The 44,981-nt window shown below is 67.5% G+C and carries 43 protein-coding genes, 2 tRNA genes and 1 pseudogene (1 of these 46 only partly in view); 17 read left to right on the forward strand and 29 right to left on the reverse strand.

The genetic code is table 11. From position 1 onward, the window contains the following. From recG to AC5Y4H_RS20250, 3 genes are all read right to left on the reverse strand, one after another. Positions 1-674, reverse strand: partial view of an ATP-dependent DNA helicase RecG gene (gene recG / locus AC5Y4H_RS20240; RefSeq protein ID WP_499984358.1) — the 5' portion only. 1,546 nt of this gene lie to the left of the window's left edge; only the first 674 of its 2,220 coding nucleotides appear in the window; the start codon lies at positions 672-674; the stop codon falls past the left edge of the window. 2 nt (positions 675-676) lie between these two features. Next, positions 677-2,380, reverse strand: a complete 1,704-nt coding sequence (locus AC5Y4H_RS20245; protein ID WP_499984446.1) for a DAK2 domain-containing protein — start codon at positions 2,378-2,380, stop codon at positions 677-679. Positions 2,381-2,559: 179 nt separating this feature from the next. Next, positions 2,560-3,309 carry a transglycosylase gene (locus AC5Y4H_RS20250; protein ID WP_499984448.1) on the reverse strand — a complete coding sequence of 250 codons (750 nt, stop codon included), beginning with the start codon at positions 3,307-3,309 and terminating at the stop codon, positions 2,560-2,562. 370 nt (positions 3,310-3,679) lie between these two features. Between AC5Y4H_RS20250 and rpmB the strand changes: the two genes are divergently transcribed. After that, positions 3,680-3,874 carry a 50S ribosomal protein L28 gene (gene rpmB, locus AC5Y4H_RS20255; RefSeq protein WP_007171345.1) on the forward strand — a complete coding sequence of 65 codons (195 nt, stop codon included), beginning with the start codon at positions 3,680-3,682 and terminating at the stop codon, positions 3,872-3,874. 13 nt (positions 3,875-3,887) lie between these two features. On the opposite strand, the gene AC5Y4H_RS20260 is transcribed toward rpmB, so the two are convergent. Continuing rightward, positions 3,888-4,709: a mycofactocin-coupled SDR family oxidoreductase gene (locus tag AC5Y4H_RS20260; RefSeq protein ID WP_499984359.1), complete on the reverse strand. Its 822-nt coding sequence runs from the start codon at positions 4,707-4,709 to the stop codon at positions 3,888-3,890. Next, the gene (locus tag AC5Y4H_RS20265) at positions 4,702-5,601 is read right to left on the reverse strand and encodes an SDR family NAD(P)-dependent oxidoreductase (RefSeq protein ID WP_499984361.1); all 900 of its coding nucleotides are present in this window, start codon (positions 5,599-5,601) and stop codon (positions 4,702-4,704) included. The genes AC5Y4H_RS20260 and AC5Y4H_RS20265 overlap by 8 nt, the downstream gene beginning before the upstream one ends. Before the next feature lie 84 nt (positions 5,602-5,685). Between AC5Y4H_RS20265 and AC5Y4H_RS20270 the strand changes: the two genes are divergently transcribed. The 4 genes from AC5Y4H_RS20270 to AC5Y4H_RS20285 are packed head-to-tail and all read left to right on the forward strand — an operon-like array spanning position 5,686 to position 9,408. After that, positions 5,686-6,129: a nuclear transport factor 2 family protein gene (locus AC5Y4H_RS20270; RefSeq protein ID WP_499984362.1), complete on the forward strand. Its 444-nt coding sequence runs from the start codon at positions 5,686-5,688 to the stop codon at positions 6,127-6,129. Between the two features lie 3 nt (positions 6,130-6,132). Beyond that, positions 6,133-7,338, forward strand: coding sequence for a sulfotransferase family protein (locus tag AC5Y4H_RS20275; protein WP_499984363.1), 1,206 nt, complete (start codon positions 6,133-6,135; stop codon positions 7,336-7,338). Further along, a complete protein-coding gene (locus AC5Y4H_RS20280) occupies positions 7,331-8,575 on the forward strand; it encodes a hypothetical protein (protein WP_499984364.1) in 1,245 nt (414 codons plus the stop codon). Before AC5Y4H_RS20275 ends, AC5Y4H_RS20280 begins: the two co-directional genes overlap by 8 nt. A gap of 2 nt (positions 8,576-8,577) precedes the next feature. After that, positions 8,578-9,408 carry an oxidoreductase gene (locus AC5Y4H_RS20285; protein ID WP_499984366.1) on the forward strand — a complete coding sequence of 277 codons (831 nt, stop codon included), beginning with the start codon at positions 8,578-8,580 and terminating at the stop codon, positions 9,406-9,408. Between the two features lie 18 nt (positions 9,409-9,426). On the opposite strand, the gene AC5Y4H_RS20290 is transcribed toward AC5Y4H_RS20285, so the two are convergent. From AC5Y4H_RS20290 to AC5Y4H_RS20300, 3 genes are read right to left on the reverse strand one after another with little or no spacing between them, the layout of a single operon-like run. After that, entirely contained in the window at positions 9,427-10,356 is a 930-nt protein-coding gene (locus tag AC5Y4H_RS20290; RefSeq protein ID WP_499984368.1) for an NADP-dependent oxidoreductase, read from the reverse strand. A gap of 5 nt (positions 10,357-10,361) precedes the next feature. Beyond that, positions 10,362-11,045 carry a uracil-DNA glycosylase gene (locus tag AC5Y4H_RS20295; protein WP_499984369.1) on the reverse strand — a complete coding sequence of 228 codons (684 nt, stop codon included), beginning with the start codon at positions 11,043-11,045 and terminating at the stop codon, positions 10,362-10,364. Between the two features lie 41 nt (positions 11,046-11,086). Continuing rightward, positions 11,087-12,046, reverse strand: a complete 960-nt coding sequence (locus tag AC5Y4H_RS20300; RefSeq protein ID WP_499984371.1) for a thiamine-phosphate kinase — start codon at positions 12,044-12,046, stop codon at positions 11,087-11,089. 180 nt (positions 12,047-12,226) lie between these two features. On the opposite strand from AC5Y4H_RS20300, the gene AC5Y4H_RS20305 reads away from it, so the two are divergent. Further along, entirely contained in the window at positions 12,227-12,787 is a 561-nt protein-coding gene (locus tag AC5Y4H_RS20305; protein WP_499984373.1) for a DUF3515 domain-containing protein, read from the forward strand. Positions 12,788-12,816: 29 nt separating this feature from the next. Here the strand turns inward: AC5Y4H_RS20305 and AC5Y4H_RS20310 are convergent, their stop codons facing one another. Both AC5Y4H_RS20310 and AC5Y4H_RS20315 read right to left on the reverse strand, forming a co-directional pair. Beyond that, a complete protein-coding gene (locus AC5Y4H_RS20310; RefSeq protein WP_499984375.1) occupies positions 12,817-13,953 on the reverse strand; it encodes a D-alanine--D-alanine ligase family protein in 1,137 nt (378 codons plus the stop codon). Between the two features lie 81 nt (positions 13,954-14,034). Further along, positions 14,035-15,069 carry an NAD(P)H-dependent glycerol-3-phosphate dehydrogenase gene (locus AC5Y4H_RS20315; RefSeq protein ID WP_499984376.1) on the reverse strand — a complete coding sequence of 345 codons (1,035 nt, stop codon included), beginning with the start codon at positions 15,067-15,069 and terminating at the stop codon, positions 14,035-14,037. Between the two features lie 157 nt (positions 15,070-15,226). On the opposite strand from AC5Y4H_RS20315, the gene cofC reads away from it, so the two are divergent. From cofC to mutT1, 3 genes are all read left to right on the forward strand, one after another. Continuing rightward, on the forward strand, positions 15,227-15,892 hold the full coding sequence (gene cofC, locus AC5Y4H_RS20320) for a 2-phospho-L-lactate guanylyltransferase (RefSeq protein ID WP_499984378.1): 666 nt from the start codon (positions 15,227-15,229) through the stop codon (positions 15,890-15,892). A gap of 81 nt (positions 15,893-15,973) precedes the next feature. Further along, entirely contained in the window at positions 15,974-18,163 is a 2,190-nt protein-coding gene (locus tag AC5Y4H_RS20325) for an RNA degradosome polyphosphate kinase (RefSeq protein ID WP_499984379.1), read from the forward strand. An 87-nt stretch (positions 18,164-18,250) separates the two neighbouring features. Beyond that, complete coding sequence (gene mutT1, locus AC5Y4H_RS20330) at positions 18,251-19,198, forward strand: 8-oxo-(d)GTP phosphatase MutT1 (RefSeq protein ID WP_499984382.1); 948 nt, start codon at positions 18,251-18,253, stop codon at positions 19,196-19,198. Between the two features lie 91 nt (positions 19,199-19,289). Here the strand turns inward: mutT1 and AC5Y4H_RS20335 are convergent, their stop codons facing one another. The 3 genes from AC5Y4H_RS20335 to leuC all read right to left on the reverse strand — a co-directional run bounded on the left by AC5Y4H_RS20335 (position 19,290) and on the right by leuC (position 22,207). Next, on the reverse strand, positions 19,290-19,934 hold the full coding sequence (locus AC5Y4H_RS20335; RefSeq protein ID WP_499984384.1) for an HU family DNA-binding protein: 645 nt from the start codon (positions 19,932-19,934) through the stop codon (positions 19,290-19,292). Between the two features lie 199 nt (positions 19,935-20,133). Further along, positions 20,134-20,742 carry a 3-isopropylmalate dehydratase small subunit gene (gene leuD, locus AC5Y4H_RS20340; protein WP_499984450.1) on the reverse strand — a complete coding sequence of 203 codons (609 nt, stop codon included), beginning with the start codon at positions 20,740-20,742 and terminating at the stop codon, positions 20,134-20,136. Positions 20,743-20,767: 25 nt separating this feature from the next. After that, on the reverse strand, positions 20,768-22,207 hold the full coding sequence (gene leuC, locus AC5Y4H_RS20345; protein WP_499984386.1) for a 3-isopropylmalate dehydratase large subunit: 1,440 nt from the start codon (positions 22,205-22,207) through the stop codon (positions 20,768-20,770). 85 nt (positions 22,208-22,292) lie between these two features. Here leuC and AC5Y4H_RS20350 point away from each other — a divergent pair, with 85 nt between their 5' ends. Together AC5Y4H_RS20350 and AC5Y4H_RS20355 are read left to right on the forward strand one after the other, a co-directional pair. After that, a complete protein-coding gene (locus tag AC5Y4H_RS20350; RefSeq protein WP_499984388.1) occupies positions 22,293-22,994 on the forward strand; it encodes an IclR family transcriptional regulator in 702 nt (233 codons plus the stop codon). Between the two features lie 109 nt (positions 22,995-23,103). Then, a complete protein-coding gene (locus tag AC5Y4H_RS20355) occupies positions 23,104-23,616 on the forward strand; it encodes a pyridoxamine 5'-phosphate oxidase family protein (protein WP_499984390.1) in 513 nt (170 codons plus the stop codon). Positions 23,617-23,628: 12 nt separating this feature from the next. On the opposite strand, the gene AC5Y4H_RS20360 is transcribed toward AC5Y4H_RS20355, so the two are convergent. From AC5Y4H_RS20360 to AC5Y4H_RS20375, 4 genes are all read right to left on the reverse strand, one after another. Next, positions 23,629-23,701: transfer RNA gene (locus tag AC5Y4H_RS20360), tRNA-Glu, on the reverse strand. 83 nt (positions 23,702-23,784) lie between these two features. Beyond that, positions 23,785-23,856, reverse strand: a tRNA-Gln gene (locus AC5Y4H_RS20365). A 150-nt stretch (positions 23,857-24,006) separates the two neighbouring features. Beyond that, the gene (gene gltX / locus AC5Y4H_RS20370) at positions 24,007-25,485 is read right to left on the reverse strand and encodes a glutamate--tRNA ligase (RefSeq protein ID WP_499984392.1); all 1,479 of its coding nucleotides are present in this window, start codon (positions 25,483-25,485) and stop codon (positions 24,007-24,009) included. Then, a complete protein-coding gene (locus tag AC5Y4H_RS20375; protein WP_499984394.1) occupies positions 25,482-26,288 on the reverse strand; it encodes a fumarylacetoacetate hydrolase family protein in 807 nt (268 codons plus the stop codon). The genes gltX and AC5Y4H_RS20375 overlap by 4 nt, the downstream gene beginning before the upstream one ends. Before the next feature lie 221 nt (positions 26,289-26,509). Here AC5Y4H_RS20375 and AC5Y4H_RS20380 point away from each other — a divergent pair, with 221 nt between their 5' ends. Further along, positions 26,510-27,814 (forward strand): MFS transporter, encoded by a 1,305-nt coding sequence (locus tag AC5Y4H_RS20380; protein ID WP_499984395.1) that lies wholly within the window; start codon positions 26,510-26,512, stop codon positions 27,812-27,814. Here the strand turns inward: AC5Y4H_RS20380 and AC5Y4H_RS20385 are convergent. After that, on the reverse strand, positions 27,714-28,724 hold the full coding sequence (locus AC5Y4H_RS20385) for a 3-isopropylmalate dehydrogenase (protein WP_499984398.1): 1,011 nt from the start codon (positions 28,722-28,724) through the stop codon (positions 27,714-27,716). The genes AC5Y4H_RS20380 and AC5Y4H_RS20385 overlap by 101 nt on opposite strands. A 46-nt stretch (positions 28,725-28,770) precedes the next feature. Further along, the gene (gene serA, locus AC5Y4H_RS20390) at positions 28,771-30,357 is read right to left on the reverse strand and encodes a phosphoglycerate dehydrogenase (RefSeq protein ID WP_499984400.1); all 1,587 of its coding nucleotides are present in this window, start codon (positions 30,355-30,357) and stop codon (positions 28,771-28,773) included. Positions 30,358-30,386: 29 nt separating this feature from the next. Between serA and AC5Y4H_RS20395 the strand changes: the two are divergent. After that, positions 30,387-30,595: pseudogene (locus AC5Y4H_RS20395) on the forward strand (dehydrogenase); the annotation flags it as partial. 37 nt (positions 30,596-30,632) lie between these two features. Beyond that, positions 30,633-31,235: an NAD(P)H:quinone oxidoreductase gene (wrbA, locus tag AC5Y4H_RS20400; protein ID WP_499984402.1), complete on the forward strand. Its 603-nt coding sequence runs from the start codon at positions 30,633-30,635 to the stop codon at positions 31,233-31,235. A 70-nt stretch (positions 31,236-31,305) separates the two neighbouring features. Here wrbA and ilvC read toward each other — a convergent pair whose 3' ends face one another. The 3 genes from ilvC to AC5Y4H_RS20415 all read right to left on the reverse strand — a co-directional run bounded on the left by ilvC (position 31,306) and on the right by AC5Y4H_RS20415 (position 34,738). Continuing rightward, positions 31,306-32,307, reverse strand: coding sequence for a ketol-acid reductoisomerase (gene ilvC, locus AC5Y4H_RS20405; RefSeq protein ID WP_499984451.1), 1,002 nt, complete (start codon positions 32,305-32,307; stop codon positions 31,306-31,308). Between the two features lie 62 nt (positions 32,308-32,369). Then, the gene (gene ilvN, locus AC5Y4H_RS20410) at positions 32,370-32,870 is read right to left on the reverse strand and encodes an acetolactate synthase small subunit (protein WP_499984406.1); all 501 of its coding nucleotides are present in this window, start codon (positions 32,868-32,870) and stop codon (positions 32,370-32,372) included. Then, positions 32,870-34,738: an acetolactate synthase large subunit gene (locus tag AC5Y4H_RS20415; protein ID WP_499984409.1), complete on the reverse strand. Its 1,869-nt coding sequence runs from the start codon at positions 34,736-34,738 to the stop codon at positions 32,870-32,872. Before AC5Y4H_RS20415 ends, ilvN begins: the two co-directional genes overlap by 1 nt. A gap of 356 nt (positions 34,739-35,094) precedes the next feature. Between AC5Y4H_RS20415 and AC5Y4H_RS20420 the strand changes: the two genes are divergently transcribed. Next, entirely contained in the window at positions 35,095-35,451 is a 357-nt protein-coding gene (locus AC5Y4H_RS20420) for a PH domain-containing protein (RefSeq protein WP_499984453.1), read from the forward strand. 9 nt (positions 35,452-35,460) lie between these two features. On the opposite strand, the gene AC5Y4H_RS20425 is transcribed toward AC5Y4H_RS20420, so the two are convergent. Beyond that, positions 35,461-36,312 carry a DoxX family protein gene (locus AC5Y4H_RS20425; protein WP_499984411.1) on the reverse strand — a complete coding sequence of 284 codons (852 nt, stop codon included), beginning with the start codon at positions 36,310-36,312 and terminating at the stop codon, positions 35,461-35,463. Positions 36,313-36,575: 263 nt separating this feature from the next. On the opposite strand from AC5Y4H_RS20425, the gene AC5Y4H_RS20430 reads away from it, so the two are divergent. Beyond that, entirely contained in the window at positions 36,576-37,706 is a 1,131-nt protein-coding gene (locus tag AC5Y4H_RS20430; RefSeq protein ID WP_499984413.1) for a PQQ-dependent sugar dehydrogenase, read from the forward strand. A gap of 35 nt (positions 37,707-37,741) precedes the next feature. Here the strand turns inward: AC5Y4H_RS20430 and gatB are convergent, their stop codons facing one another. The 5 genes from gatB to gatC form a co-directional block, all read right to left on the reverse strand. Continuing rightward, positions 37,742-39,256, reverse strand: a complete 1,515-nt coding sequence (gatB, locus tag AC5Y4H_RS20435; RefSeq protein WP_499984416.1) for an Asp-tRNA(Asn)/Glu-tRNA(Gln) amidotransferase subunit GatB — start codon at positions 39,254-39,256, stop codon at positions 37,742-37,744. 65 nt (positions 39,257-39,321) lie between these two features. Next, positions 39,322-40,320, reverse strand: coding sequence for a MinD/ParA family ATP-binding protein (locus tag AC5Y4H_RS20440; RefSeq protein ID WP_499984419.1), 999 nt, complete (start codon positions 40,318-40,320; stop codon positions 39,322-39,324). Between the two features lie 291 nt (positions 40,321-40,611). Then, positions 40,612-41,643 carry an ATP-dependent 6-phosphofructokinase gene (locus AC5Y4H_RS20445; protein ID WP_499984421.1) on the reverse strand — a complete coding sequence of 344 codons (1,032 nt, stop codon included), beginning with the start codon at positions 41,641-41,643 and terminating at the stop codon, positions 40,612-40,614. A 104-nt stretch (positions 41,644-41,747) separates the two neighbouring features. Beyond that, positions 41,748-43,238 carry an Asp-tRNA(Asn)/Glu-tRNA(Gln) amidotransferase subunit GatA gene (gene gatA / locus AC5Y4H_RS20450; protein ID WP_499984424.1) on the reverse strand — a complete coding sequence of 497 codons (1,491 nt, stop codon included), beginning with the start codon at positions 43,236-43,238 and terminating at the stop codon, positions 41,748-41,750. Next, on the reverse strand, positions 43,235-43,534 hold the full coding sequence (gene gatC / locus AC5Y4H_RS20455; protein WP_499984426.1) for an Asp-tRNA(Asn)/Glu-tRNA(Gln) amidotransferase subunit GatC: 300 nt from the start codon (positions 43,532-43,534) through the stop codon (positions 43,235-43,237). Before gatC ends, gatA begins: the two co-directional genes overlap by 4 nt. Positions 43,535-43,644: 110 nt before the next feature. Here gatC and AC5Y4H_RS20460 point away from each other — a divergent pair, with 110 nt between their 5' ends. Then, positions 43,645-44,301, forward strand: a complete 657-nt coding sequence (locus AC5Y4H_RS20460) for an ACT domain-containing protein (RefSeq protein ID WP_499984428.1) — start codon at positions 43,645-43,647, stop codon at positions 44,299-44,301. Between the two features lie 270 nt (positions 44,302-44,571). Here AC5Y4H_RS20460 and AC5Y4H_RS20465 read toward each other — a convergent pair. Further along, positions 44,572-44,981 (reverse strand): HNH endonuclease signature motif containing protein (locus tag AC5Y4H_RS20465; RefSeq protein ID WP_499984430.1); only part of this gene is annotated, 410 nt, incomplete at its 5' end.

Here is a 44,981-nt window from a genome sequence, read left to right on the forward strand (position 1 = left end):
TCGCGCAACGCCTCGTCTTCGGAGACCAGGCCGAGTTTCGCGCGCAGGCCGTCGGGCAGCGGATCCGGGACCGGGTCGAGCATGTCGAGCACTTGACGCACGCACGAAAAGATGTCCCAGCTCTGCATTTTCGTGCTGGCCGGATAAATCGGGAAGAAGTGGCGTTCGTAAGCTTCCAACAGTTCCTCGCCGCTGGTCGCACCGGAGGCGTTGGCGATGTTCTTCAGAGATCGGGTCCCGCGGTTGCGCCCATCCGGGGAGTCGAGGATGAGGAACGCCGGGTGGGTCAGCTGCATGACGTTGTTGAAGAATCCGACCTCGCCGGAGAGCATCACCTTGGCGCCCTTGGTCAGGTCCTTTTTCAGGTAGTTCGCGTTGAAGAACGTCGCGGTCACCTTGTTGCGCCCGGCGCCGAGGGTGATGCGGTGGCACAGCTTCTTCGGGGTCTTCTTCATCGGGAAGGTCTTGGTTTCGGCGATCGTGTCGATGATGGTGATGTGCTCACCCGTTTCGGGCCGCTCGCCGTCGGCTTCCCACCGCGTCGCGCCCTCGGTGTAGCTGCGCGGGTAGTGGCGCAACAGGTCGTCGACGGTGCGGATGCCGAACACCTCGTCGAGCGATTCGGCGGCCTTGGCGCCCACGACGAAGTCCAGCCGGTCGCTCAGCGACACCATCGCTACTCGACCCCGATCAGCAGCGCGTCACCGTGGTGGCCGGTGCGGTAGGTGACCAGTTCGGTCCCGGGGTGGTGGTCGTGCATGTGTTCTTCCAGGATGTCGGTGACCGCGCCCGCGTCGTCGTCGGAGTCGATGGCGGTGCCCAGCAGCACCGTCACCAGGTCGCCACCGGAGGCCAGCAGGAGATCGAGCAGGCCGATCGCCGCCCCGACCGCATCGGCGGCCACGATCAGCACCTCGTCGCCCGCGATGCCCAGGCCGTCGCCGGGGCGGCAGCGACCCGCCCAGGTCAAGGCGCTCTCGGTGGCGATGCGCACCGAACCGTGCCGCGCCGCGCCGGCGGCGCGGGCCATCGTATAGCCGTCGTCGACCGCCTGCCGGTCGGTTTCGTGCACGGCCAGCGCGGCCAGCCCCTGCACCATCGACCCGGTCGGGATCGGCACCACGTCGATCCCCCAGCCGATGGCCGCGGTGCAGCCGGCTACCAGCTCCTCGGCCGGCACGTAGCCGTTGGGCAGCACCATCACCTGGGCGGCGCCGGTGTCGACGACGGCCCGCATCAGCTGGTGCGCGCTGATGTTGGTGACGGGATCGTGCGCTGCCGGGCCGCGCTGCAGCACGCAGGCACCCTCGCCGGCGAACAGCTCCGCGGCGCCGTCGCCGTCGACCACCGCCAGCACCGCGCGCTCCCGCGTCCATCCGCCGGCCGGCAGTCCGGGCGTACCGGAACTCAATGCCGAGATGACGATGCGGCTGAGCCGCCCGGCCGACAGCCCGGCCTCGACGGCAGCGCCGGCGTCGTCGGTGTGCACGTGAACCGAGTACGTACGCTGGGCCGACGACGGTGCCGACGCGATACCGACCGAATCACCCAGCTCCGCCAGCCGTTCGCGCAGCGTGTCCGCCGCGGTGGGCTCGCAGCCGTCCAGCCGGTACATGACCTCGAATTGAGGCGCCGGGCGCTGCGCAGGCGCCGCCGGCGGCTGCGCTCGCGGAGACAGCTCGTAGACCGTGCGGGCCGGCGCTTGCCCGGTGATGGTGGACCGCAGCGCATCCAGCAGGACGAGCAGACCCCGCCCGCCGGCGTCCACGGCGCCGGCGTCGGCGAGCACGTCGAGTTGTTCGGGGGTCTTCTCCAGCGCGACCACCGCCGCGTCGCCGGCGGCGATGACCGCCGGCCCCAGCCCATCCCCGGCTGCGGCGCTCTGCGCGACCGCGTTCGCGGCCGCCCGCAGCACCGAGACGATGGTCCCGGGGATCTCCTCACCGCCCATCGAGCTGATCACCAACTCCACGGCGCGCTGCAGCGCGGCACCCAGGACGACGACGTCGATGCGTGGCAGCTCGCCCCCGGCCTCGGCGGCGGCGGTCGCGGTGACGTCGGCGACGCCGCGCAGGATCTGCGACAGGATCACCCCGGAATTGCCGCGCGCGCCGTTCAATGCACCGGCGGACAGCGCCGCCGCGGTCCGCGCGACGCAGGTCGAGCCGCCCTCGGCGCCGGTGACCACCTTGGTCTCGGCCAGCGCCGAACGCATGGTGAACAGCATGTTGGCGCCGGTATCGGAGTCGGCGACGGGGAAGACGTTGAGCCGGTTGATCTCGTCGATGTGCGTGATCAGGTCGCTGACGGCGGCGTGCGCCCAGTCGCGCAGGGTGATCGCGTCCAGGAGACGATCCTGCGACGTGTCAGCAGTGCCCAGGGTGACCCACCTCCTCCGCACCGGTCCCCCGCGGTGGGCGCCAGCGTAGCCCGGCGACGGAGCCGTTGCGTTCAGTTGCTCAGCGCCGTTGAGAATGATCGAGCAGCGAGCACCGGATCCATCCGGTCGAGGTAGTCCTCGACGCCATTCACCCTGGCAAGAATAAACCGCAGGCGCGCTTAATAGCCCTGCCGGATACCGGGATTGGCCTGTCCTACGAGCATGCGCTGGTTACTGCCGTCGCGGCTCACCCCGTAGCGGCTCATCTGGTAGTTGATCGACGCGCAGGCCGCCGCGACCGGATCCCATGCCGAGTTCGACGTCCCCGCCTGGTGAAACGCCGCAAACGTGTCCGGCATCATCTGCCACGGTCCCCGCGTCGCGTGCAGCGGGCCGCCGTCGAGCTGGGATGGTCCGTAGGCGTTGCTGTCTGAGAGGTTGATCGCGTCCGAGTGGAACTGGGTCTCGTGGTCGGCGATGGTCATCATCCCCTCGATCCAACGGCCACGGGCCGGCGCATCGGTGATCCCTACTCGCGTCAGCGCATCCTCGAGGTAGCCGCGGGTGGCGTCCGGTCCGTCCGGCCACGTTCCCCGACCATCGAAGGCGACCTGAAGCAGCTGGATCCCGGGCCGCACGGCGGCGGCCTCGGGCACCGCGGCAGGAGGACCGCCGGCCTGCCACCAGGAGGCCGCCGCGCCGGCTTGGCCGGCCCACGACGCTTTCGGGCCCAGCCCGCCCTGCCCCGTCGGGCTGTTGCCCGAGGTGCTGCCGATGGCGACGCTGCCCAGCGCCGTCACCACCACATAGGCGACCGCGACCCGGCGCAGCCGCGAGACCGACCGTCGTATCCCCGCCGGAGCGCCGCGCCGACCTTTGGCGCGAGCGCGACCGGCGACTTTTTTTGCGCGCGCATCCACCCCGCGCACTCCCATCCTGCCGATGTTTACTCCCCGGCCATATCCGCAACTCCGCGCAGGCCGGCGCCGCCAGAAAGGGCCTCAGCCACGCTCGGCGCGCCGTCCGCATGCCGATACAGGCAGCGACCGCGCCGATCATCGGCGGCGCCGCCATCCTAACTGCGCCGGGTCCGAGCAGCCCGGATTCGCGCCGGTAGTGTGATCGACTCGATGTTTGCGGCGCAGGGGGTCGCGGCGCACACCTGACCCCGCGGGACCCTGGGGTCGGCAGTGGACGTTTTGGCGGTTACCACGACAATCGGTATTCTAGTTGGGCCTGGGTGAACCTGGGCTGTCCCGGCCAGATTGCCGGACCCCCGAGATTTGAGGAGCTTGAACAATGGCCGCTGTGTGCGACATCTGCGGGAAGGGCCCCGGCTTCGGTAAGTCGGTGTCGCACTCCCACCGCCGCACCAGCCGCCGGTGGGATCCCAACGTTCAGACCGTGCACGTCGTCACCCGGCCGGGCGGCAACAGGCAGCGCCTGAACGTCTGCACGTCCTGCATCAAGGCCGGCAAGGTCGTCCGGGGCTGACAGACGGCCGTCGTCACATGACGGCGTGGCCGGCGTCGACGGGCACCGACACGCCCGTCACGTAGCGGGCTTTCCGGCCGGCCAGCCACAGCACCGCCTCCGTCACGTCCTGCGCTTCGACCAGCGGCACGTCCGGCAGCAGCATCTGGGATACCGCGGGGTTCGGGTTCTCCAGCATCCGGTTGACGACGAAGTCGTTGAGGATCATCGGCGTCATGACGCCCGCCGGGTGGATGGAGTTGACCCGAATCTTGTGCGGCGCATAGGCGTTCGCGGCCGAACGCATCAACCCCACCACGCCGTGCTTGGATGCGGCGTAGGCGAACATCGCGGAACTGCCGTCGCCGCCCCGGCCGGTCAGGCCCTGCGACGAGCTGATCATCACGATCGAGCCGCCCCGTCCCTTGCGGATGATCGACGGCACCGTCGCGAGCAGCGTGTGCCAGACCCCCTTCAGGTTGGTGTCCACGATCGAGTTGAACACCGGCTCAGAGTGGGCGTCGGTGTCACCGATCGCCACCACTCCCGCGTTCGCGATGACGATGTCCACCTCTCCGACGGCATCGATCGCGCCCTGCACTCCGGCTTCCAGCTGCGCGAGGTCGCGCACGTCGGCGACCACGGGCACCGCCTTGCGGCCCGCGCCTTCGACCAGCCGTACCGTCGCCTCGAGATCGTCCTTGGTCCCCAATGCGTAGGGGATCGCATCGAGATCGGCGCAGATGTCGACGGCGATGATGTCGGCGCCCCGCTCGGCCAGCGCGACGGCGTGGCTGCGGCCCTGCCCGCGCGCGGCGCCGGTGATGACGGCGACCGTGTTGTCGAACTCACCCATGACTAACCTCCAGGGTCGTGTTGGTCTCGCGTTCGGTGAAGGTCACCAGCCGCGCGGCGGTATCGTAATCGCACGCCAGCGGCGTGCGGCCGATCAGTACCGGGCCGCCGCGCAACCCGAACCTGCCGGTGACCCCTACGTAGCTGCCCGGCGGAATCGGCTCGCTGATGCAGTACAGCGTGGGCGCGGCGCCCTCGTCGATGTCGTTGGCCAACCGGTCGGCCACCATTTTGACTCCCTTGTGCGCCAGCGACATCAGCGGCGAGTCGCCCAGGTTCGACAGGTTCGAGGCCACCCAGCCGGGATGGGTCAGCTGCGTGACAATCGGCGATCCGGCCTGGCGCAGCCTGCGGTCCAACTCCAGGCCCCACAGCATGACCGCGAGCTTCGACTGCGCGTACGCGCCCAACCTCGTCCACTTGTGTCGGCGAAAGTGCAGGTCGTCGAGCCGCAGCGTGGCCGACCGGTGCGCATCGGACCCTACGTTGATGATCTGCGAACGCACCTTTCCCAGCAGCAGATTGGTCAGCGCGAACGGCCCGAGCAGGTTGGTGCCCAGTGTCATCTCGAAGCCGTCGACGGTCTCGGTGCGCCGGTCGGTCAGGGCGCCGGCGTTGTTGATCAGGATGTCCACCGGCTCGTCGATCAGGCCCGCAAAGGCCCGCACCGACGACAGATCGGCGAGGTCGAGTCTGTACACCGCGGTCGAGCCCCCGATCTCCGCCGCGCGTTGCTCGCCGAGTTCGGTGTTGCGTACCGCCAGGATCACGTGCGCGCCGGCTTTGGCGAGCGCACGTGAGGTGCCGAGCCCGACGCCGTTGGTCGCTCCGGTCACGATCACGCGTTTGCCGGTGAGGTTGCCGAGCCTGCTCGGCGTCCACGGTAAGGTCACGGCGATCCAGAGTAATGGTCGGTTCTATGTAAGTTGGACCGGTTCTGCCAACATTAGAGCGCAAGACTCCCGAGGCGGTTCGACATGAGTGACAGCGCCACCGAGATCACCAACCTCATCTACACCTACGCGCAGCTTCTCGACGGCGGTGACCTGGACGGTGTTGCCCGGCTCTTCGAGCACGGCCGCATCTGCGGGATGGAGGACGGCCCGCCGGAGACGGTGTTCGCCGGCTCCGCCCGGGTGCGGGAGATGTATGACATGGCCACGCGGATCTATGACGACGGCACTCCGAAAACCAAGCACCACACGACCAACGTGCAGCTCTACATCGACGAGTCGGCCGGAACCGCGCGGAGCACGTCCTACTACTGCGTCACGCAAGCCACCGCCGACCTGCCGCTGCAGGTGATCGTGACGGGGCACTACAAGGACACCTTCCACCGGGTGGACGGGGCCTGGCGCTTCGACAGCCGCACCATGTTCGTCGACCAGGTCGGCGACGTCAGCCAGCATCTGAAGTTCTGACCTGTGGCACCCGCGAGCGCGTCCGACGGCCCGTTCGACCCGGCCGCCGTGCTGGCGGACGCGCAACGCAAGGAAGAGCTGACCGACTGGGGTCCGGGCGAATTCGAGGGCCCGCTGCGGGTGTTGCTGGACGATTATGCGCGCGCCGACCTGAACGCCATCGGCGTGCACGTCTTGCGTTCGGGCATCGTGCACAGCCTGCGGATGCGGCTGCGCACGCAGGAGTGGACCCGCCGCCACCCGGAGATCCTCGACGAGCCGGTCGCCGCCCCCATCGTCGTCGTCGGAATGATGCGCAGCGGCACCACCCTGCTGCAGCGGCTGCTGGCCGCCGACCCGCGCTTCGTCTGCGCGCACGGCTGGGAGGTGGTCGAGGTCGCGCCGCGGCTGAACTATGAGTTCACCGACACCCCCGATCCCCGCATCGCGATCAGCGAAGCGCGAGAAGCGAAGTCCCGCGAACTGGCGCCCGAATTGTTCTCGATCCACCCGATGTACGCCAGGGAGGCCGAGGAGGAGATCGTCTTCCTTGCCGACGCGTTCCTGTCGCACGTGCCCGAGTCGGGCGCGCACCTGCCGAGGTACCGAACCTGGCTGGACGCCCAGGACTTCTCCCCCGCCTACCGCCATCTGTACCGCATGCTGCAATTCCTGCAGTGGCAGAAGTGGCAGCGCGGCGTGCGGGCCCGGCGCTGGGTGCTCAAATCGCCCGCGCACCTTGGTTATTTGAATCTTTTGCGGGCGCAATTTCCCGTACTGCACATCGTGCACATGCATCGCGACCCGCGCACCACGATCGCGTCGGGGGCCGGCCTGAATGCGACCCTGCATGCGATGCACGCCGATGCCGTCGACCCGAACCGGGTTGGTACGCAGTGGCTGGAGCGAATGGGGTGGACGAACGATCGGGCCATGGCGGTCCGCGACGGATGGGCCGATGAGGGCGAGGTGGTCACCGACATCGGTTTCGACGACGCGGTGGCCGATCCGATCGGGCAGGTGGCCCGCGTCTACGACGCCGTCGGCCTGTCGCTCACCGCCGCCGCCGAGGAGGCGATGCGGCGCTGGCTTGCGTGCCGTCCCCGGGAGGCGCCCCGCCCGCCCTACGGACTTAAGAACTACGGCCTGCGACCCGAGCAGGTTGATGAACGATTCGCGTTGTACAACAAGCGTTTTGGACAGCACATCGGAGGAACAGCCCATGCCTGATCACCCGGTCGCGACGGCATCGCAGCACGAACAGGAGCTGGCGGCGCTCGACCTGATCGAGCACCCTACCGTCAAGGCCGCCTACCGCACGGTCGCCGAGACGTGGCTCGGTCGCGCCAAGGCATCGGACGCGATGCGCGAACGGTTCGACGACGCGTTCGCCGAGGTGATGTTCTCGGCGGCGGTCTGGTCGTCGAATCAGGACAAGCTGCGGCCCAAGGTCAGCTGCATCACCCGGCTCGCACACCCGGTTGACGGCCGCAGTGTTCCCGGATCGCGTTGGGGCATTGATAATCCCGACAGTGTGTACCGGGTGATCCCGATCTCCGGGGACGAACGTTACGAGATCCACGGCCGGGTCGGCGCGCACCGCATGACCGAAAACTACTTCACGCTGTGGGACGCGCGCATGGGCACCGTCGCCGTGCTCAACGGCCGCACCATGCAGGTCGAATCCGACGGCAGCTACACCATCACCGTCGACGCCGAACCCGCCACCGGGCGGCCCAACCACGTGCAGACCTCGCCCGAAGCCCACGAGTTCTACATCCGCGACGTGCTGCTGGATTGGGGTCGCGACGACCCCAATCACATTGAGGTGCAACGACTCGGCGGCCCTCCGACCATCCCGACGCGCACGCTCGACGAGCAGGCGGAGGCCACCGCGGCGATGATGGATTATTTCGCCAACTTCACCGGCAAGCTCAGCCACGGCGTCTACAAGATGCCGGCCAACCATTTCAACCTGGCCTGGTCGGCCGACACGGTCGGCGCGATGCGCAACCAGGTCTACGTCATGGGCCGATTCGACCTCGCCGCGGACGAGGCGTTCGTCGTCGAGGTGAATGACGGTGGCGCCCAATATTTCACGGTGCCGCTGAGCAACATCTGGGGCACCACTTTGGATCTCGTCGACCGCACCGGCAGCCTGAATAAGGCGCAGTCGGTCGCAAACGAGGACGGCTCATATACCTACGTGATCTCCCCCGTCGATCCCGGAGTGGCGAACTGGATCGACTCCGACGGCTTGCGGGAGGCCATTTTGACCCTGCGCATGGCGGAGTTCGGCGAGGGCGGTCCGCGCGAAGACCTCGGCGCGCGCGGGCGGGTGGTCAAGCTCGACCGGCTCGACGCGGAGGTGCCGCACCTGCCGCGAGTGAGCGAGGAGCAGCGGGTGACGGAGCTGGCGCGGCGACGCAAGGCCTACCTGCGCCGCCTGCCGGAAGGGACGATCTGACGATGTCGCGCTGGCTGATCACGGGGTGCTCCACCGGCTTCGGTCGCGAAATCGCGCGAGCGGCACTGCAAGCGGGCCACAGCGTGGTGGTGACCGCGCGGCGGGCCGAGGCGGTGGGCGATATCGCCGACGAATTCGGCGACCGGGCCCTGCCGCTCGCCCTCGACGTGACCGATACCGCCCAGATCGCGGCGGCGGTGTCGGCGGCCGACACGGCGTTCGGTGGGATCGACGTCCTCGTCAACAACGCCGGTCACGGTTACCTGTCCTCGGTGGAAGAGGGTGAGGACGCCGAGGTGCGAAAGCTGTTCGACGTGAACTTCTTCGGTGCCGTCGACATGATCAAGGCGGTGTTACCGGCCATGCGCGCCCGCGGATCGGGGCACATCGTCAACATTTCCTCGATGACAGGTCTGGTGGCCAACCCGCCCAACGCCTACTACTCGTCGACCAAGTTCGCGCTGGAGGCGGTCACCGAGGCGCTTGCCGCCGAGGTGCGCCCGCTGGGCATCAAGGTGACCGCCATCGAGCCGGGCGCATTCCGCACCGACTGGGCGACGCGGTCGATGAAGGAATCGGGCACGCCGATCTCCGACTATGCCGACGTGGCCGCGCGCAAGGATCTGATCAAGCAGTTCGCCGACCACCTACCCGGTGATCCGAAAAAGGTCGCCGCCGCGGTGCTGATGGTGACCACCCTCGACGAGCCGCCGCTGCGCCTGCTGCTGGGCCGTGACGTGCTGAAGGCCACGCGGGACAAGATCGCTGCGATGTCAGCGTCGATCGAGGAGTGGAAGGCCGTCACGAAGGACGTCAATTTCGCGGACTCATGACGCCCGTGGCGGAACCCGTCAGTCCCGCACGATGAGGACCGTCTTGCCGGCGCGCCTGCCGGTGTCGCGGCTTTCATACGCCTCCCGGCCCTCGTCGAGGCCGAACGTCTGGGCGATCGCGACGTGCAACCGGTCGCCGTCCACCAGCGCCGCGAGTTCGTCAAGCTGATCCCGATTCGCCGTGACGATGAAGAAGGTTGCGGTGACCCCGAACTCGTCCGCCTTGCCGTCCGGAGGAGGTGCCGACAAGGTGACCAGGCGTCCCCCTCGGCGCAGGACTGGGAACGACCGCTCCAGCGTCTCGCCGCCGACCGTGTCGACGACGACGTCGTAGCAGGCGCCGGTTCCGTCGAAGGCCTCGGTGCGCACGTCGATCACCCGATGCGCGCCGCAAGCGCGCACGAGATTGGCGGTGCCGCTGCGCACGGTCGCGGTCACGTGCGCACCACGCAGCGCGGCCAGCTGAACCGTCAGCAGGCCCACTCCCCCGGCACCCCCGTGCACCAGCACGGTCTCGCCCGGTTGCACGGCCGCGTGATCGACCAAGGCCTGCAGGGCGGTCAGGCCGGCCAGCGGCAGCGCCGCGGCGACGACGTGCGACACGGTCGACGGCTTGGTGGCCAGGTCAGCGGCGGGTACGGCGACGTATTCGGCCGCAGCACCGTCGCGGTCGAACCCGATCAACCCGTACACCTCGTCGCCGGGCGCGAAATCCGTTACGTCGGCGGCGACCGCCTTGACGACGCCCGACACTTCGTGCGACGGGATCACCGGGAGGCGGCTGGCCCCGTCGCGAGTCCAGGTCTCCTCCCACGTCAGCTCGTCGAAGGTGATCCCTGCCGCGTGCACGGCCACCAAGACTTCGCCCGCGCCGGGCACCGGTAGCGGGGCACGCTCGAGCACCAGCTCCTCCGGGCCGCCCCGCCGGTGCGCCCGTAGCGCGCTCATGTCGGTCATGGCAGGCGCCAATCGATCGCGTCGGCACCCATCTCGGCCAGCAGTTCGTTGGCGCGGCTGAACGGGCGCGAACCGAAGAATCCGCGCGAGGCCGACAGCGGCGACGGATGCGGCGACTCGATGGCGACGCAATTACCCTGGGAGAGAATAGGTTTGAGAGTCGATGCGTCACGACCCCACAGGATGGCAACGAGGGGGCGCGACCGCTCCGTCAGCGCCCGGATGGCGCACTCGGTCACCGCCTCCCAGCCCTTGCCGCGATGCGAGGCCGGATTGCTGGGACGCACCGTGAGCACCCTGTTCAGCAGCAGTACGCCGCGCTGCGCCCACGGTGTCAGATCACCGCACGAGGGTTGCGGATGGCCAAGGTCCGCGGCGTACTCCTGAAAGATGTTGGCCAGGCTGCGCGGCAACGGCCGCACCTCGGGCGCCACCGAAAAGCTCAGGCCCACAGCGTGTCCGGGCGTCGGGTAGGGGTCTTGCCCGACGATCAGCACACGGACGTCATCGAAAGGATAGGTGAAGGCGCGCAACACATTCGGCCCAGCGGGCAGATACCGGCGCCCGGCCGCGATCTCGGCCCGCAGGAATTGGCCCATCTCGGCCACCTGACCGGTCACCGGCTGTAGCGCACTCGCCCAGCCCGACTCCACCAGTTCACTCAGCGGACGCGCGGTCATCATCGGCTCTTCGCGATCGCGTAAACGGTCACCGCGTCACCTTAATACGACTGCCAGCCGGCGTAGCCGGTCCACTCCTGATCGTCGACCAGCACCCGGGCCGGCCCGTCGAGAACCCGCCCGATGATGCGCCATCCGGCGGGCGCGGGGCCCGCGAAACACGCCGCCAGGGCGTGGTCCTCGCCACCGCCCAGCACCCAGCGCCAGGGATCGGCGCCCACCGCGGCCGCGGCGGCGCCAAGCGCATCGCGGTCCGCGGCCAGCGCCGCGGTGGACAGATCCACGCCTACCCCGGACGCCTCGGCGACGTGAAGCAGATCGGCGACCAGGCCGTCGGAGATGTCGATCATCGCCTGCGCACCCCCGGCCGCGGCCACCGCTCCCTGACCATAGGGCGGCTGCGGCACCACATGGCGGCGCCGCAGCTCGCCGAATCCCTCAATATCGTTGCGCCACAGGTCAAATCCTGCCGCCGAGCGCCCCAGGTCACCGACGACGGCGATCAGCGCGCCGGGCTTCGCGCCCGACCGGAGCACCGGCGCGCGCCCGTCGGTGTCGCCCAGCACAGTCACCGAGATGACCCACTGCGGGCAGTGCACCAGGTCACCGCCGGCGATGCCGGCACCGATGCGCTCCGCCTCGTCCCACATTCCGTCGACCAGCGCGTCCACTCTCGCCGCCGGCGTATCACCGGGTGCGCCGAAAGCGACCACGAAGGCCGTCGGCCGCCCGCCCATCGCCTCGATATCCGCGGCGTTCTGGGCAATCGCCTTGCGGCCGATGTCGTGCGGCGTCGACCAGTCCAGCCGGAAATGCCGATCCTGGACGAGCATGTCGGTCGACACCAGGGCGCGGCCATCACCCGCTGACAACAGCGCCGCGTCGTCACCCGGCCCGAGCACGACCGCGGCGGGCTGCTCGCGCCCCCGCACCAGGCGATCGATCACGGCGAACTCACCGAGTTGCCGCAGCGACGGTGACTCGCCCGATTCGTCTTGCACGCCACCTCCTTCGGCGCGTCACGGTCCGGTGCGACCGGGCCCTCCGTGGGTCCTCGCCCATGGAACGGACCGCGCCAGTGTAGAACTTCGCACCCGTACGGGCCCTTTTCGGCCCGAGATTAAATTGGCACGTAAGTAAATGCGGGCGATAGTGGTTAGCAGAAAAGGAGGTGCGCGGCGGTGCCAACCGAATCGGACGCCGATGCCGGGCCGCCGCGCGCGCTGATCATCGCCGCGATCGCGCTGGCCGTCACGACGATCGGCGTGATCCTGGCCATCGCGGCGACCCGCGAGGCTCCCCCGCGTTCGGTTGCCGTTCCCGCGGTCCCGGCGCCGCAGGCCGACGGGGCCGCATGCCGGGCGCTGATGGGCGCGCTGCCGCAGCGGCTCGGGGATTTTCAGCACGCGCCCCTCGAGGAGCCGGCCCCGCGCGGCGTCGCCGCCTGGCGGAGCGGACCCGACGGAGACCCGGTGGTGCTGCGTTGCGGGCTGGATCGCCCGGCCGAGTTCGTCCTGGGATCCCCGATCCAGGTCGTCGATCGGGTGCAGTGGTTCCAGGTGCGTTCCGAGCAGCAATCCGCCGGGGACGCGGGCCGATCCACCTGGTATGCGGTGGATCGCGGCGTCTATGTGGCGCTCACGCTGCCGACCGGATCGGGACCGACGCCGATTCAGCGGCTCTCCGAGGTGATCGACCGCAGCATCCCGGCCGCGCCCATCGACCCCGGTCAGCCCCGTTAGGTCACGCTAGTGGCGACCCGCCGCGCCCATTAACGCAGGCCCACTCCGCGGGCCAGCGCGGTCTGCACCATTGTCGCCAGCAAGGTCGCATAATCCACGCCGCTGGCCGCCCACATCCTGGGGTACATCGAGATCGTGGTGAATCCCGGCATCGTGTTGATCTCGTTGAGCACCGGCCCGTCTTCGGTGAGGAAGAAGTCCACCCGGGCCAGGCCCTGGCAATCGATGGCCTTGAACGCCCGGACCGCCAATTGGCGCACCGTGTCGGCGATTTCGTCGTCCACCTTGGCGGGCACGTCCAATTCGGCGGCGTCGTCCAGGTATTTGGTCGAGAAGTCGTAAAAGGAATCCTCGCGCCCGCGCACCCCGGCCACCCGGATCTCGCCCAGCGTGCTGGCTTCCACTGTGCCATCGGGCATTTCGAGCACACCGCATTCCAGCTCGCGACCGACGACCGCGGCCTCGACGATGACCTTGGGGTCATGCCGGCGCGCCGTCGCGATGGCGCCGTCCAACTGATCCCAGCTCGATACCCGGCTCACACCGATCGAGGAGCCGCCCCGGGCGGGTTTGACGAACACCGGCAGGCCCAGCCGCTCGAACTCGTCGGGGTGCGGCCTCGCGTGCGACGGGCGCAGCACCGCGTAGTCACCGATCGGCAATCCTTCGGCGGCGAACAGCTTTTTGGTGAACTCCTTATCCATGCCGGCCGCGCTGGCGAGCACGCCGGCCCCCACGTAGGGCACACCGGCGAGCTCCAGCAGACCCTGAATGGTGCCGTCCTCGCCGTAAGGGCCGTGCAGCACCGGGAACACGACATCGACCGACGCCAACACCTCAGTGGCGCCGGGCGCGAGGGACACCAGCTGGCCGCTGCGCCGAGGGTCGGCGGGCAGCGCCAGTTCGGTTCCCGACGCGGCGGTGACCTCGGGCAGTTGCCGGTCGGTGATCGCCAGCGTTGCGGGGTCGCCGTCGGTGAGCACCCACGAACCTTCCGGAGTGATGCCGATCGCGAGCACGTCGAACCGCTCCGGGTCCAGATTGCGCAGAATGCTGCCCGCTGAGACGCACGAGATGGCGTGCTCGTTGCTGCGCCCGCCGAAGACGACGGCGACGCGTACCCGCTCGCCTGAACTGGCGTGCGGCGGCCGCTGGCTGGCATTCACAATCTCAAGAGGCTACCGGGTGGCACCCGGCCCGGTCGGGTGGCGGGCCTTTGCGGCGGCCTTTTCACATGTCCGGCGTCTTTATTCGGGCTTGGTCCTGCGGCCCAGGAGCAGGGCCATCGCCTCGTCCACAGACAACCCTTTGTGGCACACGCGGTGCACGGCGTCGGTGAGGGGCATTTCGACGTCGTAACTGGCTGCCAGCGCCAACACCGACTCGCAGGACGTCACGCCCTCGACGACGTGCCCGTCGCCGCCGTCGGGCGTGCCGGCCAGCAGCGACTGGATGGTCGCGCCCTGGCCGAGCCGTTCGCCCAGCGACCGGTTGCGCGAACGCGGTGAGCTGCACGTCGCCACCAGGTCGCCCACTCCGGCCAGCCCGGCCAGCGTCGCGCCCTTGGCGCCGAGGGCAATCCCCAGCCGCATGATCTCGGCCAGGCCGCGGGTGATGATTGCCGCCGAGGTGTTCTCGCCGAGCCCGACCCCGACGGCCATCCCGCACGCCAGGGCAATGACGTTCTTGCAGGCCCCGCCGATCTCGGTGCCGACCACGTCGCTGTTGGTGTACGGGCGGAAGTAGCCGCTGTTCAGCATGCGCTGCAGGGCGACGGCCCGGCCCGAGTCGCTGCACGCGATGACGGTGGCGGCGGGCTGGGAAGCGGCGATTTCGCTGGCCAGGTTGGGCCCGGAGATCACCGCGACCTGAGACGGATCGACGCCGGTGACCGAGACGATGACCTGGCTCATCCGCATCAACGTGCCCAGTTCGATGCCCTTGGCGAGGCTGACCAGCGTGGCGCCCCCACGAATCAGCGGCGCCCAGCGCTCGAGGTTGCCGCGCATCGTCTGCGCGGGCACGCCCAGCAGTACCGTCGACGCGTCGCGCAGGGCTTCGGCGGCGTCGGCGGTGGCCCGGATGCCCGGCGGCAGCAACGTGCCGGGCAGGTAGTCGGGGTTGTATCGGGTGGAATTGATCTGCTCGGCGAGCTCGGGCCTGCGGGCCCACAGGGTGACCTCCGTTCCCGGCCCTCCAGCGTCGAGCAGCACTTTGGCCAGCGCCGTGCCCCACGCCCCGGCACCCATCACCGCGACGGCGCCCGATGATGCGCTGGTCATGTAGGACCCCCTGTCCATGGTCGGTGTTGCTCGCGCGGCACTCGCAGCCGCTACACCCTAGATCAGCGACGAACCGGCCGTCACGCGAACCGGCACAGGGCGGATCGCTCACGGTCCGCGAGCGATGCGCGGCGCGTCGCTGGCAGGATGACTTCTCATGAGCGGCATACGAGCCGACGGTGCGGCCAACGGCGGGGGCGGCGATGTGGCGTTGATCATCGCCGTCAAGAGGTTGGCCGCGGCCAAGACCAGGCTGGCCCCGGTCTTCTCGGCGCGCACGCGGGAAAGCGTCGTACTCGCCATGTTGATGGACACCCTGGCCGCCGCCGGGCGGGTCCGGTCGCTGGGTTCGATCACCGTGATCACGCCCGACGACGCTGCGGCCGCGGCTGCCGTCGATCTGGGCGCCGACGTGCTGGCCGACCCGACACCCGAGGGTCATCCGGATCCACTGAACAACGCCATTGCCACCGCGGAACGCGCGGTAGGGAGTTCCTTTGCCAATGTCGTTGCGCTGCAAGGGGATTTACCCGCACTGCAGACCCAGGAGCTGAACGAGGCGATCGCCGCCGCGCGCGCGCACCGCCGCAGCTTCGTCGCCGACCGGCTGGCAACGGGCACCGCGGCGCTGTTCGCGTTCGGCAGCCCGCTCGACCCGCAATTCGGCTCCGATTCCTCGGCGCGGCACCGCAGTTCGGGTGCGATCGAGCTGACCGGCGCCTGGCCCGGCCTGCGGTGTGACGTCGACACTCCCAACGATCTCGCCGCCGCCCGCCGCCTCGGGGTGGGGCCGGCGACCGCGCGCGCGATCACGACGCACTGACCCGATCGGTAAACCTGTCCGGCAGGTAAACGTCATCCCAACGGCGAATAGATGTCCCTTGAGCGCTAGCAGCGGCCGCGCATGATGAGCAATGATCGCAGGGTGACTGAAATCGAAGCTGAGGCGCGACCCGACGAGAATTTGTGGCATTCGGGCGACTCGGCCGTGGCGGCACCACCGGCCGCGACCCAGGCCGCGCTGACCGATCTCCCGGACGACCGTTACCTCAATCGCGAACTGAGCTGGCTCGACTTCAACGCCCGCGTGCTGGCGCTCGCCGACGACAACTCGCTGCCGCTGCTGGAACGCGCCAAGTTCCTGGCGATCTTCGCCTCCAACCTCGACGAGTTTTATATGGTGCGCGTCGCCGGTCTCAAGCGCCGTGACGAGATGGGATTGTCGGTTCGCTCCGCCGACGGTTTGACGCCGCGAAAGCAACTTGCGCTCATCGGCGAACAAACTCAGCGGATCGCGACCCGGCACGCGCGGGTGTTCCTCGATTCGGTGCGGCCCGCACTCGCCGAGGAAGGCATTCACATCGTCACGTGGGCCGACCTCGATCAGCGCGAGCGCGACGAATTGTCGGCGTATTTCACCGAACAGGTCTTCCCCGTTCTGACGCCGCTGGCCGTCGATCCCGCGCACCCGTTTCCCTTCGTCAGCGGGTTGAGCCTGAACCTGGCGGTCATGGTGCGTCAGCCCGAGGACGGCGGTCAGCACTTCGCCCGAGTCAAGGTGCCCAACAACGTCGATCGCTTCGTCGAGCTCGCCGCCATCAGCAGCGCGGACGACGGCGGGCGGAGCATCGTTCGCTACCTTCCGATGGAAGAGCTGATCGCGGCCTTCCTTCCTCTTCTCTTCCCGGGCATGGAAATCGTGGAGCACCATGCTTTCCGCATCACCCGCAACGCCGACATGGAAGTCGAAGAAGACCGCGACGAGGATCTTCTGCAGGCGCTGGAACGAGAACTGGCGCGCCGGCGGTTCGGCCCGCCGGTGCGACTCGAAATCGCCGACGACATGACCGAGGGCATGCTGGAATTGCTGCTGCGCGAACTCGATGTGCATCCCGGTGACGTCATCGAAGTGCCCGGCCTACTCGATCTTTCGTCGCTGTGGCAGATCTACGGACTGGACCGGCCCGCGCTGAAGGACCCGGCGTTCGTCCCGGACACCCACCCCGCCTTCGCCGACCGCGAGTCTCCCAAGAGCATTTTCGCGACGCTGCGCGAGGGCGACGTCCTGGTGCACCACCCGTACGACTCCTTCTCCACCAGCGTGCAGCGATTCATCCAGCAGGCCGCCGCGGACCCGAACGTGCTCGCGATCAAACAAACGCTGTACCGCACCTCCGGTGATTCGCCGATCGTGCGGGCGCTGATCGAAGCGGCCGAGGCCGGAAAGCAGGCCGTGGCCCTCGTCGAGATCAAGGCGCGTTTCGACGAACAGGCCAACATCCGCTGGGCGCGCGCACTCGAGCAGGCGGGCGTGCATGTGGTGTACGGGCTCGTCGGCCTCAAGACGCACTGCAAGACGTGCTTGGTGGTGCGCCGCGAAGGTTCGGCCATCCGGCGGTACTGCCACATCGGAACCGGCAACTACAACAGCAAAACCGCCCGCCTGTACGAGGATGTCGGCCTGCTGACCGCCAACCCCGATATCGGCGCGGACCTCACCGATTTGTTCAATTCGCTTACCGGCTATTCGCGTAAGGTCTCCTATCGCAATCTGCTGGTGGCGCCGCACGGAATTCGCGCCGGCATCATCGAGCGGGTCGAACGCGAGATCGAAGCGCACCGCGAACGCGGAGACGGACGCATTCGCCTGAAGATGAATGCGCTCGTCGACGAGCAGGTGATCGATGCGCTCTACCGGGCGTCGCAGGCCGGGGTGCGGGTCGAGGTCGTGGTGCGCGGCATCTGTGCGTTGCGCCCCGGCGCCGACGGCTTTTCGGAGAACATTTTCGTCCGCTCGATTCTCGGTCGTTTCCTGGAGCACTCGCGGATCATCCATTTCCGCAACATCAACGAGTTCTGGATCGGTAGCGCCGACATGATGCACCGCAACCTCGATCGGCGCGTGGAGGTGCTCGCTCAGGTCAAGGATCCCAAGCTCACCGCGCAGCTGGACGAATTGTTCGAATCCGCACTGCATCCCTCGACCCGGTGCTGGGAATTGGGGCCCGACGGGCAGTGGACCCCGTCACCACAAGAGGGCCATACCGTGCGCGACCACCAAGTATCCTTGATGGAGCGCCATCGCAGTCCCTAGCCCTGTGTGGTTGATTTCCGGTCGTTTCCCCGGGCGCATCCTGATCAGGCGTGCGGCCCTGAAGTGAATTGATCTGCAGGAGTTGAGGTGCCGACCCAGAATTCGTCCGCCGCACGGCGCTCCGGAAGCCGAGTCGTCTATGCCGCCGGTGCGGTGCTGTGGCGACCGGGCAATAGCGATGCGGACGACCACGACGTCGAGATCGCCGTGATTCACCGTCCCCGCTATGACGACTGGTCACTGCCCAAGGGCAAGGTGGATCCCGGCGAGACCGCCCCGGTGGCGGCCGTGCGCGAGGTGCGGGAGGAGACGGGTCAGCACGCCATCCTCGGCAGGCGGCTCGACTCGGTGAGCTATCCGATCGACCAGGGCGTCAAAAAAGTCTGCTACTGGGCGGCGCGCTCCACCGGCGGGGAATTCGTGCCGGGCAACGAAGTGGACGGGTTGGTGTGGCTGCCGATCGCCGAGGCGATGCAGAAGCTGGACTACGCGCAGGACCGAAAAGTGCTGCGCCACTTCAACAAAAAGCCCGCCGATACGCAAACAATGTTGGTGGTCCGACACGGCACGGCGGGCCGCAAATCGCGTTTCTCCGGCGACGATGCGAAGCGGCCGCTGGACAAACGTGGACGCGCGCAGGCCGAAGCGCTGGTGCCGCAACTGCTCGCCTTCGGTGCGTCACAAGTGCATGCGGCCGACCGGCTCCGCTGCCACCAGACCGTCGAGCCGCTTGCCGCGGACTTGGAGGTCCCCGTCCACAACGAACCCACCCTCACCGAAGAGGCGTATGCCAAGAACGCGAAACGCGGGCGCCACCGAATGCTGGACATCGCCGAGGAGAAGGGCACGCCCGTTGTCTGCACTCAAGGCAAGGTGATTCCGGACTTGATCGCGTGGTGGTGTGAGCGCGATGGCGTGCGGCCCGACAAATCGCGCAACCACAAGGGCAGCACCTGGGTACTGTCGCTGTCAGACGGACGGTTGGTGGCTGCCGACCACATCGGCGGCGCGCTGGCCGCCAACGTGCGGGCCTAGCGTGATGGCGGCGGGCCGCCGCTAACGCACGAATACCCTTCGGGGGCTTCAATGCCGCCCGAAGGGTACTCGTGTCTAGAACTTGACTCCGCTACTTGCGACCGCGACGAGCGGTCGTCTTCTTTGCGGCAGCCTTGCGGGCCGGAGCCTTGCTCGCGGCCTTGCGGGCCGGAGCCTTGGTCGCGGCCTTCTTGGCCGGAGCCTTCTTGGCCGCAGTCTTCTTGGCCGGAGCCTTGGTCGCCGCCTTGCGGACTGGAGCCTTCTTGGCCGCAGTCTTCTTGGCCGGAGCCTTGGTCGCGGCCTTGCGGGCCGGAGCCTTCTTGGCGGCGGCCTTCTTGGCCGGGGCCTTCTTAGCCGCGGCCTTCTTGGCGGGGGCCTTCTTCGCGGCGGTCTTCTTCGCCGCGCCGCTACCTGCTACGACTCCGCGCTTGACGGCGGGGCCGTCCGACGGGAGGCGCTGTGCGCCAGACACAACCGCTTTGAACTGTGCACCGGGGCGGAACGCCGGGACGGACGTCGGCTTCACCTTCACCGTCTCACCGGTCCGCGGGTTGCGGGCCACCCGTGCTGCACGGCGCCGCTGCTCGAACACACCGAACCCGGTGATGGTCACGCTGTCGCCCTTGTGTACCGCACGCACAATGGTGTCGACAACGTTCTCGACCGCTGCGGTCGCCTGTCGACGGTCCGTGTTCAATTTAGTTGTGAGCACATCAATGAGCTCTGCCTTGTTCATCAATCCCTCCGACACTAGTGGTCCTCGATTTGAACCGACTAGTGGACACGGTAAACCCTCACCCAGCAAATTTCCAAGAGCCACGCGCAATTTCAAGGCAAAGGGTGCGACGTTTTCGCAATCCGGTTGCCGCCCTTGACCGGTGGAGGGTGTTAAAAATCGGCTCGGTTTAGTTAGCCGATCAAGCAGAAAATCGGCCTCACTCAGCCGTTGAAGAGGTGGGCACAGTGCGCGGTTTCCAGTCCGGATACGCCGCCTCGAACGCCTCGATTTCATCGAGTTTCCGCAGCGTAAGGGCTATATCGTCAAGGCCTTCGAGCAGTCGCCAGGCGGTATGGTCGTCAATCTTGAACGGCAGCACCGTCGTTCCCGCGGTGATATTTCGATCTTGAAGATTGACAGTGATTTCCAAGCCCGGGCTCTGCTCGATGAGCTTCCAGAGCAGTTCCACACCGTCCTGAGAAACTTCGGCCGCCAGCAGCCCCGCCTTGCCGGCGTTGCCCCGGAAAATGTCACCGAACCGAGACGAGATGACCACCCGGAACCCGTAGTCCATCAGTGCCCACACCGCATGCTCACGCGACGATCCCGTCCCGAAATCGGGTCCTGCCACTAGCACCGACCCGCGGTCAAAGGGGCTGAGATTTAGTACGAATGACGGATCCGACCGCCAGCTGGCGAACAATCCGTCCTCGAAACCGGTTCGGGTGACACGCTTCAAATACACCGCCGGAATGATCTGATCGGTGTCCACATTGGAGCGCCGCAGCGGTACACCGATACCGGTGTGGGTGTGAAATGCTTCCATGCTCATCCCTTCACAGTCGAATTCGTCAGCTCAAATCGGCTGGAGCAGACAATCTGCCGCGAACCGCCGTCGCTGCGGCAACGGCCGGAGACACCAAATGCGTCCGGCCGCCTTTACCCTGGCGCCCTTCGAAGTTGCGGTTGGACGTCGCGGCACACCGCTCCCCCGGCGAGAGCTGGTCGGGATTCATCCCCAGGCACATTGAGCAGCCCGCCTGGCGCCATTCGGCGCCCGCGGCGGTGAAAACCTCACCCAGCCCTTCGGCTTCGGCCTGCGCGCGCACGCGCATCGAGCCCGGCACGACGAGCATCCGCACCCCCGAGGCGATCGTGCGGCCGCGCAGCACGTCGGCGACGACCCGTAGATCCTCGATACGACCGTTGGTACAAGAGCCCACAAACACCGTGTCAACGGCGATGTCGCGCATCGGCGTGCCTGGTTGAAGGTCCATATATGCCAACGCTTTCTCAGCCGCCTGGCGCTGCGCGTCGTCGATCATCAGCTCGGGATCCGGCACGGCATCGGCCAACGGCACACCCTGACCGGGGTTGGTGCCCCACGTCACGAATGGGCTCAGCGACGCGGCGTCGAGGTACACCTCGGTGTCGAATTCGGCACCGGGGTCGCTGTGCAGCCGCTGCCAATAGTTCATCGCCGCATCCCATTGCGCCCCTTGCGGGGCGTGTGGCCGGTCACGCAGGAATTCGAACGTGGTTTCGTCCGGAGCCACCATCCCCGCCCGAGCACCGGCTTCGATGCTCATATTGCATACGGTCATCCGGCCTTCCATCGACAGCGATTCGATGGCGCTGCCTCGATATTCGATGACATGCCCCTGCCCACCGCCGGTGCCGATCTTGGCGATCAGAGCGAGGATGATGTCCTTGGCCGTCACGCCGGTGGGCAGTTGCCCATCGACGTTGACCGCCATCGTCTTGAACGGCCGCAGCGGCAGCGTCTGGGTGGCCAGCACGTGCTCGACCTCCGAAGTGCCAATCCCCATGGCCAGCGCGCCGAATGCGCCGTGCGTCGAGGTGTGGCTATCACCACACACCACCGTCATTCCGGGCTGGGTGAGCCCCAGCTGCGGCCCGACCACATGCACAATGCCCTGCTCGGCGTTGCCCATCGGATATAGCCGCACACCGAATTCGGCGCAGTTTCGCCGCAATGTCTCCACCTGGGTCCGCGACACCGGGTCGGCGATCGGCTTGTCGATATCGGTGGTCGGGACGTTGTGATCCTCGGTCGCCAGCGTCAGGTCGGGGCGGCGCACCGGCCGTCCGGCCAAGCGCAGGCCGTCGAAAGCCTGCGGGCTGGTGACCTCATGCACCAAATGCAGATCGATGTAGATCAAGTCGGGCTCGCTGGCGCCACCAGATACCACAACGTGGTCGTCCCAAACTTTTTCGGCCAGAGTGCGCGGTTTGGTGGCGGCACCCGCCGCCCCTTGGTCGATTCCCATCTCGAACTCGCCTCGATTCGCCTCGTTAGCGGCTCGCCGATCAGTCCGGCTGTGATCTCATAATGCGAGACGCTAGTATCTCCTTGTGAGACAGCATAGCGGCATCGGCGTCCTGGACAAAGCCGTGGGTATCCTGCAGACCATCGCCCAATCGCCGTGTGGATTAGCCGAACTGTGTGAGCGGACCTCTTTACCCCGCGCCACCGCATACCGGCTGGCCGCCGCCCTCGAAGTCCATCGCCTGCTCGCCCGCGACGACGAGGGACGCTGGCTGCTTGGTCCGGCCGTCACCGAGCTCGCGGCGCACGTCCACGATCCGCTGCTGACCGCCAGCGCGGCGGTCCTCCCGCTGTTGCGTGAAACGACCGGGGAGTCCGTGCAGCTCTACCGTCGCGAGGGCACCGACCGCGTCTGCGTGACCGCGCTCGAACCCGCTGCGGGCCTTCGCGATACGGTTCCCATCGGGGCGCGGTTGCCGATGACGGCCGGGTCGGGCGCCAAAGTGCTACTGGCCCATAGCGACGCGGCCACTCAGAAAGCGGTGCTCGCGACCGCGAAATTCACCGAACGAACACTGGCCGAAGTGCGGCGGCGGGGCTGGGCCCAAAGCGTGGCCGAGCGCGAGCCGGGCGTGGCGAGTGTGTCGGCGCCGGTGCGCGATAGCCGCGGCGCCGTTGTCGCGGCCATCTCGGTGTCCGGCCCCATCGACCGGATCGGCCGGCGCCCAGGGGCGCGGTGGGCCGCCGATCTGCTGTCCGCCGCCGAAGCCCTCACCCGCCGCCTTTAGCGTCGAGTGTGCGTCCACGGCGCCGTAATCGACGAAATTCGTGGCCCTCGCCGCACGCTCAGCGCCACCAGTGCGCAGTCACCGCTGACCGCCTGACAGACTGACCGGCATGGGAACCAATCAGCGCGCCAGCATCGTCATGTCCGAAGACGAGATCGCCGAGTTCGTGGTGAAAAGCCGCACCGGCACGCTGGCCACGATCGGCGTCGACGGCCAGCCTCACCTGACCGCCATGTGGTACGCCGTCGTCGACGGCGAGATCTGGCTGGAGACCAAGGCCAAGTCGCAGAAAGCCGTCAACCTCAAGCGCGATCCGCGCGTGAGCTTCCTGATCGAGGACGGACACACCTACGACACGCTGCGCGGGGTGTCCTTCGAGGGCGTGGCCGAAATCGTCGACGATCCCGACGTCTCACACCGCGTGGGCGTCAGCGTCTGGGAGCGCTACACCGGTCCCTACAGCGACGACATGAAACCGTTCGTCGAGCAGATGATGAACAAGCGGGTCTGCGTTCGCATTGTGGCCCGGCGGGCTCGCTCGTGGGATCACCGCAAACTCGGCTTGCCGGCCATGCCGGTGGGTGGATCGACGGCACCGGCAGTCCTGGGGACCGACCAGTAGCTGCGAAATTTGTAGCCCCGATGGGATTCGAACCCACGCTACCGCCGTGAGAGGGCGGCGTCCTAGGCCGCTAGACGACGGGGCCAGACACGATCCGAGCAGTCAGCATAGCTCACCCCGCTAGGCCCACCTAATCGCTTGAGACGGGGAGTATTAGCGGGAGTTTTGCTGGGGTACCAGGACTCGAACCTAGAATGGCTGAACCAGAATCAGCTGTGTTGCCAATTACACCATACCCCATTGGCTGCCTAAAACCGCTGGTCAGCGCCGATTGCAGACTTTCACAAGCTCGCTGAAGTCCGCCGCCGCCAGCCGTTGTCGGCCTTTCGGAAAACCGGAGTGCAGACTACCAAAGTCTCGCCGGACACTCCGCACGCGCGGTCTCGGCGCTCAAGCGGGGTCCCGCCCGGCCGTCTCCCGCGCCGCCCGCAGTCGCAGCATGCTGCGGTCGCGGCCCAGCAGCTCCAGCGACTCGAACAACGGCGGGCTGATCGTCGTCCCGGTGGCCCCCACCCTGATCGGCCCGAACGCCTTGCGCGGCTTGAGGCCCAGATCGTCGATGAGCGCGGACTTGAGCGCGGCTTCGATCTGCGGAGCCGTCCAGTCCCCCACGGCATCCAGCGCGGGCAGCGCCGCATCCAAAACCGCGGCGCCGTCGGCTCCCAGCTCTTTGGCGGCGGCCTTGGGGTCAAGCGCGTACTCGTCGTCGTTGAGGAACTTCAGCAGGTCCCACGCGTCACCGAGCACCACGATCCGGGTCTGCACCAGCTCCGCCGCGGTGGTGAAGCTGGCCTCATCCAGCTCGAGGCGATGACCGTGCACGTTGAAGTAGTCGCGCAGCCTGGCCGCGAAGTCGTCGACGGCCAGCATCCGGATGTGCTCCGCGTTGAGCGCGTCGGCCTTCTTCTGGTCGAAGCGGGCGGGATTGGAGTTGACGTTGACCACGTCGAACGCTGTCACCATCTCCTCGAGGCTGAACACGTCGTGGTCGTCGGCGATGGCCCAGCCGAGCAACGCGAGATAGTTGAGCAGCCCTTCGGGGATGAAGCCCCGGTCGCGGTGAGCGAACAGGTTCGACTGCGGGTCGCGCTTGGAGAGCTTTTTGGTTCCCTCCCCCAATACCGTTGGGAGGTGCGCAAACTGCGGAGTGCGCTCGGCCACACCGATCCGGATCAGCGCCTGATACAGCGCAAGCTGGCGCGGCGTCGACGACAGCAGGTCCTCGCCGCGCAGCACATGGGTGATCTTCATCAGCGCGTCGTCGCATGGGTTGACCAAGGTGTACAACGGATCTCCGTTGGCGCGGGTCAATGCGAAATCGGGCACGGACCCGGCGGCGAAGCTGGTGGTGCCGCGAACCAGGTCGCCCCACGCGAGGTCTTCGTCCGGCATTCGCAGCCGCACCACCGGTTTGCGGCCCTCCGCCAGGAACGCGGCGCGCTGGGAATCGGTCAGCTGCCGGTCGAAATTGTCGTAGCCCAGCTTGGGATTACGGCCCGCGGCGATGTGGCGCGCCTCGACCTCCTCCGGCGTCGAGAACGCGTAGTAGGCCTCCCCCGCTTCGAGCAGCTTGGCCACCACATCGTGATAGATCTCACTGCGCAGTGATTGGCGGTAGGGACCATAAGGTCCGCCGACCTCTGGTCCCTCGTCCCAATCCAGCCCGAGCCAGCGCAGCGCGTCCAGCAGCGCCAGGTAGCTTTCCTCGCTGTCGCGCTGCGCATCGGTGTCCTCGATGCGAAAGACGAAGGTGCCTCCGGTGTGTCGGGCGTAGGCCCAATTGAACAGCGCGGTGCGCACCATCCCGACGTGTGGGGTGCCGGTGGGCGACGGACAGAATCGGACCCGGACTTGGGCTGGTGTAGTCACGATTTTCCTTTACGGACCACGGGATTGGTGAGGGTGCCGATGCCCTCGATGGTGATGGAGACGGTGTCCCCGTCTTCGATGGGGCCGACACCCGCCGGCGTTCCGGTGAGGATGATGTCACCCGGCAGCAAGGTCATCACGGCCGAAATCCACTCGACGATCGATCCGATGCCGTGAATCAGCAGCGAGGTACGGCTGTGCTGCTTGACGTCCCCGTTGACCTCGGTGCGCAATTCCAGATCGCCCGGGTCCAGCGGTTTGAGGTCGGTGACTATCCACGGCCCCACCGGGCAGAAGGTGTCGTGCCCCTTTGCCCTGGTCCACTGGCCATCGGATTTTTGTTGATCCCGCGCCGACACGTCGTTGCCGATGGTGTAGCCGAGGATGTTCTCCGCCGCCTGAGCGGCCGAGACGTCCTTGCAGGGCCGGCCGATGACCACCGCCAGCTCACCCTCGAAGTGCACCGGTGATGCGTTGGCCGGCAAGCGAATAGGCACGTTCGGCCCGATGATCGCCGTGTTGGGTTTGAGGAAGATCACCGGATCCACCGGGGCCGGGCCGGTCATGTCCTTCATTTCCGCGATGTGATCAACGTAGTTCTTCCCTACGCACACCACCTTGCTGGCAAGTATCGGGGCGAGCAGTCGCACGTCGGCCAGCGGCCATGATCGGCCGGTGAAGTTCGGCGTGCCGAACGGATGTTCGGCGATCTCCCGCGCGATCATCTCGGCTGGGTCGTCGAGTTCGCCTTCGATACTGACGAAGGCGACACCGTCCGGGCTGGCGATTCGACCAAGGCGCATTCGGTTGAGCCTAGTGACGGTCGCGAGCGCGGCGTAGCCGGGCGTGGCGGGCCGTCACCATCCGAGCTAGTGACGGTCGCGAGCGCGGCGTAGCCGGGCGTGGCGGGCCGTCACCATGCGAGCCAGTGACGGTCGCGAGCGCGGCGTAGCCGGGCGTGGCGAGGGCCGCCGCCGGTGCACGTCCTACCCCTACATTTCGCGCGGATATGCAAGCATGGGGAATGCAGACCGACCCTGCCGCGACGCCCGAAATCGGCGCCGGCGCGCGCTGGTCGCTCATGATCGCTTCGCTGCTGGCAACTGCGAGTTCGTTCCTCTTCATCAACGGTGTCGCGTTCCTCATCCCGTCGCTGCAAGCGGCACGCGGCATCCGGCTCGACGAAGCCGGTCTGCTGGCCTCGATGCCCAGCTGGGGCATGGTGATCACGCTGGTGCTCTGGGGATACGTGCTGGACCGGGTCGGCGAACGGGTGGTGATGACCACGGGTTCGGCGCTGACCGCGATAGCCGCCTACGCCGCGGCCTCGGCGCATTCGATGGTGATGATCGCCGTGTACCTGTTTCTCGGCGGTATGGCCGCGGCGAGCTGCAACACGGCCGGCGGCCGGCTGGTATCCGCCTGGTTCCCGCCACACCAGCGCGGGCTGGCGATGGGTATTCGCCAAACCGCGCAACCCTTGGGGATCGCGTTGGGCGCCATGATAATTCCCGAACTTGCCGAACACGGGCCGCAGGCCGGGCTCCGGTTCACCGCGCTGGCGTGCACTCTCGGGGCGATAGTGAGCGTCGTCGGAATCGTCGACCCGCCGCGCAAACCCCGCGCCAACGCGAGCGTTCAGGAACTCGCCAGCCCGTATCGAGGATCGTTGACACTGTGGCGAATTCACGCGGTGGCGGGCCTGCTGATGATGCCGCAAACGGTGACCGTGACGTTCATGCTGGTGTGGCTGATCAGGAACCTGCACTGGTCGGTCGCGGCCGCCGGCGGGTTGGTCACTCTGTCGCAGCTGCTCGGCGCGCTCGGCCGCGTCGCCGTCGGCCGCTGGTCCGATCGACTCGGCTCACGCATGCGGCCCGTGCGCTACATCGCGGCCGCCGCGGTGCTGGTTCTGCTGCTGCTGGCGTGGGCCGACTACATGAACACCCGATGGCAGGCGGCGCTGATGGTCGCGATCGCGGTGATCGCGGTCCTCGACAACGGGCTGGAAGCCACCGCCATCACCGAATTCGCCGGGCCGTACTGGAGCGGGCGCGCACTGGGCATCCAGAACACCACGCAGCGGATGATGGCGGCCGCCGGTCCACCATTGTTCGGTGCCTTGATCTCGGCCGCGAAATACCCACCGGCATGGATGTTGTGCGCGTTGTTCCCCCTGGCGGCGGTGCCGCTGGTGCCCACGCGGCTGCTGCCGCCTGGCCTGGAGACTAGAGCCCGGCAGCAATCCGTTCGCCGACTTCGGTGGTGGCGCGCCGTTCGTTCCCACGCGTTGCCAGATACTGCTCGACGGCCCGGTCCACCCGCGTAGCGGCGGCGTCCTCGCCCAGGTGGGCGAGCAGCAGCGCCACCGACATGATGGCGGCGGTCGGATCGGCGATGCCTTGCCCGGCGATGTCCGGAGCGCTACCGTGGACCGGCTCGAACATCGAGGGATTCGCCCGGGTGCCGTCGATGTTTCCACTGGCCGCCAAGCCAATTCCGCCGCACACCGCCGCCGACAGGTCGGTGATGATGTCGCCGAACAGATTGTCGGTGACGATCACGTCGAAGCGACCGGGGTCGGTGACCATGAAGATGGTCGCGGCGTCGATGTGTTGATACGCGACCTCGACCTCGGGGTAGTCGCGGCCAACCTCCGCCACGATGCGCGACCACAGCTTGCCGGCGAAGGTGAGCACGTTGGTTTTGTGCACCAGCGTCAAGTGCTTTCGGCGTCGCCGTGCCCGCTCGAACGCGTCGGACACCACGCGGCGCACACCGAAAGCCGTGTTCTGGCTTACCTCGGTCGCCACTTCGTTGGGCGTTCCGACGCGGATGGCGCCGCCCGTGCCGGTGTACGGACCTTCGGTTCCCTCGCGCACCACCACGAAGTCGATCGCGGGGTTGCCGGCCAGTGGGCTGTTCACTCCCGGATACAGCCGTCCCGGCCGCAAGTTGATGTGATGATCGAGCTCGAAACGCAGGCGCAGCAACAACCCTCGCTCCAGCACACCGCTGGGCACCGACGGGTCACCGATGGCCCCGAGCAGAATGGCGTCATGCGCCCGCAGCTCGTCGACGACCGAGTCCGGCAGTAGCTCCCCGGTGGCGTGATACCGCCGTGCCCCCAGGTCGTAGCTGGTCTTGTCCACCCCGGGCAGCACGATGTCCAAGACCTTGATGGCTTCGGAAATGACTTCGGGCCCGATACCGTCGCCCTCGATCACCGCCAGCTTCATCGGAGCCGCTCCTCGTCGCTTCGCTTCGCGTCGTCGCCGGGGCGGGTCACGAAAGATCAACCACCTCAAGCTTGTTGGCGCCGACGGCCGCGCCGATTTCGGCCCGCACGTCGCCCGGCACGGCTTGGTCCAGCCGCAGCAGGATCGTCGCACTCGGGCCCTCGGCGTCCTCCGAGAGCTGCGCCGCTTCGATGTTCACCCCGGCCGACCCCAGCAGGGTGCCGATCTTGCCCAGCGCCCCGGGCTGGTCGACATAGTTGATGACCAGGTTGATGCCCTGGGCGCGCAGATCGAAGTTGCGGCCGTTGATCTGCACGATCTTCTCCACGAGCTGCGGGCCGGACAGGGTGCCCGCGACGTTGACGGCGGTGCCGTCGTGCGCGACCGCACGGACGTCGACCACGCTGCGGTGGTTCGGGCTTTCCGATGCGGTGCCGATTTCGGCGATGATGCCACGCTCTTCGGCGAGCGCCGGGGCGTTGACGAACGTCACCGGCCCCTCGACGACGGCCGAGAACAATCCGCGCAGCGCCGAAAGCTTAAGCACCTCAACGTCTTCGGAGGCAAGCTCGCCGCGCACCTGCACAGACAGCGACACCGGCGGGCCATCGGACAGCGTGGCGGCCAGCACCCCGAGCTTGCGCACCAGGTCCAGCCAGGGCGCAACCTCCTCGTTGACCACCCCACCGCCGACGTTGACCGCGTCGGGAACGAATTCCCCGGCCAGGGCGAGTTTCACGCTTGCGGCGACATCGGTGCCGGCCCGGTCCTGCGCCTCTTCGGTCGACGCCCCCAGATGCGGCGTGACCACCACTTGCGGCAGCTCGAACAACGGGCTGTCGGTGCACGGCTCTTTGGAGAAGACATCCAGACCTGCCGCGCGGACGTGGCCACTGCGCACCGCGTCGGCCAGCGCGGCCTCGTCCACCAGACCACCACGGGCCGCGTTGACGATGATGACGCCCGGTTTGGTCTTCGCCAGCGCGTCCTTGTCGATCAGGCCCGCGGTTTCGGGCGTCTTCGGCAGGTGCACCGAGATGAAGTCGGCGCGGGTCAGCAGTTCGTCCAGCGTCAGCAGCTCGATGCCCAACTGTGCGGCGCGGGCCGGCGACACGTAGGGGTCGTAGGCGATCAGGTGGGTGCCGAAGGCGCTGAGCCGCTGGGCGACCAGCTGCCCGATCCGGCCGAGGCCGACAACGCCGACCGTCTTGCCGAAGATCTCGGTGCCGGAGAAGGACGACCGCTTCCAGGCGTGCTCGCGCAGTGAGGCATCGGCGGCCGGGACCTGCCGGGCGGCGGACAGCAGCAGCGCCAAGGCGTGCTCGGCGGCGCTGTGGATGTTCGACGTCGGCGCGTTGACCACCAGCACACCGCGCTCGGTGGCGGCGTCGACGTCGACGTTGTCCAAGCCCACACCGGCGCGGGCGACGATCTTCAGCTTGGGCGCCGCCGCCAGCACCTCGGCGTCGACGGTGGTGGCCGAACGTACCAGCAGCGCGTCGGCCTCGGGCACGGCCGCCAGCAGCTTCTCGCGATCGGGGCCGTCGACCCAGCGCACCTCGACCTGGTCGCCCAGGGCTGCGACGGTGGATTCGGCAAGCTTGTCGGCAATGAGTACAACAGGCAGATTCACCCGGCCAGCCTATCGGCTGGAATTCAGGGGTGGACGTCACCGTCGTCGGCAGCGGACGTAACGGGCTGACCGGTGCCGTAATCCGCCCCCAGGCCGGCCCGAAACTGCAGGTCGTCGAAGCTCAACCGACCTTCGAGGTGCGCGCACCGCACCCGACCGGCACGACATCTGCTGGGCCGTCGCGTCGCCGTTGTTCACCGACCTGCCCGCCACCGCCCGCGGCCTTCCGGCGCCGGAGCGCCCGGGATTCCGGATTTGCGTCCTACGATGACGCGGTGACGAAACTTGCGATCATCTACTACTCGGCCACCGGCCACGGCACCACGATGGCGCAGCGCGTTTGCGCCGCGGCCGAATCGGCGGGGGCCGACGTCCGCCTGAGGCATGTCGCCGAAACGCACGATCCCGAGTCGTTCGCCCACAACCCGGCCTGGACGGCGAACTATGAGGCCACCAAAGACCTTCCGTCCGCCACCGGCGACGACATCGTCTGGGCCGATGCGGTGATCTTCGGTTCACCGACCCGGTTCGGTTCTCCGGCAGCGCAATTGCGCGCCTTCCTCGACTCGCTGGGCGGGCTGTGGGCGCAGGGCAAGCTGGCGGACAAGGTGTATGCGGGCTTCACGTCGTCCAACACCATCCACGGCGGTCAGGAAACCACCCTGCTCTCGCTGTACATCACGCTCATGCACTTCGGCGGCATCATCGTGCCGCCGGGATACACGGACCCGTGCAAGTTCGTCGATGGCAATCCCTACGGGGCGAGCCTGCTCACCACCCACGACAACATCAAAGAATTCGACGAGCCCACCGGGACTGCCCTCGAACACCTGGCTCGCCGGGTGGTGGAGACCGCCGGACGCCTCGCGGCGTCCTAACACCACAACGTGCACTCAGGCGAAAGACTCGCGGACTATCCGCCCTGAGTGCACGTTCGGCGCAACGCGATTAAGCGGTTTCGGTGATCGGCCGGTCGACCCAGCTCATCAGGTCGCGCAGCTTCTTGCCGGTGACTTCGATGGGGTGCTCGGCGTTTTCCTTGCGCAGCTGCTCGAGTTGCTTGTTGCCGCCCTCCACGTTGGCGACCAGCTTCTTGGTGAAGTCGCCATTCTGGATGTCACGCAGGATCTCTCGCATCCGCTCCTTGGTGCCCGCGTCGATGACCCGCGGACCGGAGAGGTAGCCGCCGAATTCCGCGGTGTCGGACACGGAGTAGTTCATCCGTGCGATGCCGCCCTCGTACATCAGGTCGACGATCAGCTTGAGCTCGTGCAACACCTCGAAGTAGGCCATCTCGGGCGGGTAGCCCGCCTCGACCATCACATCGAAGCCCGTCTTCACCAATTCCTCGGTACCACCGCACAACACGGCCTGCTCACCGAACAGGTCGGTCTCGGTCTCGTCCTTGAAGGTGGTCTTGATGACACCGGCGCGGGTGCCGCCGATGGCCTTGGCGTACGACAGCGCCAGCGCCTCGCCCTGCCCGGTCGGGTCCTGGTCGACGGCGATCAGGCAGGGCACGCCCTTGCCGTCGACGAACTGGCGGCGCACCAGGTGGCCGGGGCCCTTGGGCGCGACCATCGCGACGGTCACGTCGGCCGGCGGCTTGATCAGGTCGAAGTGGATGTTAAGCCCGTGACCGAAGAACAACGCGTCGCCGTCCTTCAGGTTGGGTTCGATGTCGTTCTTGAAGATGTCGGCCTGAGCGGTGTCGGGCGCCAGCAGCATGATGACGTCGGCCCACTTGGCGACCTCGGCCGGGGTATCGACGTCCAGCCCTTGCTCTTCGACCTTGGCCCGCGACTTCGAACCCTCCTTGAGGCCCACCTTCACCTGCACACCGGAATCGCGCAGGCTCAGCGAGTGCGCGTGTCCTTGGCTGCCGTATCCGATGACACCGACCTTGCGACCCTGGATGATCGTCAGGTCCGCATCGTCGTCGTAGAACATCGGCAATGTCTCCCCAGACGGGTTAGCCACTTCACTATCTCCTTCTTGTTTGCGCTGAAAACTTATTTGGCCGTGCCGATTCCGCGCGGACCGCGAGCCAACGACACCACCCCGGATTGGACGATTTCGCGGATCCCGAAGGGTTCCAGGACCCGCAGCAGCGCCTCGATCTTGCCGCGGTCACCGGTCGCCTCAATCGTCAGCGCCTCCGTCGACACGTCAATCACTTTGGCGCGGAACAGATTCACCGCTTCGATCACCTGGCTGCGGATACCGGCATCGGCGCGCACTTTGATCAGCGCCAGTTCGCGTGACACCGAGTTGTCGTCGTCGAGCTCCACGATCTTGATGACGTTGATCAGTTTGTTGAGCTGCTTGGTGATCTGCTCGAGCGGGGTCTCCTCCGCGGAGACCACGATGGTCATCCGCGACATGTCCTTCTGCTCGGTGGCACCGACGGCCAGCGATTCGATGTTGAACCCGCGCCGCGAGAACAGCGCCGCCACGCGGGCGAGCACGCCGGGTTTGTCCTCGACAAGCACCGACAGGGTGTGCGTGTTCATCAGGCGTGGCCTTCGCTCTCGTCGTCGAACAGCGGGCGGATTCCGCGCGCCGCCTGGATTTCGTCATTGCTGGTGCCGGCGGCCACCATCGGCCACACCTGCGCGTCGGCGCCGACGATGAAGTCGATCACCACCGGGCGGTCGTTGATCGCACGCGCCGCCTTGATCACGTCTTCCACGTCTTCTTCACGCTCGCAACGCAATCCGACGCAGCCCAGCGCCTCCGCGAGCTTCACGAAGTCCGGGATGCGATGCGAGTGCGTGGCCAGATCGGTCTGCGAGTAACGCTCTTCGTAGAACAGGGTCTGCCACTGGCGCACCATGCCCAGGTTGCCGTTGTTGATCAGCGCCACCTTGATCGGCACACCTTCGATCGCGCAGGTGGCCAGCTCCTGGTTGGTCATCTGGAAGCAGCCATCGCCGTCGATCGCCCACACCTCGGCGTCCGGGCGAGCCATCTTGGCGCCCATGGCCGCCGGAATGGCAAACCCCATGGTGCCCAGCCCGCCGGAGTTGAGCCAGGTGCGCGGCTTTTCGTAGGAGATGAATTGGGCCGCCCACATCTGGTGCTGGCCGACGCCGGCGACGTACAGGGCGTCGGGACCGGCGAGCTGGCCGAGCTTTTCGATGACGTACTCCGGGCCCAGGCTGCCGTCGCTCTGCGGCCCGTAGCTCAGCGGGTAGGTGGATTGAACGTCGTTCAGGTAAGCCCACCACTCGGTCATGTCGAGCTTGCCGGGAATGCCGTCCTGGCGCAGCAACTCGAGCAGCTCGGCGATGACGGCTTTGACGTCGCCGACGATCGGCACATCGGCGTGACGGTTCTTGCCGATCTCGGCCGGGTCGATGTCGGCGTGAATGACCTTGGCTTCGGGGGCGAAGGTTTCCAGCTTCCCGGTCACCCGGTCATCGAAGCGGGTCCCCAGCGCGATCAGCAGGTCGCTGCGCTGCAGCGCCGCCACCGCGGCGACGGTGCCGTGCATGCCCGGCATGCCCATGTGCTGTGGGTGGCTGTCCGGGAACGCCCCGCGCGCCATCAACGTGGTCACCAAGGGGATGCCGGTCAGCTCGGCCAGCTCGTACAGTTGCTCGGTCGCCTCGCCGCGGATGACACCGCCGCCCACGTAGAGCACCGGTTTGCGGGCGGCCGCGATCAGCTTGGCGGCCTCGCGGATCTGCCGGCTGTGCGGTTTGGTGTTCGGCTTGTATCCGGGCAGGTTGACGCGCGGCGGCCAGCTGAATGTGCACTGGCCCTGCAGCACGTCTTTGGGGATGTCGACGAGCACCGCGCCGGGGCGGCCCGAGGAGGCGATGTGGAACGCCTCTGCGAGCACCTGCGGGATCTCGTTCCCCGAGCGCACCAGGAAGTTGTGCTTGGTGATCGGCATCGTGATGCCCGAGATGTCGGCTTCCTGGAAGGCGTCGGTGCCGATCAGCGAGCGTCCGACCTGGCCTGTGACGGCCACGACGGGTATCGAGTCCATCTGGGCGTCGGCCAGCGGGGTGACCAGGTTGGTGGCCCCTGGCCCCGACGTCGCCATGCAGACGCCGACCTTGCCGGTCGCGTGCGCGTAGCCGCTGGCGGCGTGCCCGGCACCCTGCTCGTGGCGGACGAGCACGTGGCGCAACTTCTTGGAGTCGAACAGCGGGTCATAGACCGGCAGCACCGCGCCGCCGGGAATGCCGAAGATGACCTCTACGCCGAGCTCCTCGAGCGAGCGGATCACCGACTGTGCGCCGGTAAGTTGCTCGGGCCCGATACGTTTCGGCTTGGCGGGCGCGGACCTCGCGGCCGGCCTGGCCGCGTCCGTGGCGATGTCCGAGGCGTCCGGCGTCGCGGAGGCGTGCTGCCTGATGGGAGCGCTCACTGTCGTTCAGTCCTTATTCATTTCGGGAGTCTCGCTGGGGGCAACAAAAAACCCCCGACAGCTCATCTGCTGCACGAGGGTTGCGCGTTGGTTCTGGATTGCTTCAGATGCTGAAGGTCAAGTCAGGCACCAACGCGCCGACTAATTACTACGAGCATCCCGGGCTTTCCGGAGGTATCCATAGCGTCCGACGCTAGCCTTCGCACAGCTCAGCAGTCAAATCCGTGGCCGTCGGCGCCCCGCTCACCAGGTGGGTTGGCAGCTTGGCGCTCGCCGGGTCGATGCGTGGCGCCGGATGAAATGATGGTGGGGTGGCTACCGGTCCGTCTCCCCAAACTCCCTCCACGGCGCCCGTTGTGATCAAGGTGTCACCGATCGCGCACCTGGCCGTCGGATTTTTGACCCTGGGGTTGCTGATTCCGGTGATGCTGTGGCCGCCGTCGCTTCCGCTGCTGATCCTTCCGGTGGTGCTATCGGCGATGATCATCCGGTTACGCACCGTCGCCGATGACGACGGCGTGACCGTTCGCACGCTTTTCGGAAGCCAGACGGTGCGCTGGGAAGACATCGACGGCCTGCGCTTTCACCGCGGTTCGTGGGGACGCGCCCGCCTGAAGAGCGGCGGCGAGCTGCGGCTGCCCGCGGTGACGTTCTCCACCCTGCCGGAGCTGACTGAGGCTAGCGCCGGGCGGGTGCCGAACCCGTACCAGTGAATCAGGCGGTCAGCCGATCGGATTCACGCCGTTGAGCGCCACCCACAGTCCGACACCGGCCGCGATGCCGGCCAGCAGGGCGACAAAGGACCCGATGAACGGCCGATGCGCCCAACCGCGGCGAACGTCCAGGCCGTAGCGGCCGGGACCGCACAGCACGACAGCGGCGGCCATGACGATCAGGGTGATCTGGTACTCGTGGCCTTCGGGCAGGAAGTACGAGAAGGTGCGCGAGTGCGGCCGTGCCGAGACGCTGGCCAGCAGACCGTTGATCAAAAATGCCAGCGCACCGGCCGCCGCGAGGGGGGTGAACAGGCCGAGTATCAGCAGCGCGCCCGCCACGGCCTCCCCGCCGGCGCTCACGTAGGCGAGGATGTCGGCGTGTTGGTAGCCGACGTCGGACAGTGAGTTCCTGAACCCCGCGACTCCCGACCCGCCCCACCAACCGAACAGCTTCTGCAGTCCGTGAGCACCGAGCACCACGCCCAACCCGACGCGCAGCAGCAGCAAACCGAGATGCTGCGTGCCCCGCCGGCCGACATCGTGGAAGCGGTCATGGTGTTCGTCGTCGTCCGTCTCGGCGGATTCGGCATCATGCCGGACCCCCGAATGCGGCTGGACGTAGGGCAAGGGCTCCTGCTGTTCGAGCAGGTTGTAGCCTCCGGCGCCGGAGCCGGCGACAGCGGCGCCGTAGGGAATAACCGTGGTGGTCCCGGTCGACGGGTTGAAGTCGCCGGGGTAGCCGACTGGCGTCAGGTCATCTTCGGGATCGACCAGCCGCGCCGAGGCGGGGCGTCCCGGGGTCGGCTCCGGGGATTCGCCGGGCCTTTGCCAATGTGCGTCATTCGGTTGACTGGTCACGGGTGACAGGGTAAGGGCATTCGTTCCTGAATTGGGGATTTGAGCGGCGCTTTCGCCTGGCAATCGGCGGTTTTGCCGCCAAACGGCCCCGATCGGCCCCAAATCGGCCCGCAAACCGGTCCCGGCGGCCCCGGACGGGCGATCGCCGGTCCGTACGCGGCGGTGCCGGATCCGGGTGGCAAACCGGTCAGTCCGGCTGTCCGGCGGCGGACAACAGGGACGTGTGTGGCGGCACCGCTGGCGCTGTCCGTAGCCTGACGATCATGCGAGTAGGGCGATCGAGGCGGTCGGTTCGGCGCGGGTTCGCCGCGCTGTGTGCCCTCGTGCTGGTGACGAGCGGGTGTGCGCGCTTCGACGACGCCCAATCGCAACCCTTCACCACCGCCCCCGAGCTGAAGCCGCAGCCCAGCTCGACGCCTCCCCCGCCGCCGCCGCTGCCGCCCACGCCGTTCCCCAAGGCCTGTCCCGCGCCCGGGGTGATGCAGGGCTGCCTGGAGAGCACCAGCGGCCTGATCATGGGCCCCGACAGCAAGACCGCGCTCGTCGCGGAGCGCACCACCGGCGCGGTCAAGGAGATCTCGGTGAGCGCCGAGCCGAAGGTGAAGACCGTGATTCCGGTGGACGGCTCGGGCGATGGCGGCTTGATGGACATCGTCATGTCGCCCACCTACAAGCAGGACCGCCTGATGTACGCCTACATCAGCACGCCGACCGACAACCGGGTCATCCGCGTGGCCGACGACGACATCCCCAAGGACATCCTGACCGGAATCCCGAAGGGCGCCACCGGGAACACCGGAGCGTTGATCTTCACCAGTCCCACCACGCTGGTCGTGATGACCGGCGACGCGGGCAATCCGGCGCTGGCCGCCGACCCCAAATCGTTGGCGGGCAAGGTGTTGCGGATCGAGCAGCCCACCACCGTGGGCCAGGCGCCACCGACGACGGCGCTGTCCGGCGTGGGTGCCGGCGGCGGCCTGTGCACCGACCCGGTCGACGGCTCACTGTATGTCGCCGACCGCACCCCGACGGCAGATCGTTTGCAGCGCATCACCAAAACGTCGGACGTCTCCACGGTGTGGACCTGGCCGGACAAACCGGGTGTGGCCGGGTGCGCGGCGATGGACGGGACCGTGTTGGTCAACCTGATCAACACGAAGCTGACGGTCGCGGTCCGGCTGGCGCCCGCCACCGGCGCGGTGACCGGTGAACCCGACGTGGTCCGCAAAGACACCCACGCGCACGCCTGGGCGTTGCGCATGTCGCCTGATGGGAACGTTTGGGGCGCAACCGTTAACAAGACGGCCGGAGACGCCGAGAAGCTTGACGACGTCGTGTTCCCGCTCTTCCCGCAGGGCGGCGGATTCCCGCGCAACAGCGACGACAAGAGCTGACCGCTCTCGCATCGTTGTGGCGGACGATCAGCCCGCTAGCCCTGGCCGCAGGCGGCCAACACCAGTTCGCGCACCCGTGCCGCGTCGGCCTGGCCGCGAGTGGCCTTCATCACCGCGCCGACGATCGCGCCGGCCGCGGCGACCTTGCCGCCGCGGATCTTCTCTGCCACATCGGGATTGGCGGCCAACGCCTCGTCCACCGCGGCCTGGGTCACGGAGTCGTCGCGCACCAGCGCCAGGCCCCGGGCGGTCACCACTTCTTCCGGCTCGCCCTCCCCGGCCAATACACCCTCGACCACCTGGCGGGCCAGCTTTGTCGACAGCTTGCCTTCGTCGACCAGCGCCACTACCGCGGCGACCTGTGCGGGCGTGATGCCCAGCTCATTCAGCGCCACGTTGGCCTCATTGGCCTTCTGCATCAGGAAGTTTCCCCACCAGGCGCGGGCCTGCTCGCTGGACGCGCCGTGCCCGATGGTCTCGGTGACCAATTCGATCGCACCGGCATTGACCAGGTCGCGCATCACCTCGTCGGAAATGCCCCACTCGTCCTGGATGCGTTTGCGGCTCAACCACGGCAGCTCCGGAATGGTTTGGCGTAGCTGCTCGATCAGTTCCCGGCTGGGCGCAACGGGCTCCAGGTCCGGCTCGGGGAAGTACCGGTAATCCTCGGCGGTCTCCTTGGTGCGGCCCGGACTCGTGTAGCCGCCGGCCTCATGAAAGTGCCGCGTTTCCTGGATGATTCGACCGCCGGATGCCAAAACCGCGGCCTGGCGCTGCATTTCGTAGCGCACCGCCACCTCGACACTTTTCAGTGAGTTGACGTTCTTGGTCTCGGTCCGGGTGCCGAACGCGGTCGTCCCGATCGGCTTCAAGGATACGTTGGAGTCACACCTCATGGAGCCCTGATCCATGCGGACGTCGGATACGGCCAAGGCGCGCAGCAGATCTCGCAATGCCGTTACATAGGCGCGGGCGATCTGCGGCGCCCGTGCCCCGGCACCTTCGATGGGCTTGGTGACGATCTCGATCAATGGCACGCCGGCGCGGTTGTAGTCGATCAGCGACGTGGTAGCGCCGTGGATTCGGCCGGTCTCGCTGCCGATGTGGGTGAGCTTGCCGGTGTCTTCCTCCATGTGTGCGCGCTCGATCTCGACCCGCCAGGTGGTGCCGTCCTCCAGCGGGGCCTCCAGGTAGCCGTTGACGGCGATGGGCTCGTCGTACTGCGAGATCTGGTAGTTCTTGGGCTGGTCCGGGTAGAAGTAGTTCTTCCGGGCGAAGCGGCACCACGGCACGATCTCGCAGTTCAGCGCCAGCCCGATGCGAATGGCCGACTCGACCGCGCTCTGGTTGAGCACCGGCAGCGACCCCGGCAGACCGAGGCACACCGGGCACACCTGAGTGTTGGGTTCGGCGCCGAATGCGGTGGTGCAGCCGCAGAACATCTTGGTGACGGTGGACAGCTCCACATGCACCTCGAGGCCGAGTACCGGATCGAAACGCGCGATGACGTCGTCGAAGTCCATCAGATCGGCGCTGGCGGCAACACTCATGCGCTCGATCCTAGTGGTGATCGCGAGCGCGGCGGCGCCGGGCGAAGCGGGTCCTTGCGCAGGGATTACGCCACCGGGAATCGGTCGGGCTGCCCTTCCCTGCCCGGGAACATATCGGACAGCACGGCCGCCATCTCCAGATAGCTGCGACGGCTCTCCTTGCTCATCCGGTCCAGCGCGATCTTTCGGCCATCGTGCACATGCCGATCGAATGGCAGCACCACCGTGGCACCGACGCGCGCGGACAGTCGGTCGAGTTCGGTGACCGCCACACCGTCCACCTTGGCTGGCTCGACGTGATTGATGGCCAGCACGGTCCACTGCATCAACGATTGATACCCGTTGTGGCACAACCACTCCAGTGTGTTCCGGGTCTTACGTACCGCATCGATGGCGGGGCTGGTGACCACAACCAGGGCCCGCGATTCCGGTAAGACAGCGTCCATCACAGCGGAATTGAGCGTTTTGACACAGTCGACCAATACCAGTGAATACTGGTTGCGCAGCATCGAGAAGGCTCGCAACATGTCGCGGCGCTCCAGTCGCCAGTCGGTGTCCGGCAACCCGAGCACTTCCAGCCCAAAGCCGTTCATGTAAGTCAGCGCCCGGATGTCCTCGTATTGCGCCGCCGGGTTGCCGTGCAGCAAGTCGGCCAGGCTGTGCGGGTTGCGGCGGCCGTGGCGCTCCGACAGGTCTCCGGCGTCGATGTCGAGGGCAAGCACTCTGTCGTCGCGCACGGCGGCGAATGTCGACCCGAGCGCCTCCACTACCGCCGTCTTGCCGACCCCGCCCTTGAGGTTGAGTACGGCGATAGGGAACGCGCCGCCGACGTTCGCGCGGATACGCTGCCGCAGCTCGGCCACATAGGCCGCGTCTTTGCCCGGGCCGATCTCAATCCCGGTGAAGCGATGAAGCAGCTGCCGCCAGTTAAATCCCTCGGCGTCCGTGTTGTGCATGTCGAAGCGGTCCAGCGCCGTCGCGCCCAGCGTCGGCTCGGGACGTGGCGGGGACGGCGCCCGCCGAGGCGGCGGCGCGGCGGGCGCAGGTTGCGGCGGTCCGTCCATCTGCTGGTTCGGACCGCGGGACTGCGGCACCGTGGACGCTGAGGAGTCACCCTCGCCGCGCCACTTGTGCCAACCCGGCGTGTGGTTCGGCGGGCTTGGCTGCGCCGCCGCTCTCGCGGATTGTCGAGTAATTCCGCGAGTCGAACCGCGGTTATTCATACTCCCGGTATAACCCCGAAGCGCCGTTTCGGAAACCACCAAACTGCGACAATCGCGAACCACCTGGCCCATCAGCGGGCAAATTCAAGCCTTGGTTCACTCAGATCCACCGATTGTTTGCTCTGCGCCGTGTTAACCGAAGAACGCGGCCGCGTCGTCATAGCGGCTTTCCGGCACCAGCTTGAGCTGACGCACCGCGTCCGCCAGAGCCACCCGGCCGATGTCCTGCCCGCGCAGCGACACCATCTGGCCGTATTCGCCGGCATGCGCGGCGTCGGCCGCGTTCACCCCGAACCGGGTGGCCAGTACCCGGTCGTAGGCGGTCGGGGTGCCGCCCCGCTGGACGTGGCCAAGCACGGTGACCCGGACGTCTTTATTGATCCGCTTCTCCACTTCGGCGCCGAGCTGGGCGGCCACGCCGGTGAACTTCTCGTGGCCGAATTCGTCAATCCCGCCTTCCCGCAACGCAATCGATCCAGGGATGGGTTTGGCGCCCTCGGCGACGACGCAGATGAAGTGCGAATCTCCGCGCTGGAAGCGCCTTTTGACGAGGCGACATACCTCTTCGACGTCGAAGGGTTGCTCGGGGATCAGCGTCATGTGCGCGCCCGACGCCAGGCCGGCGTTCAGCGCGATCCAGCCGGCATGGCGGCCCATCACCTCGACCAGCATCACCCGCTGGTGCGATTCGGCGGTGCTGTGCAACCGGTCGATGGCGTCGGTGGCGACGGTCAACGCGGTGTCGTGACCGAAAGTCACGTCAGTACAATCGATGTCGTTGTCGATCGTCTTGGGCACACCAACCACGGGCACGTTCTCCTCCGAGAGCCAGTGCGCGGCGGTCAGCGTGCCTTCGCCGCCGATCGGGATCAGGACGTCGATCCCGTTGTCGTCGAGGGTCTGCTTGATCTGACTCAGCCCGGCCCGCAGTTTGTCGGGATGCACCCGGGCGGTGCCCAGCATGGTTCCGCCCTTGGCAAGCAGGCGGTCGTTGCGGTCGTCGTTCTGCAGCTGGACGCGTCGGTTCTCCAGCAATCCGCGCCAGCCGTCCTGAAATCCGACCACCGACGAGCCGTATCGGGAGTCGCACGTTCGCACCACTGCCCGGATGACCGCGTTGAGCCCGGGGCAGTCGCCGCCTCCGGTGAGCACTCCGATCCGCATCCCCTCATCTTGCCTGGGGCGGCGGCCTTATGGCGTGATTAGCCGGCGACACTCCCCACGGTGGCGACCCGCTTCGCCCGGCTGCGCCGCGCTCGCGATCGCCACTACCCCACGGTGCGCGCCGACGGCAGCGGTCCGCGGGCCGCCTCGTAGGCGGCGCCGACCCGGTAGAGCCGGTCGTCGGCCAGCGCGGGCGCCATGATCTGCAGGCCGACCGGCAGGTCGTCGTCCGGCGACAGGCCGGCGGGCACCGACATGCCGCAGTGGCCGGCCAGATTCAGCGGCAGCGTGCACAGATCGAACAGATACATCGCCAGCGGATCGTCGACCTTCTCACCCAGCCGGAACGCCGTGGTCGGGGTTGCGGGCGACACCACCACGTCCACCGAACGATAGGCCTCGTCCAGGTCGCGGGCGATCAGGGTACGCACCTTTTGCGCCTGGTTGTAATAGGCATCGTAGTAACCGGCCGACAGCGCATAGGTGCCGATTATGATGCGCCGCTTGACCTCCGGCCCGAAGCCGGCGGCCCGCGTCATCGCCATGACTTCCTCGGCGCTGTGGCTGCCGTCGTCGCCGACCCGCAGCCCGTAGCGCATCGCGTCGAAGCGGGCCAGGTTGCTCGACACCTCCGACGGCAGGATCAGGTAGTAGGCGGCCAGCGCGTAATCGAAGTGCGGGCAGTCAACCTCGGTCACTTCGGCGCCCAGGGCGGTCAGCTGCTCGACGGCGGCCTCAAAAGCTCTGAGCACGCCCGGCTGGTAACCCTCGCCCCGCAGCTGCTTGACCACACCGACGCGCACGCCCTTGAGGTCACCCGCCGCGCCCGCTTTCGCGGCGCCGACGACATCGGGCACCGCCGCGTCGACGGACGTCGAGTCGCTGCTGTCGTGTCCGGCGATCACCTGGTGCAGTAGAGCGGTATCGAGCACCGTGCGCGCGCACGGGCCGCCCTGATCCAGAGACGACGCGCACGCCACCAGGCCGTACCGCGACACCGTGCCGTAGGTGGGCTTGACTCCCACGGTCGCGGTGAGCGCGGCGGGCTGCCGGATGGAGCCTCCGGTGTCGGACCCGATGGCCAGCGGGGCCTGGAACGCGGCCAGCGCGGCGGCGCTGCCACCCCCGGAGCCGCCGGGCACCCGCTCCACGTCCCAAGGATTGCGGGTCGGGCCGTAGGCGGAGTTCTCGGTCGAGCTGCCCATCGCGAACTCGTCCATGTTGGTCTTGCCCAGGATCGGGATTCCGGCGGCGCGCAACCGCGAGGTGACTGTGGCGTCGTACGGTGAACGCCAGCCCTCGAGGATCTTGGATCCGCAGGTCGTGGGCATGTCGACCGTGGTGAAGACGTCTTTGAGCGCCAGCGGAACGCCGGCCAGCGGTGACGGAAGCCGTTCCCCGGCGGCCACCGCCTCGTCGACGACGGCGGCCGCGCCCAGCGCCTCGTCGGCCGCCACGTGCAGGAAGGCGTGGTAGCGGTCGTCGGTCGCCTGGATCTGGTCCAGGCACGCCTGGGTGACCTCGACCGACGACACCTCTTTGGCGGCGATCCGGGCGGCAAGCGTGGCGGCGTCGGACTGGATGATCTCGTTCACTCGCTGTCTCCGAGGATCTGCGGGACCGCGAAGCGGCCGTCGACAGCCTCGGGCGCCTCGGCCAGCGCTTCGGCCTGCGTCAGACACGGTGTCGGCTCGTCGGGCCGGGTGACGTTGACGTCTTTCAGCGGGTTGTCGGTCGCTTCGACGCCGGTGACGTCGACCGCCTGCACCTGGCTGACGTGGGTCAGGATGGCGTCAAGTTGGCCGGCGAAGCTGTCGAGCTCGCTGTCGGTCAGCGCCAGCCGAGACAGCCGAGCCAGGTGCGCTACCTCGTCGCGGGAGATCTGGGACACGATCCGAAAGCCTAGCCGCGGGCGCAGGGCGCGCCGCACGCCCGTTGCCGATCGCGCGGGTGAGTCGAGCCGAAATGCCGTCGACACATCCTTATGCGACAGTGTTGGCCGTGCCCTCCTATCTGTTGCGCATCGAGCTTGTCGACCGGCCGGGAAGCCTGGGGTCGCTCGCGGTGGCGCTCGGTTCGGTGGGGGCCGACATTTTGTCGCTCGACGTCGTGGACCGCAGCTCGGGCTATGCGACCGACGACCTGGTGATCGAACTGCCGCCGGGGGCGATGCCGGACGCACTGATCACCGCCGCCGAGTCCCTGTCCGGTGTCCGGGTGGACAGCGTGCGTCCGCACACCGGCCTGCTGGAAGCGCATCGTGAGCTCGAGCTCCTCGACCACATCGCGGCGGCCGGCGGCAAAGCGGCACGACTACAGGTTCTCGCCAACGAGGCGCCCAAGGTCCTGCGCGTCAGCTGGTGCACGGTGCTGCGCAGTTCGGGTGGCGAGCTGCAGCGCCTGGCCGGCAGTCCGGGAGCCCCGGAGACGAAAGCGGACTCGGCCCCGTGGCTGCCTTTGGAGCGGGCCGCGACTCTGGATGGCAGCGCCGAGTGGGTGCCGGAGGCATGGCGCGACATGGACGTGACGATGGTCGCGGCCCCGTTGGGTGACCCGCACACCGCGGTGGTGCTTGGCCGTCCCGGCCCGGAATTTCGGCCCTCGGAGGTCGCCCGGCTCGGTTACCTCGCCGGGATCGTCGCCACCATGCTGCGCTGACGAAGCGTTACCCCATTTTGATCGGTGAAGGTCATCTCACGGGGCGGTCCGGCAGCCGCGCTGTTGCCGCATTCGGGCGGGTGTTGACTCTCGACTGTCCGCAATTACTCACCACCGAAATAATCGCGGGTCTGGCTGATCGGCCTGCAGATCGGCGCTCGTAACTCGCTGTCGCGCTGGCACGCTGGACGCGGCTCAAGACGTTTCCTTGACACCCCAACATATTTGGTCTTCGACGCGTTGCCGTGGTGGCCGGTTCCGGTAACTCGGCTAGTTGTTTGTGGGTGGTGGTTGGGGTTGGAAGGGTTGATACCACCACCAGTGGGCGCGCTCGCCGGTCGGTCCCGGACACGGCGCCACCGCGGGCGGGGGCTGGGTGGGTGGGCGTGCCAGTGATCCCGGGCTCAGCAAGCGGCCGGAGCTGTCGGTGACCGTCAGCGCGCCTGGGGGTCCGGTGATGGTGAGCACGCCGCGATGGTGCAACCGGTGATGATACGGGCACAGCAGCACCAGGTTGGCCAACTCGGTGGGGCCGCCGTCCTCCCAGTGCCGCAGGTGATGGGCGTGCAGACCACGGGTGGCGCCACAACCGGGCACCACACAGGTGCGGTCGCGATGCTCCAGCGCGCGGCGCAGCCGCCGGCTGATCAACCGGCTCACCCGTCCGGCGCCGATGGGCT

This window comes from Mycobacterium sp. NGS58, from assembly GCF_059812385.1.

Excerpts from the sequence above, each read along its gene's own strand:
- rpmB (WP_007171345.1), top strand. The coding sequence starts at position 3,680 with ATGGCCGCTGTGTGCGACATCTGCGGGAAGGGCCCCGGCTTCGGTAAG.
- AC5Y4H_RS20260 (WP_499984359.1), bottom strand. The coding sequence starts at position 4,709 with ATGGGTGAGTTCGACAACACGGTCGCCGTCATCACCGGCGCCGCGCGC.
- AC5Y4H_RS20270 (WP_499984362.1), top strand. The coding sequence starts at position 5,686 with ATGAGTGACAGCGCCACCGAGATCACCAACCTCATCTACACCTACGCG.
- AC5Y4H_RS20280 (WP_499984364.1), top strand. The coding sequence starts at position 7,331 with ATGCCTGATCACCCGGTCGCGACGGCATCGCAGCACGAACAGGAGCTG.
- AC5Y4H_RS20285 (WP_499984366.1), top strand. The coding sequence starts at position 8,578 with ATGTCGCGCTGGCTGATCACGGGGTGCTCCACCGGCTTCGGTCGCGAA.
- AC5Y4H_RS20290 (WP_499984368.1), bottom strand. The coding sequence starts at position 10,356 with ATGAGCGCGCTACGGGCGCACCGGCGGGGCGGCCCGGAGGAGCTGGTG.
- AC5Y4H_RS20295 (WP_499984369.1), bottom strand. The coding sequence starts at position 11,045 with ATGACCGCGCGTCCGCTGAGTGAACTGGTGGAGTCGGGCTGGGCGAGT.
- AC5Y4H_RS20315 (WP_499984376.1), bottom strand. The coding sequence starts at position 15,069 with ATGACCAGCGCATCATCGGGCGCCGTCGCGGTGATGGGTGCCGGGGCG.
- cofC (WP_499984378.1), top strand. The coding sequence starts at position 15,227 with ATGAGCGGCATACGAGCCGACGGTGCGGCCAACGGCGGGGGCGGCGAT.
- AC5Y4H_RS20325 (WP_499984379.1), top strand. The coding sequence starts at position 15,974 with ATGATGAGCAATGATCGCAGGGTGACTGAAATCGAAGCTGAGGCGCGA.
- AC5Y4H_RS20335 (WP_499984384.1), bottom strand. The coding sequence starts at position 19,934 with ATGAACAAGGCAGAGCTCATTGATGTGCTCACAACTAAATTGAACACG.
- leuD (WP_499984450.1), bottom strand. The coding sequence starts at position 20,742 with ATGGAAGCATTTCACACCCACACCGGTATCGGTGTACCGCTGCGGCGC.
- leuC (WP_499984386.1), bottom strand. The coding sequence starts at position 22,207 with ATGGGAATCGACCAAGGGGCGGCGGGTGCCGCCACCAAACCGCGCACT.
- AC5Y4H_RS20355 (WP_499984390.1), top strand. The coding sequence starts at position 23,104 with ATGGGAACCAATCAGCGCGCCAGCATCGTCATGTCCGAAGACGAGATC.
- AC5Y4H_RS20375 (WP_499984394.1), bottom strand. The coding sequence starts at position 26,288 with ATGCGCCTTGGTCGAATCGCCAGCCCGGACGGTGTCGCCTTCGTCAGT.
- AC5Y4H_RS20380 (WP_499984395.1), top strand. The coding sequence starts at position 26,510 with ATGCAGACCGACCCTGCCGCGACGCCCGAAATCGGCGCCGGCGCGCGC.
- AC5Y4H_RS20385 (WP_499984398.1), bottom strand. The coding sequence starts at position 28,724 with ATGAAGCTGGCGGTGATCGAGGGCGACGGTATCGGGCCCGAAGTCATT.
- ilvC (WP_499984451.1), bottom strand. The coding sequence starts at position 32,307 with ATGTTCTACGACGACGATGCGGACCTGACGATCATCCAGGGTCGCAAG.
- ilvN (WP_499984406.1), bottom strand. The coding sequence starts at position 32,870 with ATGAACACGCACACCCTGTCGGTGCTTGTCGAGGACAAACCCGGCGTG.
- AC5Y4H_RS20430 (WP_499984413.1), top strand. The coding sequence starts at position 36,576 with ATGCGAGTAGGGCGATCGAGGCGGTCGGTTCGGCGCGGGTTCGCCGCG.
- gatB (WP_499984416.1), bottom strand. The coding sequence starts at position 39,256 with ATGAGTGTTGCCGCCAGCGCCGATCTGATGGACTTCGACGACGTCATC.
- AC5Y4H_RS20440 (WP_499984419.1), bottom strand. The coding sequence starts at position 40,320 with ATGGACGGACCGCCGCAACCTGCGCCCGCCGCGCCGCCGCCTCGGCGG.
- AC5Y4H_RS20445 (WP_499984421.1), bottom strand. The coding sequence starts at position 41,643 with ATGCGGATCGGAGTGCTCACCGGAGGCGGCGACTGCCCCGGGCTCAAC.